The 47767-nt window shown below is 34.3% G+C and carries 43 protein-coding genes; 11 read left to right on the forward strand and 32 right to left on the reverse strand.

Going from position 1 to position 47767, the window contains the following annotated elements; all coding sequences use genetic code 11:
* The first annotated feature begins 302 nt into the window (after positions 1 to 302).
* The gene (locus DMB65_RS20555) at positions 303 to 857 is read left to right on the forward strand and encodes a fasciclin domain-containing protein (RefSeq protein WP_110308504.1); all 555 of its coding nucleotides are present in this window, start codon (positions 303 to 305) and stop codon (positions 855 to 857) included.
* Positions 858 to 939: 82 nt separating this feature from the next.
* Here the strand turns inward: DMB65_RS20555 and DMB65_RS20560 are convergent, their stop codons facing one another.
* From DMB65_RS20560 to DMB65_RS20575, 4 genes are all read right to left on the reverse strand, one after another.
* Positions 940 to 1518, reverse strand: coding sequence for a PhnA domain-containing protein (locus DMB65_RS20560; RefSeq protein ID WP_110308505.1), 579 nt, complete (start codon positions 1516 to 1518; stop codon positions 940 to 942).
* A gap of 248 nt (positions 1519 to 1766) precedes the next feature.
* A complete protein-coding gene (gene coaD, locus DMB65_RS20565; RefSeq protein WP_110308506.1) occupies positions 1767 to 2231 on the reverse strand; it encodes a pantetheine-phosphate adenylyltransferase in 465 nt (154 codons plus the stop codon).
* Between the two features lie 389 nt (positions 2232 to 2620).
* Positions 2621 to 3223 (reverse strand): hypothetical protein, encoded by a 603-nt coding sequence (locus DMB65_RS20570; protein WP_110308507.1) that lies wholly within the window; start codon positions 3221 to 3223, stop codon positions 2621 to 2623.
* Between the two features lie 72 nt (positions 3224 to 3295).
* Positions 3296 to 4267 carry a D-alanine--D-alanine ligase gene (locus DMB65_RS20575; RefSeq protein WP_110308508.1) on the reverse strand — a complete coding sequence of 324 codons (972 nt, stop codon included), beginning with the start codon at positions 4265 to 4267 and terminating at the stop codon, positions 3296 to 3298.
* Positions 4268 to 4557: 290 nt separating this feature from the next.
* Here DMB65_RS20575 and DMB65_RS20580 point away from each other — a divergent pair, with 290 nt between their 5' ends.
* From DMB65_RS20580 to DMB65_RS20595, 4 genes are all read left to right on the forward strand, one after another.
* Positions 4558 to 5178 (forward strand): PASTA domain-containing protein, encoded by a 621-nt coding sequence (locus tag DMB65_RS20580; protein ID WP_110308509.1) that lies wholly within the window; start codon positions 4558 to 4560, stop codon positions 5176 to 5178.
* On the forward strand, positions 5171 to 6217 hold the full coding sequence (locus DMB65_RS20585) for an RluA family pseudouridine synthase (RefSeq protein WP_110308510.1): 1047 nt from the start codon (positions 5171 to 5173) through the stop codon (positions 6215 to 6217). The genes DMB65_RS20580 and DMB65_RS20585 overlap by 8 nt, the downstream gene beginning before the upstream one ends.
* A 214-nt stretch (positions 6218 to 6431) precedes the next feature.
* Entirely contained in the window at positions 6432 to 7214 is a 783-nt protein-coding gene (locus DMB65_RS20590) for a HipA family kinase (protein WP_110308511.1), read from the forward strand.
* Positions 7204 to 7587, forward strand: coding sequence for a DUF3037 domain-containing protein (locus DMB65_RS20595; RefSeq protein WP_110308512.1), 384 nt, complete (start codon positions 7204 to 7206; stop codon positions 7585 to 7587). The genes DMB65_RS20590 and DMB65_RS20595 overlap by 11 nt, the downstream gene beginning before the upstream one ends.
* Before the next feature lie 183 nt (positions 7588 to 7770).
* Here DMB65_RS20595 and DMB65_RS20600 read toward each other — a convergent pair whose 3' ends face one another.
* Together DMB65_RS20600 and DMB65_RS20605 are read right to left on the reverse strand one after the other, a co-directional pair.
* The gene (locus tag DMB65_RS20600) at positions 7771 to 8886 is read right to left on the reverse strand and encodes a pectate lyase family protein (protein WP_110308513.1); all 1116 of its coding nucleotides are present in this window, start codon (positions 8884 to 8886) and stop codon (positions 7771 to 7773) included.
* A gap of 462 nt (positions 8887 to 9348) precedes the next feature.
* Positions 9349 to 9855 carry a GNAT family N-acetyltransferase gene (locus DMB65_RS20605; protein ID WP_110308514.1) on the reverse strand — a complete coding sequence of 169 codons (507 nt, stop codon included), beginning with the start codon at positions 9853 to 9855 and terminating at the stop codon, positions 9349 to 9351.
* Positions 9856 to 10477: 622 nt separating this feature from the next.
* Between DMB65_RS20605 and DMB65_RS20610 the strand changes: the two genes are divergently transcribed.
* Positions 10478 to 13333 (forward strand): polysaccharide lyase family protein, encoded by a 2856-nt coding sequence (locus tag DMB65_RS20610; protein WP_110308515.1) that lies wholly within the window; start codon positions 10478 to 10480, stop codon positions 13331 to 13333.
* 201 nt (positions 13334 to 13534) lie between these two features.
* On the opposite strand, the gene DMB65_RS20615 is transcribed toward DMB65_RS20610, so the two are convergent.
* The 6 genes from DMB65_RS20615 to thrA form a co-directional block, all read right to left on the reverse strand.
* A complete protein-coding gene (locus DMB65_RS20615) occupies positions 13535 to 13990 on the reverse strand; it encodes a hypothetical protein (protein ID WP_110308516.1) in 456 nt (151 codons plus the stop codon).
* A gap of 187 nt (positions 13991 to 14177) precedes the next feature.
* On the reverse strand, positions 14178 to 15026 hold the full coding sequence (locus DMB65_RS20620) for a hypothetical protein (RefSeq protein WP_123955373.1): 849 nt from the start codon (positions 15024 to 15026) through the stop codon (positions 14178 to 14180).
* Positions 15027 to 15064: 38 nt separating this feature from the next.
* The gene (locus DMB65_RS20625) at positions 15065 to 15841 is read right to left on the reverse strand and encodes a hypothetical protein (protein WP_110308518.1); all 777 of its coding nucleotides are present in this window, start codon (positions 15839 to 15841) and stop codon (positions 15065 to 15067) included.
* A gap of 149 nt (positions 15842 to 15990) precedes the next feature.
* Positions 15991 to 17280, reverse strand: a complete 1290-nt coding sequence (thrC, locus tag DMB65_RS20630) for a threonine synthase (RefSeq protein ID WP_110308519.1) — start codon at positions 17278 to 17280, stop codon at positions 15991 to 15993.
* 111 nt (positions 17281 to 17391) lie between these two features.
* Positions 17392 to 18315, reverse strand: coding sequence for a homoserine kinase (locus tag DMB65_RS20635; RefSeq protein ID WP_110308520.1), 924 nt, complete (start codon positions 18313 to 18315; stop codon positions 17392 to 17394).
* Positions 18316 to 18411: 96 nt separating this feature from the next.
* Positions 18412 to 20859 carry a bifunctional aspartate kinase/homoserine dehydrogenase I gene (gene thrA / locus DMB65_RS20640; RefSeq protein WP_110308521.1) on the reverse strand — a complete coding sequence of 816 codons (2448 nt, stop codon included), beginning with the start codon at positions 20857 to 20859 and terminating at the stop codon, positions 18412 to 18414.
* Positions 20860 to 21408: 549 nt separating this feature from the next.
* On the opposite strand from thrA, the gene hutH reads away from it, so the two are divergent.
* Genes hutH through DMB65_RS20655 form a run of 3 tightly spaced genes read left to right on the forward strand, consistent with a single transcriptional unit; the run spans position 21409 to position 24989 of the window.
* Positions 21409 to 22923, forward strand: a complete 1515-nt coding sequence (gene hutH, locus DMB65_RS20645; protein ID WP_110308522.1) for a histidine ammonia-lyase — start codon at positions 21409 to 21411, stop codon at positions 22921 to 22923.
* Between the two features lie 48 nt (positions 22924 to 22971).
* Positions 22972 to 23616 (forward strand): DUF47 domain-containing protein, encoded by a 645-nt coding sequence (locus tag DMB65_RS20650; RefSeq protein WP_078229841.1) that lies wholly within the window; start codon positions 22972 to 22974, stop codon positions 23614 to 23616.
* Between the two features lie 32 nt (positions 23617 to 23648).
* Positions 23649 to 24989 carry an inorganic phosphate transporter gene (locus DMB65_RS20655; protein WP_110308523.1) on the forward strand — a complete coding sequence of 447 codons (1341 nt, stop codon included), beginning with the start codon at positions 23649 to 23651 and terminating at the stop codon, positions 24987 to 24989.
* A 99-nt stretch (positions 24990 to 25088) separates the two neighbouring features.
* Here DMB65_RS20655 and DMB65_RS20660 read toward each other — a convergent pair whose 3' ends face one another.
* The 7 genes from DMB65_RS20660 to DMB65_RS20690 form a co-directional block, all read right to left on the reverse strand.
* Positions 25089 to 25832 (reverse strand): acyl-[acyl-carrier-protein] thioesterase, encoded by a 744-nt coding sequence (locus tag DMB65_RS20660; protein ID WP_110308524.1) that lies wholly within the window; start codon positions 25830 to 25832, stop codon positions 25089 to 25091.
* Positions 25833 to 25892: 60 nt separating this feature from the next.
* The gene (gene miaA, locus DMB65_RS20665; RefSeq protein ID WP_110308525.1) at positions 25893 to 26825 is read right to left on the reverse strand and encodes a tRNA (adenosine(37)-N6)-dimethylallyltransferase MiaA; all 933 of its coding nucleotides are present in this window, start codon (positions 26823 to 26825) and stop codon (positions 25893 to 25895) included.
* A 256-nt stretch (positions 26826 to 27081) separates the two neighbouring features.
* Complete coding sequence (locus tag DMB65_RS20670) at positions 27082 to 28443, reverse strand: exonuclease domain-containing protein (RefSeq protein WP_110308526.1); 1362 nt, start codon at positions 28441 to 28443, stop codon at positions 27082 to 27084.
* A 122-nt stretch (positions 28444 to 28565) separates the two neighbouring features.
* Positions 28566 to 28913, reverse strand: a complete 348-nt coding sequence (locus DMB65_RS20675) for a four helix bundle protein (protein ID WP_110308527.1) — start codon at positions 28911 to 28913, stop codon at positions 28566 to 28568.
* A gap of 83 nt (positions 28914 to 28996) precedes the next feature.
* Entirely contained in the window at positions 28997 to 29686 is a 690-nt protein-coding gene (locus tag DMB65_RS20680) for a YggS family pyridoxal phosphate-dependent enzyme (RefSeq protein WP_110308528.1), read from the reverse strand.
* An 11-nt stretch (positions 29687 to 29697) separates the two neighbouring features.
* Positions 29698 to 30591, reverse strand: a complete 894-nt coding sequence (locus tag DMB65_RS20685) for a 3-hydroxyacyl-CoA dehydrogenase family protein (RefSeq protein WP_110308529.1) — start codon at positions 30589 to 30591, stop codon at positions 29698 to 29700.
* A gap of 89 nt (positions 30592 to 30680) precedes the next feature.
* Entirely contained in the window at positions 30681 to 31646 is a 966-nt protein-coding gene (locus tag DMB65_RS20690; protein ID WP_110308530.1) for a Gfo/Idh/MocA family protein, read from the reverse strand.
* A 197-nt stretch (positions 31647 to 31843) separates the two neighbouring features.
* Here DMB65_RS20690 and DMB65_RS20695 point away from each other — a divergent pair, with 197 nt between their 5' ends.
* Positions 31844 to 32485, forward strand: a complete 642-nt coding sequence (locus tag DMB65_RS20695) for a protein-L-isoaspartate(D-aspartate) O-methyltransferase (protein WP_110308531.1) — start codon at positions 31844 to 31846, stop codon at positions 32483 to 32485.
* Positions 32486 to 32647: 162 nt separating this feature from the next.
* Here the strand turns inward: DMB65_RS20695 and DMB65_RS20700 are convergent, their stop codons facing one another.
* Genes DMB65_RS20700 through DMB65_RS20715 form a run of 4 tightly spaced genes read right to left on the reverse strand, consistent with a single transcriptional unit; the run spans position 32648 to position 36177 of the window.
* Positions 32648 to 33880, reverse strand: a complete 1233-nt coding sequence (locus DMB65_RS20700) for an ATP-binding cassette domain-containing protein (RefSeq protein ID WP_110308532.1) — start codon at positions 33878 to 33880, stop codon at positions 32648 to 32650.
* 21 nt (positions 33881 to 33901) lie between these two features.
* Positions 33902 to 34753, reverse strand: a complete 852-nt coding sequence (locus tag DMB65_RS20705) for a sulfurtransferase (protein WP_110308533.1) — start codon at positions 34751 to 34753, stop codon at positions 33902 to 33904.
* A gap of 19 nt (positions 34754 to 34772) precedes the next feature.
* Positions 34773 to 35162 carry a DUF1398 domain-containing protein gene (locus tag DMB65_RS20710; protein ID WP_110308534.1) on the reverse strand — a complete coding sequence of 130 codons (390 nt, stop codon included), beginning with the start codon at positions 35160 to 35162 and terminating at the stop codon, positions 34773 to 34775.
* Between the two features lie 22 nt (positions 35163 to 35184).
* Positions 35185 to 36177: an alpha/beta fold hydrolase gene (locus tag DMB65_RS20715; protein ID WP_110308535.1), complete on the reverse strand. Its 993-nt coding sequence runs from the start codon at positions 36175 to 36177 to the stop codon at positions 35185 to 35187.
* 235 nt (positions 36178 to 36412) lie between these two features.
* On the opposite strand from DMB65_RS20715, the gene DMB65_RS20720 reads away from it, so the two are divergent.
* Positions 36413 to 39424 (forward strand): LamG-like jellyroll fold domain-containing protein, encoded by a 3012-nt coding sequence (locus DMB65_RS20720; protein WP_230470736.1) that lies wholly within the window; start codon positions 36413 to 36415, stop codon positions 39422 to 39424.
* Positions 39425 to 39500: 76 nt separating this feature from the next.
* Here the strand turns inward: DMB65_RS20720 and DMB65_RS20725 are convergent, their stop codons facing one another.
* The 9 genes from DMB65_RS20725 to DMB65_RS20770 form a co-directional block, all read right to left on the reverse strand.
* The gene (locus tag DMB65_RS20725; protein WP_110308536.1) at positions 39501 to 39938 is read right to left on the reverse strand and encodes an acyl-CoA thioesterase; all 438 of its coding nucleotides are present in this window, start codon (positions 39936 to 39938) and stop codon (positions 39501 to 39503) included.
* Between the two features lie 523 nt (positions 39939 to 40461).
* Positions 40462 to 41250 carry a PhzF family phenazine biosynthesis protein gene (locus DMB65_RS20730; protein ID WP_110308537.1) on the reverse strand — a complete coding sequence of 263 codons (789 nt, stop codon included), beginning with the start codon at positions 41248 to 41250 and terminating at the stop codon, positions 40462 to 40464.
* Positions 41251 to 41665: 415 nt separating this feature from the next.
* Entirely contained in the window at positions 41666 to 42355 is a 690-nt protein-coding gene (locus tag DMB65_RS20740) for an LA_2272 family surface repeat-containing protein (RefSeq protein ID WP_110308539.1), read from the reverse strand.
* A 248-nt stretch (positions 42356 to 42603) separates the two neighbouring features.
* Positions 42604 to 43299: an alpha/beta hydrolase gene (locus DMB65_RS20745; RefSeq protein ID WP_110308540.1), complete on the reverse strand. Its 696-nt coding sequence runs from the start codon at positions 43297 to 43299 to the stop codon at positions 42604 to 42606.
* 422 nt (positions 43300 to 43721) lie between these two features.
* Positions 43722 to 44633: a hypothetical protein gene (locus DMB65_RS20750; protein WP_110308541.1), complete on the reverse strand. Its 912-nt coding sequence runs from the start codon at positions 44631 to 44633 to the stop codon at positions 43722 to 43724.
* An 87-nt stretch (positions 44634 to 44720) separates the two neighbouring features.
* Complete coding sequence (locus tag DMB65_RS20755) at positions 44721 to 45260, reverse strand: helix-turn-helix domain-containing protein (RefSeq protein WP_110308542.1); 540 nt, start codon at positions 45258 to 45260, stop codon at positions 44721 to 44723.
* A gap of 161 nt (positions 45261 to 45421) precedes the next feature.
* Positions 45422 to 46126, reverse strand: a complete 705-nt coding sequence (locus DMB65_RS20760) for a hypothetical protein (protein WP_110308547.1) — start codon at positions 46124 to 46126, stop codon at positions 45422 to 45424.
* A gap of 217 nt (positions 46127 to 46343) precedes the next feature.
* The gene (locus tag DMB65_RS20765; RefSeq protein ID WP_110308543.1) at positions 46344 to 46781 is read right to left on the reverse strand and encodes a hypothetical protein; all 438 of its coding nucleotides are present in this window, start codon (positions 46779 to 46781) and stop codon (positions 46344 to 46346) included.
* Positions 46782 to 46971: 190 nt separating this feature from the next.
* On the reverse strand, positions 46972 to 47427 hold the full coding sequence (locus tag DMB65_RS20770; protein WP_110308544.1) for a hypothetical protein: 456 nt from the start codon (positions 47425 to 47427) through the stop codon (positions 46972 to 46974).
* Between the last annotated feature and the right edge of the window lie 340 nt (positions 47428 to 47767).

A 47767-nucleotide genomic window follows, 5' to 3' on the forward strand; every position in this document is an offset into this window, starting at 1 on the left:
ATTTTCCATTTATTGAATTCTAATGACAATACTAAAAAACAAGCTAAAGCAAGATAGAACCTCGTTAAGTATCTAAAAATATACAATATTTAACAAAACGAAATTATTTATCGGACAACAATGAAAAGTAATATAATAACATTGCTGATTTTAAAAATAATTAAAAATAAATTTAACTTTTAACATCTTGTTTTACAGTTATTTTTTGGGGTTTTTCAATGATTCTAAATTGTTTTTAGATTTTTAATAAAACCAAATCGAAAACTATCCCGTAAATGACCTTATAACTTAAAACATTCATTATGAAAACTAGAAAATTTTTAGCAACAGCAGTTTTAGCTTTAGGATTTGCATTTACATCAAATGCTCAAAAAACAGTAATGGTAGGCGAAGCAGCAATGTATCCAAATAAAAATATTATTGAAAATGCGGTGAACTCAAAAGATCACACTACTTTGGTTGCTGCAGTAAAAGCAGCGGGATTAGTAGAAACATTGCAAGGTAAAGGGCCGTTTACTGTTTTTGCTCCAACAAATGCTGCTTTTGATAAATTACCAAAAGGAACAGTAGAAACTTTATTAAAACCTGAGAACAAAAAGAAACTTCAAACCATTCTGACTTATCATGTGGTTGCCGGAAAAATGAATTCTTCTGACATTGCAAAAGTAATAAAAGCAGGTAAGGGGAAAGCAACTCTTAAAACAGTTAGCGGCGGAACTTTAACTGCCTGGATGGACGGGAAAGATTTGTATATTTCTGATGAAAGCGGAAATAAATCAAAAGTGACAATTGCAGATGTTAATCAGTCCAATGGAGTAATACATGTAGTGGATACTGTATTGTTGCCAAAAATGTAAAATCAAAACAAGATTAATTGATTCTTTACAATTCGTGTTAAGTCACAGTTTTATGATATAATAAAACTGTGACTTTTTTAAATTATATCTTCTTTACGTATTGTGTGATAATCACAATCTGCTGACCATCGACTTTTCCTTCAATATATTCGGCATTTTCATGGTCTAAACGAATGTTACGAACAGCAGTTCCTTGTTTGGCAACCATACTGGATCCTTTTACTTTTAAGTCTTTGATCAATACTACCGAGTCTCCGTGCTGTAAAACAACGCCGTTGCTGTCACGATGAACCAGTTTGTTTTCATCATCTTCACCTTCTCCGGTTGCCTGAGCCCATGCAAGGGTATCTTCGTCCAGATACATCATATCAAGCAATTCCTGAGGCCAGCCTGCAGCTCGCATACGGCTCAACATTCTCCATGCTACGACTTGTACAGCAATGTTTTCATTCCACATACTGTCGTTAAGGCATCTCCAGTGATTTAAATCTGCGTTATCAGGGTTTTCAATTTGGTCAATACAGGTTGTACAGGCCAGAATACTTTCATCCAGACCGCCTTTTTGAGTTGGTAAAACCGTATATACTTTTAGGTTTTCTTCAGCGCCGCAAAGTTCACATTTTGACCCGCTGCGTTTGTTTAATTCTCTTTCGATGCTCATTGTTTCATGTTTATTTGATAGGGCGAAATTAGTTTTAATTTGATTCGCTGGCAAATTTATATTTCGGGTTTCTAAATCTGGAAATTAAAGAGGATTCTATTTCTTTTTTGAAGCACAAATTTCATTATTTCAAGACCTTTTGTCCCGCTATCCGCTTGTATCTTTTTCTGTTTAAAGAAACCACAAAAAGGATACCGCTATTATCGGGGCTAAATTAGAAATTTTTGTTTTCAGAAAATATTTAGTGGCTATAAATCCTTTTTCACCCTTACCGCATCCGGAACCAGCATTTCATATTCTCCGCCATTACGCAATACATCACGAACAATGCTTGAACTGATAAATGAAGTACCTGCCGCAGTTAATAAAAATACGGTTTCAATTTTAGAAAGTTTTCTATTGGTATGGGCAATCGCTTTTTCGAACTCGAAATCGGCAGGATTACGCAAGCCTCTTAAAATAAAATTGGCGTTTAGTTTTTGAGCCAGATCAATAGTCAAACCTTCATAAGTGATTACCGAAATTTTAGGTTCGTCTTTGAAAGTCTCTTCAATAAAACGTTTTCTTTCTTCTAGTGAAAACATGTATTTTTTTTCGGCATTTACACCAATAGCAATCACGATTTCATCAAATAAAGGAATTCCTCTTTTGATAATGTCTTCATGACCTAAAGTAATCGGATCAAATGATCCCGGGAATATAGCTTTACGCATTGTTTAAAGTTTCTGAGGTTGGGTGGTACTAAGATTAAGTGTTAGTTGTAATTAGCTTTTTTTGGATTATTTCTCATCAGTATAAAAAAGAAATCCAACTGATGTTTTTAAAAATGACATCCAAAGGGTTCCGATTTTAAGTTTTTGTAAATTCAAAGTTACAAATGAACTAAGTTTCTAAGGTTTTTTTATTGTTTTATTGTTTTATTTTTTATTGCAATTGATATTTGAATCAGCTAATTCGTTTTGTATTTAAATCATTCCAGGACAAAAATGCCCGGCAGGTCGTTAAAAAGTACTCTGTTTCATTCAAAGATTTCTTTCGTTTTTTGGAGGCGCTAAGGTTCTGAAGAACTAAGTTATTGAGTTTTATTGGATATTTAAACGATTTATTTTCTCCTTATTTTTATTATTTTATCTTCCTGATAAAGTTTTAAAATATCTTTCCTGGAATAATAAACTTTTTGATCTGAAAAATTTTCAGCTTTATCCAGATCATCAATTTCGTATGGCATATAGGCCTCAAAATCATTATGGGTGGTATAAACACTGTCTTTGGTCACTTTGTCAATCCTCATATTCGAATAATAGCCGTTAGAAAATTTTAAATTATAAACATCTCCAATAATTGGATTTTGTATTAGGATACTGGTTTTATCTTTTTCATCAAAATAATTGCTGATTGTAAAAATAATGAATACAACTAAAACGATGGAGCCCAGAAACATCCAGGGTGTAGCATCTAATTTTTCATTTCTAAGTTTTAATTGAATGTTCCCGGATAAATCTTCATAATCAAATGTTTCTTTACAATGGTCGCAATCAATAAATACGATTTTGCCAACAGGAAATAAAGGAATTAAAGTAAGATGTGTATATCTTCTGTAAATACTAAAATGCAATGAATTTTCTTGGTTACATTTTGGGCATTTTTCGTTTAAAATGGTTCCGTTTTTTATGTTTGAATCCCGGACTCCAACTAAAATCATCATAAATTAATGTATGATATTAAAAAATAAAGGTGCTGTAATCTTAAAATCTCAGCACCTTCGTATTTTAGCAATTTATGCTAATGCCAGTTCAATAGCATTTGTAAATAAATCTTCCAGTGATATTCCGGCTGCTTTGGCTTGCTGCGGAATCAAACTTTCGGTTGTTAATCCCGGGATGGTGTTCATTTCCAGCATGTGCGGTTCATTGTTTACAATAATGAATTCGCTTCTTGAGAAACCTTTCATTTTCAATACTTCGTAAGCACGTTTGGCTGTTTCGCCTATTTTTTGTGTCAGTTCCTCTGAAATTCTCGCTGGTGTAATTTCCTGAGACTTCCCTTCGTATTTGGCTTCGTAATCAAAGAAATCATTATCAGAAACGATTTCTGTGATGGGTAAAACGATGATCTCGCCTTTGTAATTGATAACGCCAACAGAGACTTCAGTTCCGTCAAGGAAACTTTCGATGATGATTTCGTTATCTTCTTTGTAGGCTACTTCAATGGCGATTGGTAATTCGGCTTCGGTTTTTACTTTTGAGATCCCGAAACTTGAACCGGCTTTGTTTGGTTTTACGAAACAAGGCAGACCAACTTTGTTAACGATTTCGGCTGTATTGATCATATCACCTTTATTTAAGTAATAAGAAATAGCTGTTTTGATTCCGTATGGTTTTAAAACCGATAATAAATCACGTTTATTAAAAGTCACGGCTGCCTGATAATAATCGCAGGAAGTCTGCGGGATTCCTAACAGCTCAAAATAAGCCTGCATGAGTCCGTCTTCGCCAGGAGAACCGTGAATAGCATTGAAAATACAGTCAAATTTGATTTTTTCACCGTTTATGGTTACAGAGAAATCGTTTCTGTCTATTGGAAATTCAGCATCGTTTTCGTCTACATACACCCATTTTTCTTTGAAAATATGAATTCGGAATCCGTTGTATTTGGTTTTGTCAAGGTATTGTTTTACTACATTTCCGCTGATTAGAGAGATTTTATATTCGCTTGAATATCCGCCCATTATGATGGCTATGTTTTTCATTTTTTGGTTTTTATGTGTTCTGTTTTCTGTTTCAGCTTTTTCTTTGTTTCAGGTTTTACCACTTCTTTTTTGTCAATAAGATTGACAAAAACTTTCTTTTAAAACCTGAAGCCCTAGCCCTGATGGAAGCGGCATCCTTTTGTGCCGGGGTTCGGCATAAAAGATACAGCGTACAGCAGGAAACAGCTCCTTATAATAACGAGTATTAAAAGCTTTACTGTTTTAAACAAAATTATCATTTTTTTTGAAACTAAATAGCTTTATATTTGCGTTCATCAAAAAATAAATTTATGAGTTTACGTAAGTATTTAACGAGCCGTGTGTTTTTTTTGCAAGTATTGGGTGCCGCTGCTATTATTGCAGTTTTAGGTTATTTGTTTATGCATTGGCTGACGTTTACAACAGATCATGGACACGAAATTACGGTTCCTAATTTAGCGAAACTGACAGAAGAACAGGTTGAAGAAAAACTGGATGAACTGGATTTAGATTATGTGCTTTTGGATAGTGTTGATTATAGAAGTGAATATCCTAAGTTTAGTGTGGTAGAGCAGGATCCGTCACCAGGAACAAAAGTAAAAGTAGGAAGAAAAATATATATTAAAATTAACGCTTCGGGATTTTCATCTGTCAAAATTCCGGATTTAATTGATAAAACCTATCGTGAAGCCATTCCTACGTTAAAAGCTTTAGGGCTTCAGGAAGGAACGATTACCTATATTCCGAACTTAGGAAAAGATATGGTTATGGAACTCCGTTATAAAGGGAGAAATCTGAAACCAGGAGACCGCGTATTAAAAGCTTCTAAAATCGATTTGGTTTTAGGCGACGGAAAGGCAAGCTATGTAGAGGAAAGTGAGCCTGTAGACAGTACTGCTGCGCCAATTGAAGAAACCCCAGCTGATGAATAATAATAGTGAAGAAAATTTAGATCTGGAAGACGAATTATTCGAACATTTCAGGTTTGAAGTCCCAAAAGGTCAGGCGTTTTTACGTATTGACAAATATTTGATGTACCTGATTCCGAATGCCACACGTAATAAAATTCAGAATGCGGCAACGAACGGAAATATTTTTGTGAATGATATTCCGGTAAAATCAAATTATAAAGTAAAACCTCTTGATATTATTACGGTGATGTTGTCGCATCCGCCGTTTGAAAACCATATTCTGCCGGAAGATCTTCCGTTGAATATTGTTTACGAAGATGATGCTTTATTACTCATTAACAAAGAACCTGGAATGGTGGTTCATCCGGGACATGGAAACTATACCGGAACCCTGGTAAATGCTTTGGCGCATCATTTTGATAATCTGCCAATGAACAGCAGCGAACGCCCGGGACTGGTGCACAGAATCGACAAGGATACATCCGGACTTTTGATTATTGCAAAAACCGAAGCGGCCATGACGCATCTGGCGAAACAATTCGAAGCCAAAACTACAGAACGTGAATATATTGCCCTTGTTTGGGGAAATGTTGCTCAAGATGAAGGAACAATAGAAGGAAATTTGGCAAGACACTTAAAAGACCGCATGCAGATGGCTGTTTTTGCTGATCCTGAAATTGGAAAACCTGCCATTACACATTATAAGGTTCTCGAACGTTTTGGCTATGTGACTTTGATTTCATGCAAACTGGAAACGGGAAGGACACACCAGATTCGTGCGCACATGAAACACATTGGGCATCCGTTGTTTAATGATGAACGTTATGGGGGGCATTTGATTTTAAAAGGAACAACTTTTACAAAATACAAGCAGTTTATTGAAAATTGTTTTAAAGCGTTGCCACGTCAGGCCTTGCATGCTAAAACGCTTGGTTTTGTGCATCCGAATACGAAAGAACTAATGCGTTTTGATACTGAATTGCCTCAGGATTTTCAGGATTGCCTTGATAAATGGCGTAATTATTCGAAATCACATCATGTTGAGGATGATGAAGAGTAAAGAGTAAACATTAAGTCCCTGAAAGTTACAGAACTATTTAGGGACTTTTTTTATGAATACGAAACACTAAAGCTAAATTTGTTGGATATAACTTAAAACAGGATGACATCCATTTCTGAAAGTATATTTATCTAATTAAATCTAAAAGTCTAATAATCTAAATTACTAAGTTTGTATTTGAGTAAATACTGCTCGTGAAATATATTTTACCTATATGAAAAACCATTTCGATCTTAGAACGGTAAATGTCACGCGTTATATCACGCCATTGCGCGAGGGAGGTTCTTTACCTGCTTTGGCAGAGGCTGATGACGACTTTAAATATGTCCTTAAATTTAAAGGTGCCGGTCACGGTGTAAAAGCTTTGATTGCCGAATTGGTAGGCGGACAAATTGCTAAAGTCTTAAAACTACAGCTTCCTGAACTTGTTTTTGCAAATCTCGATGAAGCTTTTGGACGCACTGAAGCCGATGAGGAGATTCAGGATTTACTGCAGGGAAGCCAGGGACTCAATCTGGCACTTCATTTTTTGTCAGGTGCGATTACGTTTGATCCGGTGGTAACGACTGTTGATGCTAAACAGGCATCGCAAATTGTCTGGCTGGATGCTTATATTACTAATGTTGACCGAACTTTTAAAAATACGAATATGTTGATCTGGCACAAGGAATTATGGCTGATCGATCATGGAGCGTGTCTGTATTTTCACCATTCCTGGAATAACTGGGAACAGCATGCCAAAAGTCCGTTTGCTTTGATTAAAGATCATGTTTTACTACCTCAGGCTTCGCTTTTAAAAGAAGTGGATGCCGAATTCAAAGCACTTTTGACTCCCGAAATTTTAGAAGAAATTGTAAATACAATTCCGCTGGAATGGCTGCTCTGGGAAGATACGGATGAATCTCCTGAAACTTTAAGAAACGTCTATCTGCAATTTTTGCAAACCCGATTAAATCATTCTGAAATCTTCGTAAATCAGGCTCAAAATGCAAGATAATCACTTATATGAGTATGCCGTGATTCGTGTGGTACCAAGGGTAGAGCGCGAAGAATTCCTGAATATCGGAATCATTTTGTTTTGCAAAAAAGCCAAGTTTATAAAAGTACTTTTCCACTTTACTAATGAAAGAATTCAAGCTTTTTCCGCAGATTTTGATGTAGAACAATTATATCATAATTTAATTTCACTAGAAAAAATTGCCAATGGAGATAAAGACGGCGGTCCAATTGCCGAAATGGATATTCCGTCCCGATTTCGATGGTTAACAGCAATACGTAGTTCTGCGATTCAAACTTCAAGGCCACATCCTGGACTTTGTAAGGATTTAGAAAATACTATTCAGCGTTTGTTTACAGAATTGGTTTTGTAGTTTTTACGCAAAAAAGAGGAGACTCATAAAAGCAATCTTTGATAAAAAAACCACGGATTACAACAATTTATGATGGTGTAATCCGTGGTTAACTAAATAAACTAATTCATATTCTGTATTGCTATACCATAGTTTCAAATAAGTGATTTGAAATTTATGGAAAGAAAGAATGTCTTAAAAAAATTAAAACGAACCGCAAGTATTACCTGCAAATGTTGCGCCGGCTTTACCAGTAATATCTGCTTTAACATCTAAAGCCAGTAATTTTGCAATAGTATATGGAGGTGTGAAAGCTGTGTTTTTTCCTGCAATGTTTCCTGTAGTATTAGTGAAAATATTATCAATAGAACTAACTGCGGTAAAAGTTGTTGATAAGTCGATAGGGGTGTTTACATTTTCAAAAACGCTTCTTTCTATACGGATATTAGCTTCAAAACCAGCAGCAACACACACATCGTTCCCAGCACAATTAAAATAGCTATTGATGATGTCTATTTTACCAAAGCGAACTCTTGGCAGTCTTTGTTTACAACCATTACCCCACCAACATCTTGCAAAAGTAATACGCAATGTGCCTCTGTCAGTAGTTTGTGTGTCGCTGGAACCAATCAGGTTTGAAAAACGGTGATCATTCGATCCGCCTGGGCCACCAGCTTTTGGAGCTTTTAAGTACTGAAATTTAGTGTAAGATACAGTAATAAAATCTGATTTGTTTTTAAAATCTAAGTTACCATCGACACCATCTCTGAACTCGCAGTGGTCAATCCATACGTTTTGACAATTGTCAAGTACTGCATTGTCCCAACCATCTGTATCATAAGCTCCCGGGCCTTCAAAAATAAGGTTTCTAATGATGATGTTTTTGCAATTAGTAATGTTAATAATTCCAGAATTGGATTTTGTCTGATCGGTTGATACCAATTTTGCTCCACTTACACCATACAGGGTTTTTCCTGTTTGATCTTTAAAAGCAAGTCTTCCTTTGGAAACAGCAGGTATGGTAATTGTACCTGATACTCTAATCACTTTTACAGCACTATTTTCAATAGCCGATTTTAATTCGGCATAAGTAGTAACCGGTGTTTCTGCTGCACTCCCTCCTCCGGTTGTTCCTCCGTTTTGCGATGCCCATCCGGGAACCTCATTACAGTTTCCTTCTTTGGCTGTAAGGCCATTTGTTACAGAATTTGTAGTTGGTAAAGTACTGCTTTCGTTTTGAGCAGTTTCTTCGGTATTACATGATGTAAAACCGAATATCAGTGTTAGTAGGAACGCTGAGATTGTTGATTTAATTTGCATAATTTTAAATTTGGGTTTATAAATTTTGAGAGTGCAAATCTGTCACTAATTACTTCAAAAAATATTGAACAAGTTCAATGTTTGGAAAAAATATTTACAAAAAAAACTTTTTTAAAATAATTGTAAAGGCACAAAAAAAATCAAAAAAGTACTTTTGCGCAATCGATTACATCATTTTTAATGAATTCAAATACTTATCCCGAGTAAGAATAAAAGTAAAAACAAATCTACAGCCTACTCAAATCAAACATTAAACAAAAAAATAACCTGACAGATGACATATGTAGCTTTTTTGGGTTCGAAGAAGTAAAGGTTCAGAGGTTCGAAAACCTTTTTTTGACTCTCAGTTTCTTTGCCTGAAAATTTCATCCGAAGGATAAAAAACGAGTTTTGCGTAAAACTTTTAATGGCTTGGCGATTAAAAATTTAAACTTTAAACCTGCTGAAACCGAAAAAACAGTTTTATATCTTTTTTTCCAAAAATATAAACTCTAACGGTTCTTCTGAAATCGTAACATGGATATGGCTTTCAGGAAAGGCCTCTCTTTCACCAGTATCCACATAACCGTGACGTTTGTACCACGCAATAAGCTCTTCGCGAACGGAAATAACCGTCATGGTAATACCTGATAATCCCAAATTTTTGGCATGATTTTCAGCTTTAGCCAGCATCTTTTTCCCGATGCCGCTATTTTGCAGTTCAGGTAAAACAGTTAGCATTCCTAAATACAATTGCTGTTCTTTTTTGGCCAGCAAAACTGAGCCAATAATTTTGTCGTCCTCCGTATATTTCAGGATGGTATTTTTTGGATTGTTTAAAATTTCCTGTAATTCTTCCTCAGTGGTTCTTTTTCCTTCCAGAATATAAGCTTCTGTTGTCCAGCCTTTTTTAGATGATTCTCCTCTGTATGCCGAATTGATTAATAGGTTTAATGCAGGAATGTCTTGTAATGTTGCTTTTGTAATCATTTTTGGTTAAGAAATAATTGATTTGCCTCCAGCTTTAGCTGGAACAACAAAATTAGAATATTAAGAAATGGCTTTAGCTCAATTTCACAGTTTTTTTAGCAAAAGACTAATAGGGATTCACATAAAATACCCAGTTAAATCTTGAGGCAATTGAAATGATCTCTTAGCAGATTTTTTACTAACAACATCATTTATCCGCCATTTTAAAATTAGCAGCATCAGTTTGTATTTTAAAAAAAACAAAACTTGATTAATCTTCAAGGTTTTTTACACTTTTATAGTTGCGATTTATTAAGCCAAAATACTCAATTGTTTAAAAAAGACTTGCAGTACAAATACAAAATCTCTAACGCATTTAATAACTTTTTTCAGGTTACAAGGCAACCTAAATACTATTGAATAAAATAAAGAAGAAAGAAGAGTTGCGTTTCAATAAAATATAGAAAAATCAGGAATAAAGTAATACAAGTCATTGGTTAATAGTATCTTTTTTTTTGATAACAGGATAGTGCAGGATACTACTCAGGGGTCTTAATGATATTTTAGTAAGAAATTAAAGTTTAAAATTTTAACTATAAAATTAATTATTGTTTAAAAATTACGACAATTAAATAAATAAACTATGAAAAAAACCTCGCTTAGAAACCAATTTATCATTTTTGTAATCACCATTTTATTTTGCAGTATTCCCCATGTTTCATTTGCCCAAACCTTTAATTGGGTAGGAGGGGTGAGTACCGATTTTTATGATGTCAATAACTGGGACAATACAGCTATTAACTTTGGAGCTTTAAGTTCTTCCAATTTAATTATTGGGGCAGGAACTCCCAATAATCCCATCAATATTGGGCATTCCGGTAATGATGTTATCGCCAAAAGACCAGCGACTTTAACAACCAATGTCGGTTCAAACATCATTGTAACAGGTACTTTTTTTCCAAATGGGATCTCAAATTTGAATGGCACCATAACATTGAATGCTAATGCAAATTTCAACAACAGAAATATTCTTTATTTGGGCAAAGCAGCAGCAGGAACATTAATTATAAATTCAGGAAGCGTATCCAGTAAAAATGCTTTTTATATTGGTAATGCTGCCGGTGGCAACGGTTTGGTCAATGTAAACGGAGGGAGTCTTTGGGCGGGAACCTCGCTGGAAGTAGGAACCGGAACCGGAAATCCAACAGGAAACTTAAACATTATTGGTGGTACAGTAAATGTAGCAACCAATCTTAACATTGGGACAAACGGAAATGTGTTTATTAACGGACTTGGACAGCTATTGGTTACAGGAGACAAAAAAACAGCTCTGGAAACTTATATTGCTAACGGAAAAATTACTTGTCCCGCATCGAGCAGTTTAAGTGTAACCTATGACGGATCTAAAACCAGTGTTGTTATTTATCAGGATCCTAATAGAATGATACAGGAATTTGCCAATTACATTATTCTTAAAAACGGAATTTTAGAGGCTAAAATTCAAAAAGGGACAAGTAATATTCAATCTCTGAAAATAAATGGGGTAGAAACACTCCTTCAGGTAAATTCAGGAAATGCCACCAGAATAGGTAGTTATTATGATTTGACCTCCTCTGCAGGTTTTGAAACTATCGGAGGCGCCAGTTTTTCTATCAAAGAAGAAACAGCAGATTATATTGATGTTTCTTTTAGCCGTCCTTATATTGCAGGCGTAAATGCTACTCCGGTAGATGCTGATATTCATTATGTGCTTAAAAAGGCAGATGCTGGTTTATACACGTATTCTATTCTGCGTCATAAGGCAGCTTATCCAAATTTTGATTTGGGTTCCTGGAGGCAAGTACTTTGGATTAATAATACCATAACAGATAAAATTTGTGTAAATGATTTGAAAACCTGGAACATGCCACAGCCTGGTGATACCTGGTCTTCTACATCAATTCCGGAGATTATCAAAATAGAATCGGGTGAGCGTGCTGGCAAATATGACGGAAAATACCAGTTTAGTGAAGCTTTAATTGGACTAAAAGCTTATGGACACTCCAGCGATAAAAATAATTTAGGAATTTGGGCTGTTACAGGTAATCACGAATATTTTAATAGCGGACCAACCCATCATGATCTGAATGCGGCATCAGGAATCATCCATGTTTGTATGAATGGAGTGCATTATGGTTCGGCAGGTTTTAATGTGTTGCAAGGCCAAGAATGGTCAAAAATTTATGGCCCTTATTTGATTTATGCCAACCAAAAATCAACCGCCGCTGCCAATTGGATTGATGCTAAAGCCAGAGCAGCCCAAGACGAAGCCGAATGGCCTTTTGCCTGGTTAACCAATACACCTGAATATCCTCTAGCTGCCGGACGCGGAAATATTACGGGTAAATTTGCTATTATCGATCCTTCTAAAACAGAAGTAAACGGTGGAGGCGCCTGGATAGGAGTAACGCAGCTAAGTGACGATGCTGCCGGGCAATGGCAATTTGAGGAAGAAAATTATCAATATTGGGTTCAAACCGATGCATCGGGTAATTTTAATATCAAAAATGTGCGTCCGGGAACCTATACTTTATTTGCCTATAAAGACGGAACCACGGGCGAATACAGGCAAGAAACAGTTGTAGTTACTGCTGCAGCGACAACCAATCTTGGCAATATAGACTGGGCGATTGCTCGTAACAATGGTGAGCTGGTTTTTGAAATAGGTGTTCCGGACAGAACGGCTGCAGAGTACAAATTTGGGGATTTTGATTACTGTGAAGGTTTTGTAGAAAATAAATTTGCAGCTACTTTTACCAACCCTGTCGAATACAATGTGGCAGATAAGAATTGGGCAACCGCGCTTCCTTATGTACACTCAGCTTACTTTAACGCCGATGCAACAAGATCGGTTTGGGACTGGAATATCAATTTTAATTTAACAGAAACAATTCCAACTACAGGAAATGCAAAATTAACCATTGCATACTCTAGTTCAGATCATGCTCAAAACTGGATTTTTATTAATGGCAGCCGTGTTACCCCATCTTCAGGATATTACCCGCCCAATGGTGGCGGAAATGCTTTTTTGAGACAATCCAACCACGCCAAATACGGATTAGCCACTTTTGATATTCCGTATAGTAAATTAAAGACTGGCAAAAATACCCTGAAATTACAAATGCCATCCACCTCAAGTGGAAGCAATCATGTGATGTATGATTACATTAGTTTAGAAGGAAGTTTGACAACCTTGGGTGTACATTCAGAAACGATTACCAAAGACAGCGTTAGTGCCTATCCAAATCCGACAAAAGGCATTTTTGAAATTGCGTTGCCGCTTTCAGTACACGAAACAACAATTGCATTATATAGCCTTGATATGAAATTAATTTCTACTAAAGCATATCCTGTAACCAATGGTAAAGTTCAATTGAATATAGAAAATCAGCCCAATGGTATTTATTTTGTTAAGCCAGACGCAGGAAATACAGTTGCTTTAAAAATTATAAAAGAATAAGAAAAGATTTTGTAGAGTATTATTTCCTCATTTTCATTACAGTTTAGAAGGATTAGAAATGAGGATATATAAAAGCCTTTAGCCAAAATTAACCTTTTTGCTAAAGGCTTTTTAAAAATGTTGTAAATCTACTTTAGGATTAAGTATAATGATTTTTGAATCTCTTTGCGTTCACGAGCGGGACGCTCGCTATAGTATTTTTTATCTAAGATTAAGGTCTTTATACAAAATATCAGTTACTTTTTTAATTTCAACAGCCATTTCCAAATAAGGGTTTATATTTTCAAATTCCTCTTCTTTAAAATTGCAATAGAAATTAATCTTAGTAACTAAATCCATAACTGCTTTAACGCTTTCTTTATTTAGATATACAGTGTTGCGTACAAGAGTATTATTTAACAAAGTAAGAGTTTCAACTGTTCCTTTTGCGTCTGAACTTCTTTCGAGAAATGGATTATTGTAGATTTTTTGTTCTAATTCAAATCTATAATCAATAAGTATTTTGTTTAGTTCATTGAACGCTCGAGTTTTATTTTGATATAGAATTTCTATTCGCTTTGATCGATTTGAAAGCTTATGAGTTACATAACCAACTATTATTCCGCTAAGAATTGGCGAAAGTACGGCAAGCCATTTGAAAAGTTCTATATTGTTCATTGGTTTGGTTTTTTAACAAATTCGACAATAAAGTTCTACATAATAGTAAGACTTTTTATTAATCAAATAAAAATAATCATGAAAGAAAAAACTCCCAAGTATCGCGAGCTTCCTGCTCATGAACTGTTCAATTGGTTTTGAATTTCTTTGCGTTCACAACCGGGAGGACGCTTGCTAGCAGTAGGAACTACATTATTATTGTATTAAGTTTCTCTCGAATGTCTGATACGTTGTTTACATCAAAATTGATCAATTTTTCTCGCAAAGTATTTACTTTAATCAAATTAAATTTTGCTTTGTAAAAGATTTGTAATTTAAGTTTTTTTTGAATTTCAAGATCAGAATTCATAATTGGCAGTCTTAGAAATAATTGCTCATAGGTATTGTATAATGCAAGAAAATAAAATAAAGGAATACTTAGAAAACTTAAAACAACTGGTAATATTAGTGAATTCAAATTATGAACGGATAAGAAATTTTGATAATCTTGAAATGTTTTATATAAAGCAAAAACAAAATAAATCGATCCAACTATTGTAATAATATTTGACAGAAGATTTGTTAATATTTTATTCTTATTATCTAATTCAGAAACTGATTTTAGTAAAGTAATTATTAAGATAAATGGAAAAATTAAAAATTCTATCCAGAAACTGAAGTTATAGAAATTAGATAAAAACTCAAGAAATAAAGTTAGTTTAAAGGTTTCATTTAAAATTTCTATTAAGAAATCATTGCTAGATTCTTTATTTATTTTAAAAAAAGTCACAATTCCAAATGTAAAAAACCATATAAAAGCATCTTTAGTAAGAGTGTAATCCCATAAACCAAATAACTTTAAAAAAGATAAAATACAGATGGTATATAAAATCATAATGAAATAAACTATTGTAAGTTTAGAAGCAAAAAAAACTCTTATTAAATTTATAAATGATCTGCCTAAACTAAATTTTATAAGACAAAAGATTATTATTGGTACTATCCAAAATATTAAAGCGAGTTCTCTATTTGAAAATATCTCTTGTAATTTTTCCATTTTGTGCTGATTTGAGAGGAGTTGTTTTTTGTATGAAATTAAAAAATTGAATTTTCTTCTGTCCATTCATCTTTATCATAACTTGAAAAGATTGCTGCGTCAAGTAAGCAAGGATATATTTCAGCTTTTTCACAAAGATTTTGAATTCCTTCAGAAATAAATTGATAAAAATATGGATCAGAAAGTCCGGCAGCATTTAGTTTTATAGGAAAATTAAATTTATTTAACCAATCACTAATTCTACTATCTAAAGGAATTTCATATTTAGTAAGTCCAAGAATTTGAAGAAAATTTCTAGATTGTTTTGGTCCAAAACCTTTTATTTGTTTTTGAATATTTTGCACTAAAAAAAGTTCAATTTCCTTTTCAGTTTTTAGAGTACTTTCTGTATCAATATGACTTAATATTTCCCAGTTATTACCAATTAAAGTTTGTAGATTTTCTTTTAGATGTTCAGCAATAATTGTTGACCTTCTTAAACCTCCGAAATTTTGCAAAACTTTTTGAGCTTCAATTTCTAAAATATCTAAATTTTCAACACAGAAATTCAAACTTAAAGGAAATGGTTTGGTTCCGCAAAATAAGGAAACCCTGCTATTTGGACCGGATTTTTGTTGACTAGTTAAAAGACAAATTATTAAAGTTTGCCATAGAAATTCTTTTGTGAGATTTAAATCTTGCTTTTCAATATTTCTCTTTTTTCTAATTTTGACAAAAGTATTATTCTCATGTTTTGAATAAAATTTTTTTACAGAATCAATAAGTGCAGAATCAATTTCCCATGTTAATCTCCAAGGCTTGTATTGTTTTGTCATTATTTTAAATATGATTAAGAGTTTTATTGCTTATCAAACATACCAATTTACCTTACAATAAACTAATTGAGTGCAAAATAAAAACCACAAATTACACAAAACGAAATTCATGTAATATGTGGTTCTAAAAATTTTACAAAAGGTAATCTTTACCCCAAGAAACTCTTCAACTCCTCATAAGTCTCAATCTTCACACTAACTTTCTCCTCATTAATAACACTTTTAATTTGTGTTGGAATCGGAAGCGTAATTCCTAAAGCAGGTTCAACAACATCTAAGAACTTAATAGGATGGGCCGTTTCTAAGAAAATACCAATGGCGTTCGGTTTTTTTTCCAGTTCTTTTTTCAAACCTAAATAACCAACAGCACCGTGTGGTTCTGCAATATAACCGTCTGTGTTATAAATTTTCTTCATAGCTTCAAGTGTTTGTTCATCGGTATAACTATAAGAAGAGAAGTCTTTTTCGAAAGCTTTCAGGTCATTATTGTACAATTCCTGAATCCTGATAAAGTTGCTTGGGTTTCCAACGTCCATAGCGTTAGAGATGGTTGCTTTAGAAGGTTTCGGGTCGTATTTTCCGTTTTCTAAGAATCTTGGCACCGTGTCGTTTACGTTGGTAGAGGCTACAAAATGTTCAATTGGCAAACCTAATTTCTTTGCCATAATTCCCGCACAGATATTTCCGAAGTTTCCGCTTGGGCAAGAGAAAACCAAAGGTTTGTTTTGACTTTTCAATGCTTTGTAAGCAAAGAAGAAATAAAACATTTGCGGTAACCATCGTGCAATATTAATCGAATTTGCTGAAGTCAGGTTTTTATGCGCTAGAGTTTCGTCTAAAAACGCTTTTTTTACCATATCCTGGCAATCGTCAAAAACACCGTCCACTTCAAGCGCTTTAATGTTTTGCCCTAAAGTAGTCAATTGTTTTTCCTGAATGTCGCTCACTTTTCCTGACGGATATAAAATGACAACATCAACGCCGTCAACGCCTAAAAATCCGCTGGCAACTGCACCTCCCGTATCTCCGGAAGTCGCTACCAAAACGGTGTTTTTAACATCTTTTTTGTCTTTATTAAAATATCCTAAACAACGTGACATGAATCGCGCTCCAACGTCTTTAAACGCCATTGTTGGGCCGTGGAATAATTCTAACGAATAGATTCCGTTTTCTACTTTCACCACCGGAAAATCAAAAACTAAAGTATCTGCGATGATTTCTTTTAGTTTTGCTGCAGGTATTTCGTCTCCCACAAATTGCTGAATCGCTTCAAAAGCGATTTCTTCGTGGCTTAAACTTTCGATTTTATCAAAAAAAGAAGGATCTAAAGCTGTGATATTCTCAGGGAAATATAATCCTTTGTCACTTGCTAATCCTTGTATTACCGCTTCCTGAAAAGAAACTTTTGGGGCATTATGGTTTAAACTGTAGTATTTCATTGTTTTTTTAAGTAATTAGTCCTTAGTAATTAGTGATTAGCTCTTAGTCTTAAGTTTTTTGCAACCAGGGACTAATTACTATTCACTAATTACTAATCACTAGTATTCATTTTAAATAATTCTCACTCCATCCGGATTGATTTTCGAAACGTGAATTTCATACGGCAGATTCATTTTTTCGTACACTTCGCTCATGGCTTTTGCAATTTGGTCAGCGGTGTTTTTTCCTCGGCTTAAAGCAAAAATCGAAGGGCCTGAACCTGAAATTCCGGAACCTAAAGCGCCGTTTTCATAAGCGGTTTGTTTGATTAAATCAAATCCCGGAATCAAAACGCTTCTTAAAGGCTCTACGATTTCGTCATGAAGCGACCGACCGATTAATTCGTAATCTTTGGTGTATAAACCAGCGACCAATCCGCCTACATTTCCCCATTGCATAATGGCACTTTTTAGGGAAACGGTTTGTTTTAGTACAGAACGGGCATCAGAAGTTTTTAACTCAATTTGTGGATGAACCACTGTTGCAAACAATTCTTCCGGACTGTCAATCCTGATAATATCAAGTGGAGCGTAACTTCTAACCAAGGTAAAACCTCCTAAAAGGGCAGGGGCAACGTTGTCTGCATGCGCGTTTCCGCTGGCCAGTTTTTCGCCCTGCATGGCAAATTGCACCAAATCTTTACGGGAATAAGGTCTGCCAAGCAATTCATTAATTCCGAAAACTGCTCCGGCAGAACTGGCAGCACTGCTTCCGATTCCGCTTCCTGCTTTGATGTTTTTGTAAATTTCAATTTCGAAACCAAAATCCAATTCGTCTAAAGTTGCTAACATCGCCAAAGCCGCCACCCCCGAAACATTTTTCTCAGTTTCCAAAGGCAAATCAGCCCCCACGATTTTAGTAATACGAACCCCTTTCTGATCTGATTTTCGAACGATCATTTCGTCCCCCGCAGTGTCCAGGCAAAGTCCAAGCACGTCAAATCCGCATGAGAGGTTTGCGATAGTTGCCGGGCAAAATAGTTTTATTTCTTTCATTTTTGGTTGTTTCAGGTTTCAGGTTTCAGGTTTCAAGTTTAACCTCAAGGTTCGCAAAGTTTGGCAACTTGAAACATGAAACTTGAAACAAAAAAATTATATATTTCCAATTCTAATTACATCCGCAAAAATTCCTGAAGCGGTAACGGCAGCACCCGCACCTGCTCCTTTAATCAACAAAGGCTGATCTGCATAACGATCGGTGTAGAAAAGCACGATATTGTCTTTTCCTTCCAAATTATAGAAAGGGTGATCTTTTGGAATAAACTGAAGACCTACACTTGCTTTTCCGTTTTCGAATTGCGCTACATATTTCAAGCGGGAATCTTTGGCTAAAGCTTCTTCATAAATTCCGTTAAAATGAGCGGCATGTTTGATTAATGATGCAAAAAAGTCTTCGTTATTAGTTGTAGCTAAACATTCAGCAGGCAAGAACGATTCGTTTGCGATAGCGTCAATATCCATTTCATAACCGCTTTCACGAATCAGGATCAGGATTTTACGGGCAACGTCGATTCCGCTTAAGTCAATTTTTGGATCAGGTTCTGTGAATCCCTGAACTCCTGCTTCTTTAACCACATCATGGAAAGAATTGTCTTTATCGAAATTATTAAAAATGAAATTTAGGCTTCCCGATAAAACAGCCTGAATTTTATGTACTTTATCACCCGAAGCGATTAAGTTTTTAACCGTATCGATAATCGGTAATCCCGCACCCACATTCGTTTCAAATAAAAACGGAGCATTATATTGGCGTGATAAGCTTTTTAGTTTTTTGTAATTGTCATAAGCAGATGAACAGGCAATTTTGTTGCAGGTTACCACCGCAATACTTTCTTTCAGGAATTTCTCGTACATTTCAGAAACGCTTGCATTTGCTGTAATATCTACGAAAATACTGTTACGCAAGTTCAGTTCTTTGGCACGGGCGATGAATTCTGTGGCAATGGCAGGTTCTCCTTTTTCTAAAGTGGCCTGCCAGTCTTTTAAAGAAATTCCGTCTTCGTCAAAAATCATTTTTCTGGAGTTTGACAAAGCAATCACACGAACATTGATCTTTAAATTGTCTTTTAAGAATTTCTTCTGGTTGTGAATCTGCTCGATAAATTTTTCACCTACATTTCCAACACCCATTACAAACAGGTTCAATTGTTTGGTGTTTTCTTCGAAGAAGTTTTCATGTAAAGTATTCAGGGCTTTTTTAACATCTCTTTCGTTGATTACGGCTGAGATATTTCGTTCTGAAGCTCCCTGTGCAATAGCACGGATATTCACGTTGTTTTTTCCTAAAGTGCTGAACATTCTTCCGCTGAGACCCTGGTGATTTTTCATGTTTTCACCTACCAAAGCGATAATGCAAAGGTCTTTTTCAACAATGCACGGATCTATTTTGTTTTGTTGAATTTCAATGTCAAAAGCCTTATTGATGGCTTCCTCGGCATTATCAGCATCCGAATTCAGGATTCCGATACATATAGAATGCTCAGAAGAGGCCTGAGTGATGAAAATAACATTGATTTTTTCGTGAGACAATACTTCAAACAAACGTTTAGAAGAACCTGAAACACCAATCATTCCCGGACCTTCAAGAGTTAATAATGAAATATGGTCGATATGGCTGATTCCTTTTACAGGAGTAGTCTGTTCTGAAATTTTATTAGAAATCAAAGTCCCTTCTGCTTCTGGTTCAAAAGTATTTTTGATCAGAATTGGAATATTCTTTCTTAAAACCGGCTGAATAGTTGGCGGGTACAATACTTTGGCACCAAAATGTGATAATTCCATCGCTTCCTGATACGATATAGTGGCGATTGGCTGAGCCTGTTTTACAATTTTAGGATTGGCGGTAAACATTCCGTTGACATCAGTCCAGATTTCCAACTGTTCTGCATCAAGAGCTCCTGCTATAATGGCAGCTGTATAATCAGAACCGCCACGGCCCAAAGTAGAAGTGATTCCGTCAAGGGTTTGAGCGATGAATCCGGGTAAAATAGTAATTTTTGAATCATTTTCTGTGAAATATTCCTGAATCAGCCCGTTTGAAATTTCAAAATTGACCACTGCCTTCCCAAAATCAGCATTGGTTTTAATTAATTCCCGGCTGTCTTTATATACAGCAGTTTTATCCGTTTGCTGGTATGCCTGTGCAATGATGAAAGAAGAAAGCAATTCTCCGAAACTCAAGACAGTATCAGCGGTTCTTGGTGATAACTCCCCCAATAAAAAACATCCGTCCAACAATGTTTCCAGATGGTTGATGATTCTTTTGATATGGCTTAAAAAACTGCTTTGTTCGCTAACAGGAATTAATTCTTTTAAGGTGTCAAGGTGTTTTTTTTCAATTTCAGCTACGATTTCGCGGAAACTTTCGTCGTTTTCAGCTGCTTTTGCTGCGGCTGACAGCAGCATATCGGTTACTTTGCTTAAAGCAGATACCACAACAACCAATTTATCTTCTTTGGAATTCTGGTTTATAATGTCGAGAACAAGTTTTATATTTTGTGCATTGGCAACCGAAGTTCCGCCAAATTTTAATACTTTCATTTTGATGTTTTTTTCTTTTTATGCAAATATTTTTATGTATCCAAAGTCTTTCTTCTTTCGCGAAAAAAGTATAGATAATCAGGATTATATGTAAAAATTATACCCCTAAGGGGTAGTTGTTGTTGTAGTAGAAATTGTAGTAACAGCAATTGCAACTCTTGTTTGAGTTGTCTCTGAAGATTGATATTTGTAGCTGTTACGTTTCATTTTTGATTTTCCAAAAGTACAGTTTTTTATAAAAGTTAAAAAGTTAAATTGCCTTTTTGCGAATATTTTAATAAAACAAATGATAAAAAATCAATATTGAGTATTTGTTAAAATTAGATGTATTAAGTTGAGTTTTTGATATATTTCTGATTAGAATTTGATTGATCAAAAGGTTTTGTTTTAACCGTATCTGTTTTAAAAAGCAGTTATAATACTTCTTAATCAGAATTGTGAAATAAATAATTTTGAAAAATGGCTCGATTATAAATTTTAATTATTGTGATAAAATATTGCTTTTTAATATTGATTTGTTGAATTTTGATGTTTTAATTAATAAGCATTATGAGAGAAATCCACTATATCAGTACTGAAACCATTACTTTAGAGACATTGCAGGAAATTTTAAGTCAGGATAAGGCATTAGAATTATCTGAAGAAGCTAAAGTAAATGTGCAGAAATGCCGTGATTATCTGGATAAAAAAATGGCTTCCCATTCTGAACCTATTTATGGTATCAATACCGGATTTGGATCACTTTACAGTGTGAAAATCTCAAATGAAAACTTGTCTAAACTTCAGGAAAACCTTGTAAAATCACACGCCTGCGGAACCGGAGAAGAAGTTCCTGTAGACATTGTAAAATTAATGCTGTTTCTTAAAATTCAGTCTTTAAGTTACGGACATTCAGGAATTCAGCTGCAGACATTAAATCGTCTGATTGATTTTTATAATCATGATATTCTTCCGGTTATTTATACGCAGGGATCGCTTGGTGCATCTGGGGATTTAGCCCCTTTGGCACATTTGTCACTGCCATTATTAGGAGAGGGCGAAGTTTATTTTGAAGGTAAAAGAATGGCTTCTGCCGAAGTTTTAAAACATTTTAGCTGGGAACCAATTGTTTTGCAGTCAAAAGAAGGTTTGGCCTTATTAAATGGAACCCAATTTATGGGGGCTTACGGAGCACATATTTTGATAAAGGCTTATAAATATTCGTATCTGGCAGATTTAATTGGCACCATTTCATTGGAAGCTTTTGATGGAAGAATTGAACCGTTTAATGAATTGATTCATTTTATACGTCCTCACAAAGGTCAGATAATTACGGCACAGCGGATTAATGAGTTTTTAGAAGGAAGTGAAATTATTGCTCAGGAGAAAAAACATGTTCAGGATCCGTATTCATTCCGTTGTATGCCTCAGGTTCACGGGGCCTCAAAAGATGCCATTGATTACGTTCGAAAAGTATTCAAGACCGAAATCAATTCGGTTACGGATAATCCTAATATATTTATTGAATCCGATCAGATCGTTTCCGGGGGAAATTTTCACGGACAGCCGTTGGCTTTAGCTTTGGATTTTATGGCGATCGCTTTAGCCGAATTAGGAAGTATTTCAGAACGAAGAACCTATCAGTTAATTTCCGGACAGCGAAATCTTCCGGCCTTTCTGGTAGATAATCCTGGTTTGAATTCAGGATTTATGATTCCGCAATATACCGCTGCAAGTATTGCAAGTCAAAATAAACAGCTGGCAACACCATCAAGTGTAGATAGTATTGTTTCGAGCAACGGACAGGAAGATCATGTAAGTATGGGGGCAAACGGAGCAACAAAAGCATTGCGGGTTATGGATAACTTAGAGCGTATTCTGGCGATCGAATTATTAAATGCTTCACAGGCAATTGCATACAGAGAACCTTTAAAATCAAGTGATTTCATCGAAATGTTTTTGAGCAGTTACAGAGAAATTGTGCCTTTGGTAAAGGAAGACAGGATTTTACATTATGATATTGAGAATAGTATTTCGTTTTTAAATAGTTTTCAAATTGAAAATGATTTATTAACAATGGCTTAACATTGGAGAATAATATTGAAGTAATTTTGCGCTATCAAAAATATAAAAATGTCAATAAACAGTATTTTCCAATTTTTAGTGCCGAAAGACAAGAAGTTCTTTCCACTTTTTGAAGAAGCTTCAAGCAATTTAATTGAATTGGCTTCTAACTTACATGAAGCTGTAAACCTTCCATTGAAAGAAAGAGAAGTCCTTTTTCAGAAAATTGATGAATTAGAGCAAAAAGGAGAAGACATTACACGTCAAACCAATCTGGAACTTAGCAGAAATTTTATCACTCCCTTTGACAGAGAAGATATTCATACCTTAATTACATCTATTGATAACGTTGCCGATTACCTTCATGGAGCAGCAAGCCGTATGAGATTATACCAGGTTGATAAGATTACAAAGTCGATCAGAAAAATGACCGAAATCAATCTTGAAGCTTGTCAGAATATTGACAGTGCAGTAAAAGAGTTGAGAAATTTAAAGAATTTCAAAGTAATTAAAGATGCTTGTGTCAGAATCAATAAGCTGGAAAACAAGTCGGATAACGTATATAACAAAGCAGTTTTTGAAATTTTTGAAAACGAAACAGACGCTAAAAATATTATTAAATATAAAGAAGTGTTATCTGTTTTGGAATCAGCAACAGACAAGTGTAAGAGTGTTGCAAACATACTGGAATCTATTTCTGTAAAACATTCTTAATTCAATTTATTTCATTCTGAAGTTATAATTTTATGACGCTACTTATAATTATTATAGTACTAGCCTTAATTTTTGATTACATCAATGGTTTTCACGATGCGGCAAATGCTATAGCGACTGTTGTTGCCACAAAGGTTCTAACGCCTTTTCAGGCCGTACTTTGGGCAGCATTTTTTAACTTTCTGGCGTATTGGGTTTTTGGATTTGGTGTTGCAGATACTGTTGCTAAAACAGCGCACACAATGGAAATTAACCTTGTCGTTATCCTGGCCGGTGTTATTGCAGCAATCTGCTGGAATTTACTGACCTGGTGGTTAGGGATTCCTTCCAGTTCCTCACATACTTTAATTGGAGGTTTTGCAGGAGCAGCGATTGCTCATGCTATTGCAGTTCATGGTTTTTCAGGGTATGCAGGAGAAGACGGAACTACACATTACTGGTACGAGATCGTAAGCTGGTATAAGGCTGGTAAAGATGGCGGAATGCCTTCAGGAGTTATTATAATTATTGCTTTTATTGTACTGGCACCATTAGTGGGTGCATTAGCTTCTTATTTAATTTCTATTTGGTTATTAAATGCTTCCCGAAAAAATATTGGCCCAAAAATATTTACAGTTGCTTTAATGATGGCAACAATTTGGTTTGTGTATGTTCAAATGGTTCCCTATGAAGTTATAAAAGCAGAAGGAAAACCTCGTTTTGATTCACATTTCTGGAGTGTAGTCTTTGATGGGCATAATATCAAATGGTTTTTAGTTGCTTTTATTATCCTTACTGTTAGTGCCTTTTGTTTGATATTCAGTAGTTTGAGTTTGCATCAGGCTGATGCAGCGCTGAAAAAAATGCAATTATTATCTTCTGCAGCTTTTAGTTTAGGTCACGGAGGTAATGATTCTCAAAAAGTTATGGGTATTATCGCTGCTGCTGTTGCAGTATATATCAATACAAATCCGGGAGTTCACATGGATTCATGGTTAGACGTTGTTTTGCCAAATGATGATAAGGGAATAAAAGGAGTAATGCCGGGCTGGATTCCGTTAGCATGTTATTCGGCTATTGCAGCGGGAACTTTGAGCGGAGGTTGGAAAATTGTGAAAACAATGGGTTCTAAAATTACCAAAGTAAGTTCTTTTGAAGGTGTTGCTGCAGAAACAGCAGGTGCTTTGACACTCTATTTTACAGAACACTTAAAAATTCCGGTTAGTACAACACATACGATTACAGGTTCAATCATTGGAGTTGGATTAACAAAACGTGTATCTGCTGTTCGTTGGGGGGTAACCGTAAGTCTGATCTGGGCATGGGTTTTAACAATTCCTATTTCAGCTTTATTGGCAGGATTGGTTTACTTTGTGTTGAGTGTTTTTATCTAAAATGTAAAATGATTTTTGTGAAATGTGAGATGTAAATCGCATTTAAAAACATATAAAAAAGCTGGTTTCAAATTAAGAAACCAGCTTTTTTTTATATTTTTATTTTTTCCAGTTCAGCTGTAAGGCAAAACAGGTTTTTTCTCCTTTTGTAATGCTGAATCTGGAGTTTTCTTTTTCATCGTTTTCGTGAATTTCAACGGTATCTTTTAAGGATAATTCTTTCATGAAATTCATTTCAAAGCTTTCTACTTCTTGTTTCAGGATTTTTTTAGGATCAACATGATCCAGACACCATTCAAGGTATTTAACATTATTAACGTGATTGACAATATCCAGATCTGATAAATAAACGTTTTTTTCAAATACAAATTCTTTTTCGTGATTGATGTTTATTTTTGAAAAACCTTCTTTTGTGGCTCTTTTTTCAGGGTATAATTCAAAATGTTCATACGGCAATGCCAAAGCTTCCGGACGACGTAACTGGGTGTTAAAAACAGCCCAGTAGGTTTCTGAACCTACTATTTTTTTTCCGTTGACATGCATTTCAAGCGCACGTACAGAACGAGAGTTTTCAAGACTATTGATCCATGTGGTTACGGTAACAAGATCTCCGGATTTTGGCAAAGCGGTAATTTCTACACGCATTCTGCTTAAAACCCAGGCCTGGTGAAATTCCTGCATGTCATTAAAACTGATGCCGCCGATTTCAGAATGTGCTGCAGCAGTAAGTTGTAAAATATTACATAGATCTGTATATTTCAAGCCCCCCCCGGGTGTACATTGTGTAAAATTGATTTCCCAGTCTTTGCTTAGAATGGAGGTAAAGTTTGGTGATATTGGCATTTTAGAATTCTTAGATTATTAGATTTTTTGGAAAAAAGAGAATAGAAAATAGAAAAAAGATTATTGATGACCTTGTTTTGCAATTTCGTCAATATAATTTATAATTTCTTTTCTGTTAACAGCATAATCAAACCATTTGGTGTTTTCATTTCGTTTGAACCACGTTAATTGTCTTTTAGAAAATCTTCGGGTGTTTTTTTTGATTTCGTCTATGGCAAAAGGCAACGTAAAATCTCCATCAAAATAACTGAATAATTCTCTATAACCGACCGTTTGAAGAGCGTTTAATGTTTTATTAGGATATAGGGCTTTTGCCTCTTCAAGTAAACCTTTGTTCATCATAATAGCAACACGCTCATTGATGCGGTTGTAAATTATTTCCCTTTCGGCTTCTAAACCAATTAAGACAGGAGTGAAGTTTCGGTTGTTTTTCTTTTGATTAAGAAACGATGAATACGGTTTTCCTGTTGCGATGCAGACTTCTGTAAAGCGCATCATTCGTTGTGGATTTTGTAAGGTCTGCGGGTTTTCTAAACTAATTTTCTGAAAATAGTCGGGATCCAGTTTTTTTAATTGTTCCTGAAGATATTTGATTCCGGATTTTTCATAATTTAAATTTACTTCTGAACGTACTTTTGAATCGATTTCGGGGAATTCATCAAAGCCTTTTAAAACGGCATCGACATACAATCCGGAGCCTCCAATCAGAATGGTAAAATCATTATTTTGAAACAATTCTTCGATTTTTGCTAAGGCTTCTTTTTCGTAATCGCCAACGGTATACTTCCCGAATATCGATTTATTCTGAATAAAATGGTGTTTTGCGGCTGCCAGTTCTTCCTGATCCGGAACGGCTGTTCCGATAGTCATTTCTTTGAAAAACTGTCGGCTGTCACACGATATGATCTCGCATTTGAAATGTTGTGCCAAAGCAATACTTAAAGCTGTTTTGCCTATTGCTGTTGGTCCGACGATGGTTATTAGGTATTTCATGTTTTTTTTAGCCCGGATGGAAATGAAAACCCCGGACTTATATTTGTTAGTTTTTTTGGAATAAAAGAAGCGACTTTAGAAGCTACTTTTATGACTTAAAAAAACAACAAATATAAGGAGGAGTTGCAATGTACAGCCGGAAATAGCTTCATAAATTAACTATTGGACAATTTGTTTCTGCAATCATAAGAAAATCTGTCAACATTGCGATTTTTTGTTTTTTCATATCCTTGAAGATGATGAATCCTTTGTGTTACTAAAAATAAAGTATTTTCAACGATTTGCTTTTTCGGATATATTGCTGAATGATATTCTTTACATCTCGATTGTGCTGCATTGGGATTAGAATTTTTTTCAGGATCTCAATATTGGTAATCTGGTAATTTAAATCATAATAGGCGTATCCTTTGTAAATGCCGTCTTCTATTAAAATAGCGCTTCGTTCGTTTATGTTTCGACCCCTGTCCAGCAAAATCATGCTTTTGTTTTCGAAACTATTTTCAGAGATAAATTGCTGTACCCTTAAATTATAGATTTCCGGTGTGATTTCGCCAATACATGCACCATCACATTCTTTGATTTTATATTGAAAACACTCTTTTTTGGTTTGATATAAACCTGTAAGTTTTTGGCACAAATGGTATTTTGCCGTGAATTTGAAAAGCGCATTTTTTCCTTCCTGCAAAGAAGCAAATGAGGTGATTTCTTTTTTACGGCCGTCAGCTTTGCCCAGTCTTATATTTAAATAGCCGTTTGAATCTTTTTCGACATAAATTGCAAACGGGAAAAAAGATTTTTTTTGTGATCTGTTGTGTCTTGGACGGTTTATTTTTATTTCTTCACTTTCTTTCAGCAAAGCGATTAATTCGCTTCCGGTTTCCTCATACGTTATTGTAAAAACTTCAACCTGAATTTTTTTGCTTTTTGTTGTAATTCCGGTAAAATGCTGGTTGACTCTTTTTCGAATATTTAAACTTTTACCGATGTAAATTAAATTTCCGCCTTCGTTATGAATGTAATAAACACCTGTTTTGGCAGGCATTTGATTTACAAGATCCTGAAGTTTGGGCGAAATTCCTTTTTCAATTTCAAATTTTATAAAATCGTTGAGGATGGTTTTTTCGAGGTCTTTTTCTAATAATATTTTGAACAGTTTTGTTGTTGCTATGGCATCTCCGCTTGCGCGATGTCTGTCGGCTATTGGAATTCCGAGGGAACGTACTAATTTTCCAAGGCTGTAGGAAGGCTGTTGAGGAATTAATTTTTGAGCCAGTTCAACCGTACAAAGTGTTTTAGATTCGAAGTTATAACCTAAACGTCTAAATTCGGTACGGAGAATTCGATAATCAAATGAAGCGTTGTGAGCTACAATGATACAATCAGATGTGATTTCGATGATTCGTTTGGCTACCTCATAAAATTTAGGTGCAGAACTCAGCATAGCATTATTGATTCCGGTTAATTTAGCCACAAAAGGCTGAATCGGAATTTCGGGATTCACAAGGCTAATGAACTGGTCTACGACTTCGTGTCCATCAAATTTATAGATGGCTATTTCGGTAATTCCTTCTTCATTAAACTGGCCTCCGGTGGTTTCTATGTCTAGTATTGCGTACATTTTCAAATGTCAAAAATCAATGGCAATATCAAAAAGCAATATCAAAAATCAATGTCAATTCTAATTTTAGAAAATTTGTCATTGTTATTTTGATTGTAATTGGCATTGCTATTGCAATTGATTTATTTTTTATTTATTATCATTTTTGATGAAATTGCAATAAGTTGTTCTACTTCTGTTAGAAGTTTATTTCTTTTGTCGTTATCACCTTCTTTTATATAGTCTACTATTTTTAAAGAATTTCTGGATTCTTTTAACTCTTTTATAACTAATGAAACTTTAAAAATAAAATCTTTATCTGTTATGGTTCCCTGGGCTTCTCCAAAATTTAAAGAAGCACTTCCCGATGATCTGATTAACTGGTTTTTATAATATTCATTTTCAAATAGCTTTTCCAATTGTCGTGTAAAGAAAATACATTCTCCTGCAAAACGAACCAATCGATCTTCAAAATTGAATATTTTTTTCATTTAAAATTTAAAATTGATATTGCAATTGAAATTAATTTTTGCCATTGCAATTGATTTTTGATATTGTAATTGATATTGAAAAATCATCTTCCTCCAAAAATGCTGCTTCCAATTCTAACCATTGTGCTTCCACATTCTATAGCAAGTTGGTAATCGCCGGACATTCCCATTGAAATCGTAGAAAAATGTACTGTAGTAGAAATACATTGTTGTGTGTCTCTGCATTGTGCATCTTTATTTTGCAACGAATCAAAAATCGATTTTAAGTGCAGAAATTCTTTTTTGATCTGTTCCTGATTTTCTGTAAAAGTCGCCATTCCCATCAATCCTAAGATACGAATATTTTTCATTTCTTTAAATTCAGAACAAGACAATAATTCGGTCAGTTCTTTTTCGTCAAGACCAAATTTAGTTTCTTCTTCGGCGATGTATATTTGAAGCAGGCAATCAATAATTCGGTTGTTTTTTAAAGCCTGTTTATTGATTTCCTGTAATAATTTTAAGCTGTCAACCCCATGAATCAAATGGACAAACGGCGCCATAAATTTGACTTTATTCGTCTGAACATGACCAATCATGTGCCATTCAATATCTTTTGGCATTTGTTCGTATTTCTCGGCCATTTCCTGGATTTTATTTTCTCCAAAAATACGTTGTCCTGCTTCGTAGGCCTGCATTAAATCTGAAACAGGTTTTGTTTTTGAAACCGCAACCAATGTTACGTGTTCTGGTATTTTAGCTTTAATCGAATTTAAATTTGATGCTATTGACATTATTTTATTTTTTATGCTGAAAGAAATTGTTTAGAAATTTTCTCTGCTTTTTTACTTTCACTGTAATCATAAAACCCCTCTCCTGATTTTACGCCTAATTTTCCGGCTCTTACCATATTTACCAATAACGGGCAAGGGGCATATTTAGGGTTTTTGAACCCATCATACATTACATTTAAAATGGCCAGACAAACGTCAAGGCCAATAAAATCAGCTAATTGAAGCGGTCCCATTGGGTGTCCCATACCTAATTTCATAACGGTATCGATTTCATAAACTCCTGCGACTTTGTTATATAACGTTTCAATTGCCTCATTTAGCATAGGCATCAAAATTCTGTTGGCCACAAAACCAGGATAATCGTTTACTTCAACAGGTGTTTTGCCTAATTTTTCAGATAAATTCATGATAATTTTAGTGACCTCATCACTGGTATTGTATCCGCGAATGATCTCAACCAGCTTCATGATCGGAACCGGATTCATAAAATGCATTCCGATCACTCGTTCGGGATGAGCGACTACTGCTCCGATTTGTGTAATTGAAATAGACGAAGTATTGGTTGCTAAAATCGTATTATGTGAACAGGATTCGTTTAATTGTCTGAAGATGTTTAGTTTTAGTTCAATATTTTCAGTGGCAGCTTCGACTACTAAATCTACCCCGACAACTCCGTCTTTAATATCGGTATAGGTAATGATATTGGTAATTGTTCTGACAACATCTTCTTGTGTAATTGTTCCTTTGCTTAACATTCGTTCCAGATTGGCAGCAATAGTCGCCATTCCTTTGTCTAATGATTTTTCAGAAACATCAATCAGTTTTACAGTAAAACCGCTTTGTGCAAAAGTATGGGCAATTCCGTTACCCATAGTTCCGGCACCAATTACAGCTATAGTTTTCATTTAATTTTGTATTTGTATTTTAAAAGTTAAGGTTTAAAGTTGCTTTTCAGCAAGCTTTAAACCTTAAAGTTACGACTTATTATTTTGTCTTATTTTTTAAAGCAGTCAATAATTTGGTAGGCCACGCGCAATGCGTCAGTTGCCTGCTCTAATGTTACAACCGGAATGGTATCATTATTTATAGCATCTGCAAATGAATTTAATTCATCGAGAATGGCGTTGTTTTGTTCAACATCCGGATTGGTGAAATAAATTTGTTTTTTAACACCTTCGGCATTTTGCAGGATCATATCAAAATCACCCGGAACTTCAGGGGCATCTTTCATACGAACGACTTCACATTTTTTCTCCAGAAAGTCTACTGATATATAAGCATCTTTTTGAAAAAAACGGGTTTTACGCATGTTTTTCATTGAAATTCGGCTTGCAGTTAAGTTTGCTACACAGCCATTTTCGAATTCAATTCGGGCATTGGCAATATCCGGAGTTTCACTAATCACCGATACACCGCTTGCACTGATGTTTTTAACTTTTGAATTTACAACACTTAAAATAGCATCAATATCATGAATCATCAAATCCAGAACCACAGGTACATCTGTTCCCCTTGGATTAAACTCGGCCAGACGATGCGTTTCTATAAACATCGGATTTTCGATCATGTTTTTTGTCGCAATAAATGCAGGATTAAAACGCTCTACGTGACCCACCTGTCCTTTTACACCGTGTTCTTTTGCCAAAGCGATAATTTCTTCGGCTTCTTCAACAGTGTTGGCGATTGGTTTTTCTATAAAAATATGTTTTCCTGATTTAATGGCTACTTTGGCACATTTATAGTGCGAAAGTGTCGGGGTTACAATATCGATTACATCCACAGCGTGGATTAATTTTGCTATTGTGTTGAAGTTTTTATAGCCAAATTCTTTTGCAATTCTTTCGGCATTTTCCTGATTTTCGTCGTAAAATCCAACTAATTCGTATTTGTCAGATTGTTGTAATAAGCGTAAATGTATTTTACCTAAGTGACCCGCACCTAAAACTCCTACTTTTAACATGAGTATGTATTTTAAACAAAAATATAATTTATTTGTTGAAAGTGAAAATGAATTTAGCTAATTATGAATTGTAAATAATCAGTAGTGGTTTTTGACTTTCGACTTTTGACTTTCAACTGTATTAATTTAATAATTAAAAATCAATATTTAATTTACTGTTTTGTTTCTTATTTTTGCGAAAATAAAACCTACCTATTTTGAAAGATACTGCCAAACATCAAGGACTTCGCAATCAATTAGTAAGCACTCTGGAACAAAAAGGGATTACTGACAGAGCGGTTTTAGATGCGATAAAAAAAATCCCAAGACATCTTTTTTTAAATTCGAGTTTTGAAGATTATGCTTATCAGGATAAGGCTTTTCCTATAGGGGCAGGACAAACTATTTCTCAGCCTTACACGGTTGCTTTTCAATCGCAGTTGTTAGAAGTAAAAAAAGACCATAAAATTCTTGAAATTGGTACGGGTTCTGGCTATCAGACTGCTGTTTTGTTTATGCTTGGCGCTAAAGTGTATAGCGTTGAAAGACAGAAAGAGCTGTTTAAAACTACGTCTAATTTATTTCCGAAACTAAACATCAGACCTAAGCACCTTTCTTTTGGAGATGGTTATAAAGGACTTCCAAATCATGCTCCGTTTGACAGCATTATTGTTACCGCTGGTGCTCCGTTTATCCCGCAACCTTTAATGGCGCAATTGAAAATAGGAGGCAGACTGGTGATTCCGCTTGGGGAAGATGTTCAGATTATGACTTTATTAATTCGAAAAAACGAAACTCAGTTTGAAAAACATGAGTTTGGAGAGTTTCGATTTGTTCCTTTATTGGAAGATAAAAATTAAAAAATATCCCATCAAATCCTATTTATGGGATATTTTATAGTATATACCAGCTGGTTTTAAGTAAAATAAGTGTCAGGTTTAGCGAAGTAGAAGCTCTTTCATTATAAAATGCCTTCGAATTCGCTCAGGATGCTATTTCGTTTCTATAGAATAAAAATCTACTTATTTAATTCTCCCAACCGATCCCGTTTCTGAGGGTACAAGTTCAAAAACCGATGTAGGCGCAAGACCCGATTCAATTCTGTGAGAAACATACAAAATAGCAACATTGGTTTCTTGCTTGATTGTATTGATTAACTGAATCACCAAATCTACATTTTCATCGTCCAGACCTTCAACAGGTTCATCCAATATCAATAACGGCGGATGTTTTAAAACTGCACGAACAATCAGTGCTACCCTTTGCTGACCAATCGAAAGATCTATAAAACGTTTTCTTCTAAGCGAAGTCATTTCAATTACTTCCAGCCATTGTGCAACGATTTGTTTTTGTAAAGTTGTCGGTTCAATATACAATCCGATAGAATCAAAAAACCCCGACAGGATCATTTCTTCAAGTGTATGGCTTTTTTGAAACAGATCCATCATGGCGGTGGTGTAAATTCCGATTTGCTTTTTTATTTCCCAGACACTTTCGCCACTTCCTTTTTTTCTTCCAAATAAAAATAAATCCTGACCGAATCCTTTTGGGTTATCGCCGGTAATTAAAGATAAAATGGTACTTTTTCCTGAACCGTTCGGGCCAATTAACTGCCAAAATTCACCTTCTTTAATAGTCCAGGAAATGTTGTCAAGAATTTTTCTGTCTTCGTAACTCACCGAAACGTTTTGCATCTTTATTAATTCACTTTTGTGAAAGCTATTCACTTCTAAAGCTTTTGGAATGGCAGCAGTATTTAAGGTTTTAAAATGACTTACCTCTTTTGAAATAGGATATAAAGTAAACGAATTGTCTTTGATCCAAACTTTATTCAGAACAAAATCCATCAAATCAACCGTACGATTTACCAATTGAATGATGGAAACAGTATCGGTAAGTTTTTCGAGAGAAAGTGCCAAAGCCAGACGAGAAGCCTGATCTAAATGATCGAAAGGATTATCAAAAATAATAAAATCCGGGCTTAGACTCATGCAGTATTTTAAGAATTCTTTTTTGCGTTCTCCTGATGAAAAAGTTCGTAATTGTCTGTGGGACTCCGGAGAAGCTTCAACCGAATCGTACTGGTATTCTTTTTCAATGAATTTTTCGATTGAAATGTCTGAGAATAAGATTCCTTTCTGGTTATTAAAAACGGCTAACTCTTCTTTAGCTTCACCTGAAAGCAGGGTGTCTATAAACTTTTTTTTATTGACCTGATTAGTTAAAAGGATGTCCCAATGTTGTTTTTGATGCATTATGTATTTCTTGAAAGGATATTATTGTTTAGTAGTCATTGGCATATTATTTCGGGACCATTCGCTCCATGAACCTATATAAAGTTTTGGAATTGGGATTCCGGCATAATCCATTGCCAGTAAGGTATGGCAGGCTGTAACACCGGAGCCACAGTGAATGATTACATTTTCGGGTTTTGTATTGCCTAAAATTTTAGTGTATTTTTCTGCTAATTTTTCAGGAGAATGATAGAAGCCGTTTTCGTCCAGATTCTCACTAAACGGTACATTAACAGCTCCCGGAATATGACCTGCAATTAAGTCAAGAGGTTCAGTAAGGCCATCAAAACGATTTTTGTCTCTTACGTCAATGACAATGTTTTCAGGATTATTTCGGGCTTTATCAACAGTTTCTATATCTGCTAAAGGCAATTGCCATTCAGGAAAAGGATATTTTTCAGCTGTATCAAAACTTTTTGTTTTGGAATCTACAGGGAAACCAAATTTTATTGCCGTCTGTATTCCACCATTTAAAACCTGAACTTTTTCATGCCCGGCAGCTCGCAGCATCCACCAAAATCGGGCAGCAGCATTTGATCCGTTTTTATCGTCATAAATTACAACATGGCTTTTAGGTGTGATGCCAAGTTTTGAAAGTACTTCTGAAAATTTCTCTAATGAAGGCAGAGGATGTCTTCCTCCGTTTGCAGGGTTACAGTCAGCTGTGGCTAAATCACGATTGAGGTCAACAAAACGAGCATCTTTTAAGTGTTCGTTTTTATAATTTTCTTCGGCATTGACTCCGGCCCTGGCATCAACTAAAATAATTTCAGATGATTCTTTTAGCTGAAGTAATGTCTCGGGATTGAGTATTGGAGACCAATTTTGTGGCATATAAATTTGTTCTAAATGATTAACCAGGAATTTTTTCGATCAAAATTTCAGCACCTGATTTATCAAAATAAGTACAGGTCATTTCGATAATATCAACACGCCATTTTGCGATTCCGCATTGTCCGGAGTGATTACAGAAAGTGATATAATCTGTCTGACCATCCTGATGTGCCACCAGAAATTCTATAAAACGTTCTTTGTTTGCTGTATTTTCAATTTTTATTTCAGGATATTTTTCGTCTGAAATCACAGAGTAATTGTTTACACCATAATATTCAACATGACCGTCATTTACAAAGGTATCGTATCCCTTTACGCCCAAAATAATTAAATCCTGTATATAATTTGGAAAATCAGCACCGCTCTTTACTTTGGCATGCGCTTTTTTTATTTGTTCGATTGTAAACATAAAATTTGATTTAAGGTTAACTTTATTGGTTCAAAAATACGATTAATGGTTTTATAAATTCATCAAAAGATTCGATATGTGGCAAATGTCCGGTATTTGGAATTTCTACCAATTTTGAATTCGGAATCGCTTTTTTGGTTTTTTTTCCCAATTTGGCATAATTTCCCATTGTTTTTCTGACTTCTTCAGGAACAAGTTGTTTTCCCAAAGCTGTTTTATCTCGGGTTCCGATGATTAAAAGTGTCGGGCTTTTGATGTTTTTGAATTCATATAAAACCGGCTGAGTAAAAATCATGTCGTACATCAGTGCCGAATTCCATGCCACAATAGTGTAGTTGGGTGCAGTTGTCCAACCGGCACTCAGTTCAGCCCATTTTTGGAAATTAGCATTCCATTTTCCGTCGTAATAATTCGTCATTTGATATTTTTTGATGGCTTCGTAGTTTTGTTTTAGTTCACTTTCGTACCAGGAACCTAAAGACTGGTACGGAACGACTAATTTCCAGTCTTCTAAACCAATCGGGTTTTCCAAAACCAATTTTTCTGCAGTTTCAGGATACATCAATGTAAATCTTGTGGCCAGCATTCCACCCATAGAATGTCCCAGGATGGTAGTTTTTTGAATGCCTAAATGATCCAGTAGTTTTTTTGTATTTTCGGCAAATTGCTGAAAGGTGTACTGAAAATTATCTGGTTTTGAGGATTTTCCAAAACCAATCTGATCGGGTACAATAACCCTGAAACCTTCTTTTGTGAGTGCTTTGATGGTGGTTTCCCAATAAGCCCCGTTAAAATTTTTACCATGAAATAAGACAATGTTTTTGTTATTATAATTCTCAGGTTTGATATCCATATACGCCATTTTTAAAAGCTGACGCTGATTGCTCACTTCGAAAAACGTTACAGGAAAAGGATATTCGTAATGGGTTAAATTGATATCCAGGGATTTTATCTTTTCCTGCTGGGACAAGCAAAGAAAAGGAATCAGAATTATGATTAGTTTAATTTTTTTCATTTTCAGAGTAGTACTGATTTGCAATACTTATAAAAGTAGAACTTACCGTTTTAAAACCAAAAGATAAAATCTTAAAGTTATCAGAAAATTAATTTTGCAAGTTTTTTTTAAAAGAAAACAAAGGTAATCAGTGAGGAGTTAAGAATCACACAAGATCGAACAGGACAGAACAGGACAGAGTCTCAGGAGCTTCTAACTAAATTAGGTACAACTATTTAACCAATTTAACCAAATTATGAGAAAAATTACCTTAACATTTAAGTATGCACTTAAATTTTTTATGGTCTGCGGATTAATTACCATTGTCAGTGATTTGAAAGCCCAGACTCTGGCATTTCCGGAAGCGACAGGCTTTGGAAGATTTACTACTGGGGCAAGAGGATCTGCCAACCCGCAGATTTATTTAGTAACCAATTTAAATGACAGCGGACCGGGTTCTTTTCGTGATGCTGTTAGTCAGGAAGGAAGATTTGTCATCTTTAAAGTAGGCGGAATCATTAATGTGGCATCTTCAATTGCAATTGCAAAAAACACCACTATTGCAGGACAAACGGCAACCGGAGAAGGGATTGTATTATTAGGTGCTAAGGTTTCTTTTACAGGGGCAAATAATACAATTGCCCGTTATTTCCGTATACGTTTTGGTGCGACTACTCAAAATCAGGATGCTTCCGGAATTTCAAATGGTGCAAATATTATTCTGGACCATATGGATTTTACCTGGGGGACAGACGAAGTGTTTTCTGTTAACTGGGATGGGAAGGGGGTGAGTCCTGATAATATAACAATACAAAATTCTATTATTGGTCAGGGATTACACCGTCACAATCACTCAGCAGGTGGTTTAATGCAACCATCAGAAGGAGGTAAAATAAGTTTGATTGGAAATTTGTACATTAGTAACAAAACCCGTAATAACAAAATCAAAGGGATCAATGAATTTGTCAATAATGTTGTTTACAACTGGGGAAATTACGGAAATACGTATGGACATACGGAATCAGGTGAAGCTTATATTATGGGTGGGGATTCTGCAGGAAGATCGGATGTAAATATTATCAATAATTATTTTATTGGAGGTCCAAATACAGGAACTTCTGCTAGTACCCCTTTCAACAGAGGAAATGAGAATTTCTTTTTGTACGGTCCAGGAAATTACTTTGATAATAATAGAAATGGAGTTTTAGATGGTAATTTAGTTCCGCAGGATTTAACAGGTTTTCCTGTTGGGACAGATCCAGCAAATATTTTGCAATCACCATACGATTATCCAATGAAAAACACCACTTTATCTGCTGTAGATGCCTATAATAAAATTGTGGCAAGTGTAGGTGCTTCATATCCAAGACGTGATCAGGTTGAAAATTTAATGATTTCAGATTTAATGTCTAATGGAACGAAAGCTACTTATGTATATGTTCAAAGTGATTTAACAACAAAATTTGGTTTTATTAATGGGGGAGCAGGACATGTTTACGGTGCGCCGGCACCTTTGGATACAGATAATGACGGTATGCCTGATGTCTGGGAAGATGCAAACGGATTAGATAAAAATACTGCTGACGCTTTATTGGTAAGCACAACAAATGCACCGTATCTGAATATCGAAGTATACATTAACGGATTAACGAATACAACGCCTTCAGATTTTGTTGTTCCGCCATCAAATGTCAATTTTACTAATGTGGCTTCAACAGAAGTTCCGCCATCAAGTTCTTTGACCATTAACTGGATTGATGCTGCAACTAATGAAGATAATTATGTGGTTGAACGTTCAGAAAATGGTACAGATTTTATTGTAATCGCGACACTTGGAGCAAATGTTACAAGTTATAATGATACAGGATTGCTGCCCAATACGCAATATTATTATCGTGTTAAAGCAAAAAACAGCACAGAATCATCCGTATATGAAAGAGCATCAGTGACTACACCGCCAATTCCGTCAGCTCCTGTTAAGGCATCTGCACCTAATCCGGGTACAGGACTTACCAGCATTCAGTTGACAAATGGAAATTTAGTTTTAAAATGGAGCGGCAGTACAAACACGACAACATATACTGTTTATTTTGGAACAGATCCTTTAAATTTGACTAAACTGGCAGATATAGCTTATGTTGCTTCTCCAACATACCAGCTTACAGGTTTAAGTACAGCAGTTACTTATTATTGGCGAATAGATGCTTCAAATGCTAAAGGAACAACAACCGGAGATCTATGGAATTTTCGCGCCCTGACACCCGAGCTTGTAGGGCATTGGCCGTTTAAGGAAACAGCCGGAGAGGGTCAGCAAATCGAAGATATTTCAGGTTATGCAAATAACGGACAATTGGATGCGGCTTTCGATAATAGTAGCGTCAGAGTAATCGGAAAAGAGAATAAGGCTATAGATTTCGGAACATTATTGCCAAACAAACTTATGGTGAGCATTCCAAACCAGGATCAGATTTTCTTTGATAAAAATTCTTTTACTATTTCATTCTGGATGAAAGCTGATGCGAGTTTAATACCAGCCGGTTCAACATTGAGTTCCTATATATTATGCAAAGGGTCGATGACAAAAAATGCGACAACAGGGGCAACAGGCAGAAGGTTCAATGTAGAAATAAAAAGTAATCAGTTGCGCTTTGCCATAGATGATGATAAAACAAAAACAGAACTTACATCATCATTAGCAGCAACCAGCTATTTCACCGGAAATTGGGTCAATGTGATTATTATGAGAGATGTTACGGCATCTAAGTTGAGAATATATACGAATGGTGTTTTTACCAATGAAAAAGCTGATGCAACAGGAACAGCTGTGGGTATTGGAGAGCCAACAGATTTAGTGATTGGAAATATCGGGGCACTTGAATTGTATGCGAATACCACTCCGGCTCCTTACAAAGGTTTGTTTGACGAACTTAAAATATTTAATTATGCATTAAGCGCAACAGAGATAACGCAATTGTATAATGCAGCATTATTAAGTAATGATAAGTTTGTCCAGAATACAATTAGCGGGACTATATATCCTAACCCAGCAAAAGAACAGATTTTTATCAGTATTCCAAATTATAAGGAATCGTACATTACCGCTACTTTAAGCGATGTAACAGGTACAATTTTTATAAAAGAAAAAATTTCATCAGACGGAAATGGTATTTTTAAATTAGATCTTGCAAATAAAAGAGTATCCGGACTTTATATATTAAATGTGTCGGGAGAAAATTTAAACAGCAATTACAAAATTATGGCAGAATAAAAATAGCCTGTTCATCATAAAAAAAACCGTTGCATTGATTTGTAACGGTTTTTTGCTTTTGATAGGAATTGACTTTTTAAAGACCTACAAAATCATCGCTTTTAGGAAAAATGCTTAAAGCTTCAACAGCAATTTCTGGTGTTGGCGAAGCTAATTTTCTAAATTTTGTATCCATCCAGGCACCGTCAACGGTAATAGTGGCACAAAGTGTATCATCTTCTCTTCGGAATTCGTGAATGATAGACCAGCGAGAAGCATCAGCTTTCATTTTGGATGTTTTGGTATGAATGAATATTTTGTCCGAGAGCTTTAATTCTTTTCTGAAAACACATTCTTCCCTAAATAAAACCGGACCAAAATTTTGTTCCTGCATTACTCTTAAAGTCAGACCTAATTCGTTTAGGATTTCAATACGGTGTTGTGCGCCAAAATCGTAATAAGCACTGTGACGAACATGAAAATTTGGGTCAAGATCTGACCAGCGAAAAGATATTTCTTTAACAAATGAAGCCATTATTGTAATTGTAATTTTAATGAGGAACCGAAATTACGAATAAAAACCGAATAGTTCTTTCTGAAAAGCCAAAGTACACAATATAGCATTAATAAATATTTCCGGATAAAAGTAAAGATTTTGTTGTATTTTTAGATTCGGATATTCCTGATTTAAGAACATTAGTTTTTTAGGTCTCTTACTGAAAGAATCTGGTTCTTATATTTTTCTGTAAAGTCATGGATGATAAGCTTTTAATTTCCTCCGATTTGAAATCCTGGTGCAGTAGCCAAAGTTCAGATCCCTTTGAAAACTGATTTTACGGGCAATGGTATTTATACTTAAAGTGTTGCAAAACACTAAAACGACAGTTAAAACTTTTCAAAAAAAGAGGTACAACAGTTTCTTGAAATTCTTATAGCCCAGTATCGAAAAAACACAAGGAACAAATGTAGAGCGGTTCCCTTCAACACAGATTAGTCTGTTCGCTATCTCGGGTGTTTGTGTTGGGCACACAATGAAATATTAGCTGTTAGCGATAATTTTATTCTATCCATAAATTTCCTTTGGAATACGTTCTGGCTTGTCCACTAATTATTACACGATTCTCTTTATTTATACAATTTAATTTCCCAATACGTTCTGAAATCTGTAATGCTGTAAGCTCATTTTTATGTAGGCGATTTGCCCAAAACGGGATTAATGAGCAATGTGCAGAACCTGTCACCGGATCTTCTAAAATAGATGCTTGTGGAGTAAAAAAACGAGAAACAAAATCGCAATTTATTCCTTTTGCAGTAACGATCACTCCTCCTGGATCAAGGTTTATTTCGTCAAAGAATTGACGGTTAATAGATAGGTTTTTTATATCTTCCTCTGAATCATACAGTAATACATAATCTCTAGATTTTAAAACTTCTTTTGGTTGTATGTTTAATGACTTTGAAATGTTTTCAGGTAAACTGCTTTCAACCGGCATTCTCGATGGAAAATCCAAATAATAGAAATCGTTTTGTGCAATAACCGTTAAATCGCCACTTAAGGTTTCAAAAATTAGTTTATCATTTTTGTAATTCAGAATTGTTTTTAAACAATGCGCCGTTGCAAGAGTTGCGTGTCCACACAAATCCATTTCAATTTCGGGTGTAAACCAACGTAAATGTATTTTTTCTCCTTTATCTACAAAAAAAGCAGTTTCAGCAACAGCATTTTCTTTTGTGATTTTTTGAAGAATATCGTTTGGTAACCAATTATCGAGTGGTACCACACAAGCTGGATTTCCACCAAAAATTTTATCCGTAAAAGCATCAATTTGATATAATTCTAGTTTCATATTTAGTATTTCCTAATAAAATTACCTTCTCTCAAAACCTCCGTTTTTTTGTTGTTTTTAGGGTAAATATAGTTGATTTAAACTACAAAAAACAACTTACGGTGAAAAGTAAATTTGGTGCACAGCCCAAAAATGAGTGGTAAAAGGCTTTAAAAGGAGTTGTATAAACACGAAAAAACAAAGCCAGCGCATACTTGCCAGCATACGCTCGGTGGTGAACGGAGTTTTTCCGAATTTCTCCACAAAAAAAAGAGGAATCCACATCCTCTGGAAATCCTCCTGATTGTTTTACGATAACCCCATATGACGAAATTTCAGAGGTTCCGTTCAAAATGGGTTTCATTACTTCGTCAGTTCGCTAGGGTCGGATGTTGGCTCTTAGAGCCTAACTCTGGTTGTTGGCAGTAATATTTTTCTACTTTTCAAAATTCCAATTAAATATTGGAAATTTTCTTTTTTCGTTTATATTCCAAATTCCTATTTGTAATCCTTTGGTTTGTTTACTTTTATTCAGTATTCCAATTTGAATACCATACATTTCTTTTGAGTAATTATTACCTCCAATTTGTATACCATTCATTATAATTGCAGAATTTGCTAGTGAAATTTGTACCCCATTACTATATAATGTTTCGTTCAATAATAACGAAATCTGAATTCCATTAGATTTGTCCATGGCATTCCACATTCCTGCTAATGCAATTCCATTATTTAGTTCTCCAAATTGGGCAATTGCGGCAATTGTTATTCCATTGTAGTTTATTTTACCAACTGTTCCAGTTGATATATTTAATCCGTTTATTATTTCGTCAAATTCATAGTCATTTCTGTTAAATTTACCACTAACGTTATCAATTCTTGAAATTGGGCTTCCGTTTCCAAGTGGTGCTAGAAATCCAATACCAGGAATTTCTAATCTAATTCCATTTGTTTTAACAAATCTGTTTTTATCATTTAAATTTGGAAAAGCACCAAACGAAATTCCATTTACAGTTGTGTTTTCTGCATGAAATGTCCAAAATAAATATTTCGTTTTTAAATTATATTCTTGACTAAAAACATTTATAGAAAAAAATGTTAGAAATGATATGATTATTATTTTCATTTATAAGTTTTTTTTCGATTGATATTACGGCCACCGTCAGTTTGTCTCAAAATCTCCGTTTTTTGTTATTTTAGAGTAAAAATAATTAATTCTCCCAGGAGGTTTTCAGATAGTTTGACGGTTTGGGACTAAATTAAGCCCATTCTTCAGATTTGCCCCGGGGTCTAGCGAACAGACGAAGCAAATCATCCCCAATAAAACCCATCTTTCCACTAAGTCAATTGGCCAAATCAATTGTAGCAAGTATGTTAGCCGTTCGGTTTTTTATTTATTTCAAATTTATAGTTTCTTTTCGCCCACATTTTACAAGGTTCAATCCATTCTTTTAGTGGTTTATAAAGAAATCCGTGTTTCAGATTTGTATTTAGTTCTATTTCTTCAAATGCATTTATTTTTAGTTTTGAAGTTTTCATTCTCTCAATTGCGGAAACTCCATAGACATCTGATTTTTCATAAATTGTTAAAATGTTTCCACAAAAAATTATTTCGGGATAATTCTCCACATCGGTTTTTTGATAACAGCCAATAAAAACGAAATTTATATCTGGATTTGCAATAAAAGTAGAAACATATTGAGCGATATAGCCACCTTTTGAGGTTCCAATTACTGTAATATGATTTGGTTTAATTCCTTGTTTTAGTAAACTATCAATTTGAGAAACAATTTTTTCTGCATACTCCTCTACATCTGTATTTGCTTTTCTTTTTTCACTTAAAACAATAAAGCCATCTTTCTCAAATGATTTAATTATATTTCTATATTCAACTTTTCCATATTCTGGATGTTTCGTTTCTAAATTGTTTTCTTCAGCAAATTTATTATGAAAGAAAAAAATATAGTTCTGTTCATCAAGTTTTGTCTCAGCTTCTTTTTTTGTTTGTCCCCAACAAGTCAGATATAAACTTAATAATATGAATAGTAAAGTATAGTTTGATTTTCTCATGTTTAATAATCTGTGTTTTTTGTTTCAACTGACTGCTGTTTGTCCCAAAACCTCTATTTTTTTTAGGGTAAATATAGGTGATTTAAACAACAAAAAAATAACTTCCGGTGAAAAATAGTTTGGTGCACAGCCCAAAAATGAGCGACAAAAGGCTTTAAAAGGAGTTGTATAAACACGAAAAAACAAAGCCAGCGCGTACTTGCCAGCATAGGCTCGGTGGAGAACGGAATTTTTCCGAATAACTCCACAAAAAAAGAGGAATCCACATCCTCTGGAAATCCTCCTGATTGTTTTACGATAACCCCATATGACGAAGTTTCAGCGGTTCCGTTCAAAATGGGTTTCATTACTTCGTCAGTTCGCTAGGGTCGGATGTTGGCTCTTAGAGCCTAACGAACCCTGGCTGTTAGTGGCTGGCTTTTTTATTCAATTACCATTTTATTTTGTCTACAGTCAATGTAGATAATGTTGTTTGAAAATATTTTATTTCCTAGCATACCTGTCATGCCCGAAAATTTCATCATTGCGTATTGGACTTGCGAAAATCCCTCTACATGCGTAACACTATTTAAAGGTATTTCACAGTTGGCTATTTGTATTTTTTGATTACAATTTGCCGTGTATGTAGTTAAAACATTATCCCACGATTGTTCTGATTTTTCAATGTTAATTTTTGAGGCAGACAATTTCAAATTATTCCATATTTCTTTGTTGGTTAATAATTCGTAAGCACTTGTACCGGTGTCAAATAAAAACTTTTCCTCTTGTTCTTTTAATAATCCGCTAAAGACTATTTTTCTTTTTTTGAATTTGAAATCCAAAAGTTTGTTTTGAAATTGATTGGGTACTTTTGATAAATTTAAAGCAATATAATTTTCTTTGAAGTTGATGATTGTTTTTCTGTCTTCAAGAATGTCTGCTCCAATTGTACCAATTATTTTTAGCGAATTACTATCATCATTTCCCATATTATAAATTTTGAATTTTTCGGAAGTGACTTTTGTTTTTCCGATATAAAAAGACGCTTTTGCAGTTTCTTTATGCATAGCTATTTGAGGAATGTTACTGATTGATTTTGAATAAAAAACAGTATAAGCCGAACCTGTATCAAATTGCAAATAATAAGTTATCGTATCACTCAAAAAATGTATAGGAAGTAACAAGGCATTTTTTTCTTTACCTAACCAATTAAATGGAATAGAACCACTTTCATTTTCTACTTTCAAATAATTTTTATCTGGTGTAAATTTTTGGTCACAATAAATATAACCACCAGCTACAGCTACAACTAAAACGACCAAAATGATCAGTACAATTTTCTTTAAAATTTTCATTGGATTATTTTTTTGCAAATTTCTAGTTTTGGAAACAACTTCTTTGCAAAAGGAATACGCCAATTTTACGTCAATCAACTGACTTATTTATAAGTAATTGATTTTTAGTATTTTGTGCAAATCGTTTTTTTTATTTAAACTAATACCGTTTATAATAACTACCAATAATTTCAAACAAATGATTAACAATAATGGAAATATAAAAAGTGGAAAATGTAGTGATAATCCTTTTTGAATAAATGGACTTGCGATTTGAGAGACAACCAGTGCAACTGCTATAAGTATTTGAACACTTACGATACTTTTTCCAAGTTCTTTGTTTTTTTGGTCGTTTGTTTTGTAGGTCAAAATTAATGGAAATATAACTCCTCCAAAAGGTACTACAAGTCCAAATAAACTAGAAAAATTAATCAATTTTGCTCTATCAAGTTTTATAATTTCTTTGGAAGGAATTAGCTTTTCAGGTTCCTTTTCAAAGACATTTGCAAGAGTTTTCAAGGTAAATCCTTTTGGGATATTACCAGCCTCAATCCTTTGAATTGTCCTTAACGAAAGTCCACTTTTTTCGGCAAGTTCGGTTTGGGTTAAGTTTTTCTCTTCTCTTAAACGTTGAACTATTGATTTCATTTTCGTTTTGTTTGCGGTCTTTGTAGAATTTCTGTTAATGTATTTGTAATCAGCGGTTTTTGGGCTAAATTAAGCTCTGTTTTCGGATTTGCCAAATACAAAACCATTTTTCCATTAAGCCTATTGCCCAAATCCGTTGTAGCTGTTGTATGCTGTTTTTTTTACATTGTATTGTAATGTTTCCAATCACTTATTTCCATAGGATGTTCTTTATTAATTGGATAGTTTGCTTTCACAAATTCAAATTGTTCTTTAGTTAGTAAAACTATCCTTCCATCATTTCCGGAACTTATAGGATAAAATCTCTCGTTACTTTTCTGTGATTTCAGTTGGTCGTTTAACATCTCTATAAAATTTATATATGAAATTCCCCAATCATTTTCTCCAAAATCATTATCAAAAGCGATATATTCTTTTCCGTTAAGTTTTATTTTATGAGTCCAATGTCTTTCAGTTTGATTATTAAATTCATCTGAAAATTCAAGTTTCAAGTTTAGTTTGTCAAATGATTTTTTTACAGTTTCTAAATACTGAATTAAACCACCACCTTCAAATAGCGTTTCTGAATCTATAAAATAAAATCTATTGTCAGTAAATATTAAGCTTTCGCCTTTCATTTTGCCTTCAAAAAAATTTAGTTCATTATAAGATTTTTCAAATTCAGCTTTTGTTTCTTTTAAATCTTTTTTTTCGGTTAGATTGAAAAAATTGAGTTTGTCTAATCCTACTATAATTTGGTTTCCCGTCAATTTAGTTTTAGCTATTTCTTGTGGTTTTTCGGGTTCTTTTTCCTTAATATTATTTTGAGACTTTGAATTACAACTTAAAAATAAAAAGCTAAATAATAGGAGTAGTGTTTTATTCATTTTTGTTTTTAATAAATGTTCTTTCTTGTAGAGTGTTTCTGTAAAATAGCATACAACGTCCCGTGGCTTGGCTTGCCGTTGTGGCATTTTAGCACAGAACATCACAAATATAATCAAATTTTATTTTAGGAATTTACTTTCCCAAGAAGCCCGAAACCCACAATGGCGCCAAACCACTGTTGGCAGAAGGTTTGTTTTTTAGTTCGTTTTTTCATTTTTATTTGGTTTCAGAAAATAATTCTTTTTGCCAATTTTTTTTTTCTTCTTTCATATTGAATCCAAACTTTTCTATTTCTAATGTGTCAACAATTCGCTTGTTCGGATTTACTATAATAATGTTTGGATATTTTTGGTTAAATCGAGCTAAATAGTACACACCAATTTTTAAGTCATTAATTGCTTGCGTTTCTTTTTCGGAATTGAAAATGTCATATTTTATTCCAGAACCTGTAGTAGTATATAATGAGTCGTTTATGTAATAAGAGAAATAGAAATCTGTTGTTTTTGGATAGCTCTTTTTTTTGACAAACTTAACGACAATATCTTTTCCATTCTTCTTAATATTGTTCTGTATTCTAACACCACGAATGTGCAGAAATCCAAATAACACAATCAAAAATAATAGATAATAATGTCCAAATTTTAAATTTTTCATAAAAAAATCTGCTTACTTTCTTTTTAATTGTTTAGTGAAAAACTTTCTGCCAACGTTTCATGGCTTGCAGAAGTTGGGGATTTGGTAAACCGAAACTTTCGGTTAATCACAAACCCAAAAGTACAAAACAATCTTTAAATTAAAGACTAAAACCCCAATTTTTGCAAACCATTGTTAGCCGTTCGGTTTTTTATTTATGATGTTTGTCGAATTCAATTTCGTCAGAGTTATTAAATAGAAATTTTAATCCTGTCTGTTTTATTTCTATTTCATCATCTCTTTTTAATGAAAACTTATTTTCTGGCATAAAAGCAAAAAACAATTCCAAACTAATTAATAACGATGCAGTTATAAACAGAATAACTGAAACTACTTTTCTAATTGAAATTGCAAATAAAAATTTATTCATCAAGTAAACTATTCCAAAAATTACTCCAAAATAGAATATTAAGTCGGCAATTAACTCTAGTATAAAAAATTCTTCTGCCATAGAAGTGTAAAATGCAGGCGCTTTATATATAAACGGAAATCCATACATTATTCCGTCAGTTCCGTCAACAACATTTACTATCCACCACTTTGAAAAAAGTATAAATATTATTATTGTTACTGGCAATACTAAATTTAGTATTAATTTTCTGTTCATTCTTTCGATTCTTTACTTAAAATGTTAGTTTTTTTAATGTCATTATTTTTAGACAATAACTTTTCTATCACGAAGAATAATTTAATACATAGTAAAACAGCAATTATATGATAAAATAAAATCATATTATTTAAATATTTCCCTATACTGAGTGCAATTATTATATAGGATAATATACCAGTAAATATTCCAATTAAAAAACCAATAATAACATTTAAAATCATTGTTGTCCGATAAATAATTTCGTTTTGTTAAATATTGTATATTTTTAGATACTTAACGAGGTTCTATCTTGCTTTAGCTTGTTTTTTAGTATTGTCATTAGAATTCAATAAATGGA

It is taken from the genome of Flavobacterium cheongpyeongense, assembly GCF_003202435.1.
Lineage (GTDB): Bacteria > Bacteroidota > Bacteroidia > Flavobacteriales > Flavobacteriaceae > Flavobacterium > Flavobacterium cheongpyeongense.

Coding starts and splice junctions, on each gene's coding strand:
- DMB65_RS20555 (WP_110308504.1), top strand. CDS start 303: ATGAAAACTAGAAAATTTTTAGCAACAGCAGTTTTAGCTTTAGGATTT.
- DMB65_RS20560 (WP_110308505.1), bottom strand. CDS start 1,518: ATGAGCATCGAAAGAGAATTAAACAAACGCAGCGGGTCAAAATGTGAA.
- coaD (WP_110308506.1), bottom strand. CDS start 2,231: ATGCGTAAAGCTATATTCCCGGGATCATTTGATCCGATTACTTTAGGT.
- DMB65_RS20570 (WP_110308507.1), bottom strand. CDS start 3,223: ATGATGATTTTAGTTGGAGTCCGGGATTCAAACATAAAAAACGGAACC.
- DMB65_RS20575 (WP_110308508.1), bottom strand. CDS start 4,267: ATGAAAAACATAGCCATCATAATGGGCGGATATTCAAGCGAATATAAA.
- DMB65_RS20580 (WP_110308509.1), top strand. CDS start 4,558: ATGAGTTTACGTAAGTATTTAACGAGCCGTGTGTTTTTTTTGCAAGTA.
- DMB65_RS20585 (WP_110308510.1), top strand. CDS start 5,171: ATGAATAATAATAGTGAAGAAAATTTAGATCTGGAAGACGAATTATTC.
- DMB65_RS20590 (WP_110308511.1), top strand. CDS start 6,432: ATGAAAAACCATTTCGATCTTAGAACGGTAAATGTCACGCGTTATATC.
- DMB65_RS20595 (WP_110308512.1), top strand. CDS start 7,204: ATGCAAGATAATCACTTATATGAGTATGCCGTGATTCGTGTGGTACCA.
- DMB65_RS20600 (WP_110308513.1), bottom strand. CDS start 8,886: ATGCAAATTAAATCAACAATCTCAGCGTTCCTACTAACACTGATATTC.
- DMB65_RS20605 (WP_110308514.1), bottom strand. CDS start 9,855: ATGATTACAAAAGCAACATTACAAGACATTCCTGCATTAAACCTATTA.
- DMB65_RS20610 (WP_110308515.1), top strand. CDS start 10,478: ATGAAAAAAACCTCGCTTAGAAACCAATTTATCATTTTTGTAATCACC.
- DMB65_RS20615 (WP_110308516.1), bottom strand. CDS start 13,990: ATGAACAATATAGAACTTTTCAAATGGCTTGCCGTACTTTCGCCAATT.
- DMB65_RS20620 (WP_123955373.1), bottom strand. CDS start 15,026: ATGGAAAAATTACAAGAGATATTTTCAAATAGAGAACTCGCTTTAATA.
- DMB65_RS20625 (WP_110308518.1), bottom strand. CDS start 15,841: ATGACAAAACAATACAAGCCTTGGAGATTAACATGGGAAATTGATTCT.
- thrC (WP_110308519.1), bottom strand. CDS start 17,280: ATGAAATACTACAGTTTAAACCATAATGCCCCAAAAGTTTCTTTTCAG.
- DMB65_RS20635 (WP_110308520.1), bottom strand. CDS start 18,315: ATGAAAGAAATAAAACTATTTTGCCCGGCAACTATCGCAAACCTCTCA.
- thrA (WP_110308521.1), bottom strand. CDS start 20,859: ATGAAAGTATTAAAATTTGGCGGAACTTCGGTTGCCAATGCACAAAAT.
- hutH (WP_110308522.1), top strand. CDS start 21,409: ATGAGAGAAATCCACTATATCAGTACTGAAACCATTACTTTAGAGACA.
- DMB65_RS20650 (WP_078229841.1), top strand. CDS start 22,972: ATGTCAATAAACAGTATTTTCCAATTTTTAGTGCCGAAAGACAAGAAG.
- DMB65_RS20655 (WP_110308523.1), top strand. CDS start 23,649: ATGACGCTACTTATAATTATTATAGTACTAGCCTTAATTTTTGATTAC.
- DMB65_RS20660 (WP_110308524.1), bottom strand. CDS start 25,832: ATGCCAATATCACCAAACTTTACCTCCATTCTAAGCAAAGACTGGGAA.
- miaA (WP_110308525.1), bottom strand. CDS start 26,825: ATGAAATACCTAATAACCATCGTCGGACCAACAGCAATAGGCAAAACA.
- DMB65_RS20670 (WP_110308526.1), bottom strand. CDS start 28,443: ATGTACGCAATACTAGACATAGAAACCACCGGAGGCCAGTTTAATGAA.
- DMB65_RS20675 (WP_110308527.1), bottom strand. CDS start 28,913: ATGAAAAAAATATTCAATTTTGAAGATCGATTGGTTCGTTTTGCAGGA.
- DMB65_RS20680 (WP_110308528.1), bottom strand. CDS start 29,686: ATGTCAATAGCATCAAATTTAAATTCGATTAAAGCTAAAATACCAGAA.
- DMB65_RS20685 (WP_110308529.1), bottom strand. CDS start 30,591: ATGAAAACTATAGCTGTAATTGGTGCCGGAACTATGGGTAACGGAATT.
- DMB65_RS20690 (WP_110308530.1), bottom strand. CDS start 31,646: ATGTTAAAAGTAGGAGTTTTAGGTGCGGGTCACTTAGGTAAAATACAT.
- DMB65_RS20700 (WP_110308532.1), bottom strand. CDS start 33,880: ATGCATCAAAAACAACATTGGGACATCCTTTTAACTAATCAGGTCAAT.
- DMB65_RS20705 (WP_110308533.1), bottom strand. CDS start 34,753: ATGCCACAAAATTGGTCTCCAATACTCAATCCCGAGACATTACTTCAG.
- DMB65_RS20710 (WP_110308534.1), bottom strand. CDS start 35,162: ATGTTTACAATCGAACAAATAAAAAAAGCGCATGCCAAAGTAAAGAGC.
- DMB65_RS20715 (WP_110308535.1), bottom strand. CDS start 36,177: ATGAAAAAAATTAAACTAATCATAATTCTGATTCCTTTTCTTTGCTTG.
- DMB65_RS20720 (WP_230470736.1), top strand. CDS start 36,413: ATGAGAAAAATTACCTTAACATTTAAGTATGCACTTAAATTTTTTATG.
- DMB65_RS20725 (WP_110308536.1), bottom strand. CDS start 39,938: ATGGCTTCATTTGTTAAAGAAATATCTTTTCGCTGGTCAGATCTTGAC.
- DMB65_RS20730 (WP_110308537.1), bottom strand. CDS start 41,250: ATGAAACTAGAATTATATCAAATTGATGCTTTTACGGATAAAATTTTT.
- DMB65_RS20740 (WP_110308539.1), bottom strand. CDS start 42,355: ATGAAAATAATAATCATATCATTTCTAACATTTTTTTCTATAAATGTT.
- DMB65_RS20745 (WP_110308540.1), bottom strand. CDS start 43,299: ATGAGAAAATCAAACTATACTTTACTATTCATATTATTAAGTTTATAT.
- DMB65_RS20750 (WP_110308541.1), bottom strand. CDS start 44,633: ATGAAAATTTTAAAGAAAATTGTACTGATCATTTTGGTCGTTTTAGTT.
- DMB65_RS20755 (WP_110308542.1), bottom strand. CDS start 45,260: ATGAAATCAATAGTTCAACGTTTAAGAGAAGAGAAAAACTTAACCCAA.
- DMB65_RS20760 (WP_110308547.1), bottom strand. CDS start 46,126: ATGAATAAAACACTACTCCTATTATTTAGCTTTTTATTTTTAAGTTGT.
- DMB65_RS20765 (WP_110308543.1), bottom strand. CDS start 46,781: ATGAAAAATTTAAAATTTGGACATTATTATCTATTATTTTTGATTGTG.
- DMB65_RS20770 (WP_110308544.1), bottom strand. CDS start 47,427: ATGAACAGAAAATTAATACTAAATTTAGTATTGCCAGTAACAATAATA.